This is a genomic window from Klebsiella sp. TF21-TM (assembly GCF_019753495.1).
GTDB classification, from domain to species: domain Bacteria; phylum Pseudomonadota; class Gammaproteobacteria; order Enterobacterales; family Enterobacteriaceae; genus Klebsiella; species Klebsiella quasipneumoniae.
Genome location: NZ_JAIJYL010000033.1, coordinates 1 through 54700, shown reverse-complemented (window position 1 = coordinate 54700; position 54700 = coordinate 1). Strand labels below are relative to the sequence as shown.

Here is a 54700-nt window from a genome sequence, read left to right as displayed (position 1 = left end):
ATCCCCGGCCACAGTAGAGTGCAAGGCTGCCCCGTAATGCACTATCCATAGGTCGCATAGCAGCAAAATAGAAGCCATGCGACCACGGTCGCACGGGTAAGTGAATCAACAAGAAGATGAATAAAACGCCACCTACGGGTGGTTTTTTTATTTCAGATAACGGAGCGAAAAATATGAAAACGCCACTCACGTATGGTGCCCATCGAAAATTAAGCCATCGCGTATCCGATGTGGAGTCAGCACTGGCAAGCCTGAATAGTCAAATCATGGTGTTGCAGACTAAACATGCCAGCCCGGTCTAAACGTCCATGCCGCCACCGGGGGTGTGCGGCGATAACCAACAATCCCAGCGGCTATTGCGATGCTCACCGGCAGCAACATGCTGGCGACGGCTGGCGCAACTACCAGGGCGGGAAAAGCCGGCATGAAAGGGGCTACGGTCGCCCCTGGGAAATCCGCCGCGCCAGAATCCTCCAGCGCGATAAATATCTATGCCAAAACTGCCGGCGTCATGGCATCGCCACCAAAGCGACCAGCGTCGACCACATCATACCCAAAGCGCGTGGCGGTACAGACGACGATTCCAATCTGGAGTCGTTGTGCTGGCCCTGCCATAGAGCGAAAACAGCAACAGAGAGAACACGATGAGCACCCCAAATCTCAAAATTGAATATGAAAACGGTAATTTGGTGACACTAGAAAAAGACGGAGTGTCCTTACTTCCGCTTAACGTTACGGCTATCCACTTTTCCCACACCATGAAGACCAAGCCACACCTCAAGGTTGAAATTGAGTCCGGTGGTGGCCCGTATGCAACCTCGCCAGAACCAGCAGCAGAGCCTGTCAACACAACTGATACCCCACCGACCAATGAGGGGGAAGTACTACCACGTGCAGCAGACGAAAGTCAGCGTATACGCCGTCCACGAAAGCGTAACCGCCACAACAATTCTTCCCGGAGCGAATAATGTTTAATCGTAATGAACTGACCATCTCTATGTTTTATGCATCCACTACTGATGCTGATAGCAACCGTATCGCCACTATTACCCTACAGGTGAATGATACAGAAGGTTCGCCAGTACAAAGCAGCCAGTTATTGTGTGTCACTGATAAGGCAGGAAAGAAAACGTATTCAGTCGGTGAGCAAAGCACGAAGAATGGCTCTGACCCTCTGTTGGTGGCGATTGAGAATTACTGGCGACAGAACACCCCAGCGGTCACTGGTAGTCTGATGTCGGATGTCACTGACTTCATTACCGGCAATGTAAATCAGTCTTCAACGTGGGTTGGTTTCAATGGCCTGAAGATCTTCGATGGTGTTCAGCTGGATACCCGCCTCCCTGAAAGCGTGCTACAGGCTGATGGTACCTCCGCTACAGCAACAGGGTCCTGACAGCAGGCATTACAACAGGCGCTCACAGAGCGCCTGTGATAATGGCTGAATGCTTCACGAGTGTGGCTTTTTATTGGAGGTCATGATGAGTTACACCAGCTGTACCTATTGCGGTTCACGTCTCCATACGCGGGCTAACTGCCCGAAAACATGGGGCGGCTCATCGCGTCGCGCCCAGCTGCGCTGCAGCTATTGTGGCCAGTCCGGGCATAACTCGAATGCCTGCCCACATAATGCGAGCAGCGGTCGGCGGCGCAGCCTGAATGACGACTTCCACCTCGACTGAGGCAACTACCGCCATGGGGTAGGGGGGATCAAATCCCTAACCCCTTTCGCGCTTCGGGACTGCCGCCTCAGGTAGATTTTTGCGCGTGAGAAATAAAAACTTTTTTTTGGCTGTTTTGGGGTGCTTTTGAATGAGTACAGGGATGCGATCACCTGGTGGCGGACGCAAATCGAATAACACTGGAAATCAGGTTAGTTCTTTAACCAGAGCGGTTTCTCCGCCGGATGAATTACTGGGCGATATGGCTATCGATGCCTGGAAACGGACGTGCAAAATTCTTATTAACCGTGGCACGTTCGAAATGGAAGATTGTTATTTGCTGATGGAATACTGCAACACCGTGCAGCTGCTGTACGACGCCAACCAGGAAATTAAAAGCGATGGCCTTGGTGATGATACCGCTGCCGGCGGTCAGAAACTTGGTGCGGCAGTGAAGGCGCGTAGCCGTTATATCAGCGAATTAATTCGACTCTCCGTTGTGTTAAAGCTGGACCCCAATAGCCGCATCCTGAAGAAACAGCCCGGAGATAATGACAAATCCAGCGGTGAGTTCGACGAGTTTTAATTTTGGTGCGGCCCTAATGACTTAAGGATGGAGTATGGCCGCATATCCAAACGTCAATGTGGCGAACAAATATGCGCGGGATATCATAGACGGGAAAATAGTCGCCTGCAGAGCTATTCGGCTGGCATGTCAGCGCCATTTTGACGATTTAAAAAAATCACTCGATAACAATTACCCTTACCGGTTCGACAGAGATTTAGCTGAGCGGGCCTGCCGGTTTGTTCAGAAATTACCGCACTCCAGTGGCGATTTGGCGGGGCAGAAATTAAAACTGGAACCTTGGCAAAGTTTTATTTTTTGTTCGATTTTTGGCTGGGTCACGAAAAAGGATAAAAAACGCCGATTTCGCGAAGCGTATATCCGGGTAGCTAGGAAAAACGGGAAATCGTTTTTTGCTGCCGGGATTGGCACCTACATGTTTTGCGCTGATGGCGAAAACAGCGCAGAAGTGTATTGCGGTGCGACAACTATGGCGCAGGCGAAAAAGGTCTTCACCCCAGCCAGGCAGATGGCCAGCCGCCTGCCGGCACTTCGCTCCAGATTTGATATTTCGGTATGGACCGACAGCCTGACACGCCCGGATGGTTCCGTTTTCGCACCTATGGCGGGGAAACCCGGCGATGGTGACAGCCCACATTGCGCGATCATTGACGAGTATCACGAACACGATACGGATCATATGTACGAGGCCATGACAATGGGGATGGGCGCCCGTTCGCAGCCGTTAACGCTCATTATCACGACAGCCGGCTCGTCACTGGAGTCCCCTTGCTATGACAAGGACAAGGAAGTCAAAGAGGTTATCGAAGGCATAACCCGTAATGATCGCCTGTTTGGCATGATTTACGAACTGGATGCTGGCGATGACTGGACCGACCCGAAAAACTTAATCAAAGCTAACCCAAATCTGGACGTTTCGGTTAAGTACAGCGACCTGGTTGAGCTTCTGGAAGTAGCGAAACAGGTTCCTCGCAAGGTTAACGCCTTCAAAACCAAACGCCTCAATATTTGGGTATCCGGTAAATCCGCGTTCTACAACATGGAGCAGTGGAAGGCTGCTGAAGACCCCAACCTTGAGCTGGCTGATTTTGCGAATGACAGCTGCAATATCGGTCTCGATCTCGCCAAAAAGCTGGATATGAACGCCGGGATACGGCTATTTACGCGGGAAATTGAAGGTAAACGGCATTATTACTGCATCAAACCTAAATTTTGGGTCCCGGAAGACACGATCCATACAACCGATCCAAAACTGCTGAAAACTGCTGACAGGTATCAGAAGTTTTATGAAATGGGCGTGCTGGAAGCGACGGATGGAGCAGAGGCAGACTATCGCGAGATTCTGGCCAGTATTATCGATATGCAGGACGAAAACCGCATTGACGAGATTGATATCGACCCTGCCGGCGCAACAGCACTTCGCCACCAGTTGGAGGACAACGGATTTACCGTAGTCGATATCCGGCAGGATTACACCAATATGTCACCGGCGATGAAAGAGCTTGAAGCGGCTCTGGCCGGTGGTCGATTCCACCATGATGGCAATCCCATTCTGACCTGGTGTATCAGCAATGTTATCGGGAAATTTATACCCGGTAGCGATGATCTCGTTCGCCCGACAAAGGGAGACAATCAAAGCAAAATCGATGGAGCTACAGCGTTATTTAACGCCATGACTCGCGCAATGCTGCACGAAAGCAGCGGCGGCACATCGGTATATGATGAGGAAGACATAGCGTGTTAATCACAATTCTGAGTTTCATTATTGGCCTGGCCGGGGCTGTACTCATATCCGCCGGAGCCTGGTTGATTTTGCCTGCTGCCGGTCTTATTACGGGTGGGTCAATATGTCTTATCTGGTCATATCTAACTGCGCGGGCGGTTTCAGCCGGTGCCAAATTTAACGGGGGTGAATAATGTTTATCCCCCAAATGTTCAGAGGGCGCCAGCAGTCGAGGGATGGCCTCTGGGAAGCCATGCTGGGCGGGGTTCGTTCAAGCCAGAGCAAAACTGGCATCATAATCACGCCGGAAACCGCTCTGGGACTTTCAGCGGTCCGGGCCTGTGTCACCCTCCTGGCTGAGTCCGTCGCGCAGCTGCCGTGCGAACTTTACCGGCGGGATAAAAATGGCGGGCGCCAGCGTGCGACGGACCACCCGGTTTATGACCTGATTCACTCCCAGCCCAACAGGAAAGACACCTCATTCGAGTATTTTGAGCAGCAGCAGGGGTTGCTGGGGCTGGAGGGAAATTGCTACTCGATCATCGAACGGGACGGAAAAGGCTACCCGAAAGAGCTGATCCCCATTAACCCGAAAAAGGTCATTGTGCTGAAAGGGCCGGACGGTATGCCGTATTACCAACTCCCGGAAGTCGGCGAAATTCTGCCGATGCGCATGATGCACCATGTGAAGGTCTTTTCTCTGGATGGCTATATCGGCAGCTCCCCCATTCAGACGAACGCCGATGTTCTTGGACTGAATTTGGCCGTTGAGGAGCATGCGGCAGCGACATTCCGGCGCGGGACAACGATGAGCGGAGTGATAGAGCGTCCGAGAGAAGCCGCGACCATTAAAAGCCAGGATGCTATTGATCGCCTGCTGGCGAAATGGACCGAGCGCCATTCCGGTATTCACAATATGTTCTCTGTGGCACTGCTGCAGGAGGGTATGAGCTACAAACAACTGTCGCAGGATAACGAAAAGGCGCAGCTGCTACAGTCGCGGCAGTGGGGCGTGGAAGAGGTCTGCCGGCTCTATAAAATCCCGCCACATATGGTGCAGATGCTGGCGAAAGCGACCAACAACAACATTGAGCACCAGGGCCTGCAGTTCGTGATGTACACGCTGCTGGCATGGCTGAAACGCCATGAGGGTGCGTTGCAGCGCGATCTGCTTCTGCCCAGCGAACGCCGCGATTTGTACATCGAGTTCAACGTTTCCGGGCTGCTGCGAGGCGATCAGAAATCACGCTATGAATCTTATGCGCTGGGCCGCCAGTGGGGATGGCTATCCACTAACGATATCCGGCGTATGGAGAATCTGCCGCCAATTGCTGGCGGGGACAAATACCTGACGCCGCTCAATATGGTCGACAGCGCGAAGATCCTTCCTGGCGATAAGTCGCCGACAGCAAAACAGCTGGCCGAAATCGAAACCCTTCTGGCCAGAGCCTGATTATTTCCCGCCGCGCGGGATGACCTGGAAGACAACATGACAACGAAATTAATTAACCTGCCGCACCTGGCAGATATGGTCTTTGGTGTGCCGCATTACGTGACGCGGCAAACAATGGACTCCGTGAAAGCGGTGCTCATCCCTCGTATTCAGGGGATCACCGAAGATACCGTCATTCAGATGGCGCTAAATCCGGGTAAATCACCTGCTGCTGAGCAGGTCCAGCCCACCGGCGGGGTGGCGGTGATCCCCGTTCACGGCATACTCGTTCCACGCCGGGGGCAGATTACGGCGATGTGCTCCGAGCTGACCAGCTACGAGCGGATACGCGGGCAGTTGCAGGCGGCGTTAAACGACCCCTCAATCAGCGAAATCGTTCTGGATATTAACTCCGGCGGCGGCGCAGCGGTGGGGTGCAAGGAGCTGGCCGATTACATTTATCAGTCTCGCGACACGAAACCCATCACGGCGATTGTGAACTATAGCGCGTATTCCGCCGCGTATTTCATCGCATCGGCCTGCAGCAAAATCATCGTCAGCCAGACCAGTGGCGTGGGGTCGATTGGTGTGATCATGGAGCACCTCGATACGTCGAAGATGGAAGAAAAAATGGGGCTGACGTTCACCACCATTTACCGGGGAGATAACAAAAATAACGGCACCCAACATGAACCACTGAGTGAAGAGTCGCTGGGTATGTTCCAGGGCATGATCGACGAAATGTACGAGACGTTTACGGGGTCGGTGGCCGAATATCGCGGCCTGAAGCAGCAGGCCGTCATTGATACGCAGGCGGGGCTGTATTTTGGCCCTGGCGCTGTGTCTGCCGGCCTGGCGGATGAAGTCTCTGACCCCCAGGCGGCGATCAATGCTATCGCGGCAAAGTATCAGCAACCCCGTCAAAAAACCTCCATTCAGATGCAGGCAGCCGCGATGGACCTGCAAACCAAAATGTAACCCGGCGCAAACACAAACCGCGTCACCTTAAGCAGCCAGCAGGCTGCTTTTTTTATGTCTAAAAAGAGAGAAATAAAATGCCACATATTGAAGAATTGCGTCGTCAGCGTGCGGGTATCAACGAACAGGTTCAGGCCCTGGCAACCATTGACGCCAGCGGCGGCACGCTGACTGCGGAGCAGATGACGGAGTTTTCGAACCTGCAGCAGCAGTTCACTGATATCAGCGCCAAAATTGAACGCCTGGAAGCCGCCGAACGTGCTGCGGCGCTGGTCGCAAAACCCGTGAAAGCGACTCAGCAGGCCCCCGGCATTATTGTTAAGCAGGAGCCGAAACAGTACACCGGTGCTGGCATGACCCGACTGGTGATGTCTGTCGCCGCAGGCGCAGGGAATCTGCAGGACGCGGCAAAATTCGCTTCAGAAGAGCTGAATGACCAGTCCGTATCGATGGCCATTTCCACCGCTGCGGGTTCCGGTGGAGCGCTCATCCCGGAGAACATGCAAAACGAAGTCATCGAGCTGCTGAGCGACCGTACCATTGTCCGTAAGCTGGGTGCCCGCTCCGTTCCGCTGCCTAACGGCAATCTGACGTTACCGCGTTCGGCTGGCGGTGCAACGGCCAGCTACACCGGCGAAGGAAAGGATGCCAAGACGTCTGAATCAAAATTCGACGACGTAAAACTGAGTGCCAAAACCATGATCGCCCTGGTCCCGATGTCGAACCAGCTGATTGGTCGCGCCGGTTTTAACGTTGAGCAGCTGGTCCTGCAGGATATTCTGACCGCCATCGCTGTTCGTGAGGATAAAGCGTTTATGCGCGATGACGGTACCGGCGATACACCGATTGGAATGAAGTCGCGTGCGACGCAGTGGAACCGCCTGCTGCCGTGGGAAGCGGGTTCCACGATCAACCTGAACACGGTTGATGAGTACCTGGACAAGATTATTCTGATGGCGATGGATGGCAACAGCCTGATGATCCGTTGCGGCTGGGGTATGTCGAACCGTACCTATATGAAGCTGTTTGGCCTGCGTGACGGCAACGGCAACAAAGTCTACCCGGAAATGGCGCAGGGTATGCTCAAGGGCTATCCGATTCAGTATACCAGCGCGATCCCGGTTAACCTGGGCGAAAGTGGTAAGGAAACGGAAATTTATTTCGCCGACTTCAATGATGTTGTCATCGGTGAAGATGGTTCCATGAAGGTCGATTTCTCCAGAGAAGCCACCTATCTCGATGCAGAAGGTAACCCAGTTTCCGCGTTCTCGCGTAACCAGTCGCTGATCCGCGTCGTCCTCGAACACGATATCGGCTTCCGTCATCCGGAAGGCCTGGTGCTGGGTACCGGCGTCCTGTTCTAACCCACCCCCTCTGTTAATAAAGCCCGCATATGCGGGCTTTTCCCTTTAAGGAGAATGCTATGGCTGCGAAAAATAAAGCAGTGGAGCCGGAAGAAACGGTCGTACAGGACAACCATGCAACCGAGACCGCACAGGATAACCGTGCGACCGTGGTCGCACAGGCAGAACGTAAATCCGTTGTGTTCCTCGGTCCGCATAGCCGTTATTCCCGAGGTGATATCGCGTGGTTTGAAGGATCGCACGCCGAAGAGCTGGTTAAGCGCCGTATCGCGGTATGGCCGAAGGATGCCGAACGCGCGCTGAAACCGAAGCCGGGAGACAGCGATTTTGATACTGACATTGGATGATGTGAAAACCCAGCTACGCCTGGAACTGGATTTCACGGAGCATGACGCCATGCTCACGCAAATGGTGAACGCCGCGCAGCGGAGCATCGAGCGTGATTATTACTGCAAGCTGGTCACCAGTGATGAAGAGCTGCAGGCACTCCCGGAGACCGTCCGCGGATTTATCGCGGATGAAGATATCCGGCTGGCCATTCAGTTTCTGGTCAGCGATGCGTATCTGAATGGCCATACCGGACAGTGGCTGGAAACCGCTGCGGTGAGGCATCTTCTTTTCCCCCTGCAGGAGCATACGCTATGAGCCTGAAACCGGGTGATATGAACTGTCGCATTGCGATTAGCTACGTTCAGTCCGGTCGGGGGCCGCTGGGCGAACCGCTACCGGAAAAGCAGGTTGAATCGGGAAAAGCGTGGGCAAAACGGGAGCTGGTATCGGGGCGGAAAGTCCGCACGCTGGATCAGCAGCAGGTGGTGGAAACCTGCCTGTTTACGGTCTATCCGGGTGTGCTGGTTGATATTGACTGGAAAATCACGACGAAAAATCTGGTTTATACCGTCCGGAATATCGACCGCAAAACAGACCGGATCATTATCACGGGGGAGGCTGACGGGCGGCATGATAGAGCTGGCGATTAAGGGTGCGCTGGAGCGCATCACCGGCATGAATGCGTATCCGCTTTTACTGCCGGACACGGTCCAGGAAGGTGCGACCTTTCAGCGTATCTCTGACCCGGAAATGGTCTCGGGAATGTTGCGAACGGGGATCGTCTCTGCCCGTATCCAGGTGAATCTGTACCGTCTCGATGATTACACCTCACTGCTGCAGCTGGATAAAAAAATCTGGACGGAACTGAAGTCCGTCGTTCATGGCCAGCTGGAGGGTATCCCGGTTCAGTATGTGGAGCGAGGCGGTATCCATCAGGATAAAAACCAGCTGACGAATCGTCGCATTCAGTATCGCCTGACCCGCGATTTCATCATTCACTACGTGGAGGACTCCTCGTGATCCGAATGGAAATTAAAGGGCTGGATGAGCTGGAGCGGCAGTTAACGGCCCTGGGCGAAAAAGTGGCGACAAAGGTATTGCGGGATGCCGGGCGCGAAGCGCTAAAGGTCGTCGAGGAAGATATGAAGCAGCATGCCGGCTTTGACGAAACGTCTGCCGGACCGCACATGCGGGACTCAATCAAAATCCGCTCTTCCACTCGCAAGGGTAAAGGGAACGCGGTTGTAACGCTCCGTGTTGGCCCCAGCAAGCAGCACCATATGAAGGCGCTGGCGCAGGAGTTTGGCACGGTTAAACAGGTTGCAGACCCCTTTATCCGACCCGCCCTGGATTACAACCTCCAGACCGTTTTGCGCGTGTTAACCGTGGAAATCCGAAACGGCATTGAAAACAGGTAGCATCCGCTGCCGTATAAAAAGAGAGAGAAACATGGCTGATAAAACTTCACCTGAATATGCGATGTTGCCAGCGGGCACCATTGTGAAATACGGGGAGCCTGGCGCTGCCACGTCAGCGCTGAAACCGCTGATTAACTGTAAAGCGCTGGGTGCAATGGGGCAGACGGGGGGCTTTGTCGACTGCACCACGTTACTGGATAAGCAGAAACAGTCCATCAGCGATCTGCCTGACGGGCCTGAAAAGTCGCTGGGCTTTATTGATGATCCAGGCAATACCGATTTTGCCGCGCTGCTGAACGCAGCAGAGGCCCGCAAGACCATCCAGTTATACGTCGAATTACCCAACAAGCGAACAGCGACGATGCTCCTTGCGCTGTCCGGGTGGCAGATGAATGAAATCGCCGCTCCGGCGAATGAGGTCATCCAGATCACTGTTCAGGGTAAGCAGAACAAGATCACCTGGGGAACCGTCGCTGATACCAGCGGCGCCTGATTAACTTAACTTTTAAACCGCCACCTTCGGGTGGCTTTTTATTTTTAAGGACTACCTGTGAAAGACAAAGATTACCTGTCCACGCTGAAATCCGCGTTGCTTAAATCGGAGCCAACCGTCATTAAAACCGAGTTGTTTGGCGCCACCGTATTCATCCGCCGCCTGACCGGGGATTACCTCATCAGCTACGAAGAGAAAATGGCTGAAACCGCAAAAGCTGGCGCAGCGCGCGAGGCATCGGAGCAAGTCATCCAGATCGTCATCGATGCACTGGTTCAGCCGGATGGAACGGCCATTCCGGATGAGTTTAAACCCACGGCAGCCGAGCTGCTGAAGGCCCATGAAAACCCCGAACTGCTGGCTGCAGTGGAAAAAGTGAAGCAACACGCAATCGGCAAGCTGGAGGAAGCGGAAAAAAACTGAGTGACTCGCCCTGGCTGGAGCTGATTTTCTGGCTGGCCGACCGCTGGGGCGAGCCTGACCCATCCAAAATTGCCGCATTGCCGGCAAACACTCTGTACCACTGGCGAGCCTACTTCCTGAAACAGGGCACTTTCCGCCGTCCTGGCGATGAAAACACGCCACCTACCGAAACCACACCTGCGCCATCCCGGGTCGATGATGAATGCGCGGCAGTCATGAGGGCATTAATGTAATGGCAGACGTCGCATCTTTAGCGGTCGGGCTGCACCTGAACGCAGCCAGTTTTAAATCCCAGCTGCTGGGAGCGTATGGCGATGCGGAGAACCAGTCACGACGGTTTAACCGTAATGCCCAGGCGGACGCGAAAAAGACGGAGGACGCCTATAAGAAGGTCGGTCTGTCGATATCCGGGATGGCCAGCCGGCTGGCGGGGCTGGCAGGAGCCGGTCTTTCCATCGGTACGATCGTCACCACGTCCAGACAATATGGACAGGCATTATCAGACCTGCAGGCCATCACCGGTGCGACTGCTGCTGAAATGAAAGCGCTGGATCTGGCTGCGCAGGAAATGGGACGCACGACAGAGTACAGCGCCAGCCAGGCCGCCGAGGCGCTAAAGCTGATGGCGTCGGCTAAACCGGAGCTTTTAAAAACGTCCGATGGACTGCAGAAGGCTACGAACAGCGCGCTTATCCTGGCGCAGGCCGCCGGCACAACGCTGCCCGATGCGACCAGAACGCTGGCGCTCTCCTTAAACCAGTACGGGGCGAGCGCGCAGGAGGCGGATCGTTATATCAACGTGCTGGCCGCCGGCGCGAAGTACGGGTCGTCGGAGATTGTGGATACAGCGGCCGCCATTAAAAATGGTGGCGTCGCAGCCGCACAGGCCGGCGTTGGTTTTGAGCAGCTGAATGCCGCGATTCAGGTGCTGGCAGAGCGTGAAATTAAAGGCGGTGAAGCCGGCACGGCGCTGCGTAACGTCATCCTGAATCTGGAAAAGGGCACGGACAAGAGTCTCAAGCCGTCCGTGGTTGGTCTCAGCCAGGCGCTGACCAATCTATCCGGGAAAAATCTCTCCACGGCCCAGGCCGTAAAACTGTTTGGCGTGGAGAACCTGAATGCGGCGTCTATCCTGGTCCAGAACCGTTCAAGGCTTGATGAGCTGACCGCTTCCCTGACCGGTACCAAAACGGCGCATGAGCAGGCATCCATCAGGGTTAACAACCTGAACGGCGATTTGCTGGGTCTGAGCAGTGCGTTTGAAGGGATGGTCATTAAGATCGGCCAGAGCAGTAACGGGCCACTCCGCAGCGGGATTCAGGTTGCCACGGAGGCACTGAACAGCCTGGCAGACAATTTCAACACCGTCTCCAGCGTGGCGCTTTACAGTCTGATCCCCGTGCTATCCACGAAACTGACCGCAGGGCTGCGGGAGAATATCGCGGCCTGGCGGGAAAGCCAGGCGGCGGTAAAAGCGCGGGCGCAGGCTGATGCGGATATTGCCCGCAAAACGCTGGATTCGACAGCTGCCATCCTGAAACAGAACGACGCTGAGTTTGGCCACTACCGGCAGATGGAGCGGACGGCTAAACAGTACGGGATGAATATCAGTTACCAAGATGAGTTTGCCCGCCTCATCCGACAGGAAACTGAACAAACCAATCTGGCCAGCCAGGCGAAACTGAAACTGGCGGCGGCAAACCGGCAATTGTCGATATCAGCCCGCGCGGCCTCTGTTGCGGTGGGCCTGGCAAGAGGCGCCCTGGCTTTTGTTGGTGGTCCGGTTGGCGCGGCGACGCTGGCTGGATCTGCATTACTGTATTTCCATCAACAGGCAAAAGAAGCCCGGCAATCGGCCATTGATTTAAAAGATGCCGTAGTGGAAACCAGTGAAGCGCTGATGCGCCTCTCGCTTAACCAGTTAAATGTGAAGCAGTTCGACCTGGAGGATAAGTACGAAAACCAGGTCGTGCAGCGTAACCAGCTGATGAAAGAGATTCAGGATGCCGACAGTCGTATCGACAGCCTGAAAGGGTTTGACCCCTTCGGCCAGCTGGAAGGGGTGACAAAAGGCCAGGCGCGTGCACGGGCGGATCTCGAAAGCGTTAACGAGGGACTCCGCAAAACTGAGGAAAACATTAAGCGTGTCAGTGATGCAAAAACACTGGCTCAGCTGGGTTTATCGGGAAAAATAACCTCCCTTACGGACGATCTGAAAGGGGCGTTAAGCACGCCCCCTAAAGAGACCGGAGAGGGAAATCCCTGGGGCGGCGATGGCGGTACCGGCACGGGGAAAGGCAGTAAGTCCCAGGTCGACCAGTTCAAAACGCTGCGGCAGCAAATTGAAGAAGCCCATGCGTCCAGCCTGGCCAGAATTAACCTGCAGGAAAAGGACAGTAACAGGGAGCTGCAGGAAGCGGCGAAGAAAAATGGCGCCAGTGATGCTGACCTGCAGCGCGCGCTGTTAATGAACGCAGAGAATTACCAGAAACAGCGACTGGATCTGGCCGCGCAGTATTCCCCCGCCCAGGAAACTCTGCGAAAAGAGCAGGAAGCCAGCCGGGACCTGGCTGAGCTTTTCAAAGCTCGCCTTCTTGATGAAAAAGAGTACCAGGCCGCACGAATAACTCTGGCCAGAGATACCGCGAAAGAGCTGCTGCAGGCAAAGGCTGACGAAATCGCGGCGCCTAAACTGGATATCGCCGGTGAGGTTGATCCACTGGTAGCACTCCGCAATCAGTTAACGCAGCGGCAGGCTTTGCTGCTGTCGTACTATCAGAGCAGCGCGATCAGCAAAGAACAGTACGAAATGCTGATGAAGAAGGCGACGAAGGATTCTGCAGATTCGCAATATCAGACGTCGCTGGAGTTATATCGATCACAGGGCGAATTCCAGAGCCTAGCCGTCGGGTTATTTGAAACGGCCCATGAACGCTCGAGCAACTTCCTGACGAGCATGCTGACGCGGACGAGAAGCTTTAAGGAGAACATGGCTGACCTGTTTTCCTCGCTCACACAGTCAATCATAAAAAACCTCGTTGATATGGCCGCTCAGGCGCTGGTCACCAGTTCGGTCATGCAAACCATTATGGGCGTGGTGGGCGTCGGGACCAGCGTTGTCACGGGCGCTGCGGGTGCTGCAGATGCAGGTTCGGGGACGGCGATCCAGAATGCCGCCAGTAACTTCCAGTTTAACGCCAAAGGCGGCGTCTACGACTCGCCATCCCTCAGTACATACCGTAATCAGGTCTACGACTCTCCGCAGTTCTTCGCTTTCGCAAAGGGGGCTGGCGTATTTGGTGAGGCCGGGCCGGAGGCCATCATGCCACTGACACGTGCCGGCGATGGTTCGCTGGGTGTACGTGCTGTTGGTGGAAGTCAGAACGCCGGCGGCCAGAACGCCGGCACGTCGGAAGGGCCAAAGGTCTATATCACGATTGAAGGCGGAAATACCTCAACGCAGGCGCCGGCTGGTTTTGAGCAGTTTGGCCAGCAGATTGGCTCGTTTGTGGAGAAAAAATACAGGGAGCTGATGGCGCAGGATATGCGCCCTGGGGGGATGGTCTGGAATGCAGTTAAAGGACAACGTTGATGGCTATTGAGATATTCACCTGGAGTCCGCGGGTTAATCCCCAGCAGACCGTTAACTTTCGTGTCCGGAAGGCGCAGTTCGGTGACGGGTATGCGCAGGTATCCGGCGATGGTATTAACACCCGATCACAGGATTGGGAGCTGAGTTTTGTCGGTACGGAGGACTATATCCGTCCGATTAAGCAGTTCCTCGACCGTCATGCCGGCACCCGCGCGTTTCAGTGGACCCCGCCTCTGGAAGAGGTGGGGCTTTACCGCTGCGAACAATACAAACCGGTGCCGCTGGGCGGCGGAAATTACTCACTTTCAGCCACTTTTATTCAGGCATTTAAACCATGAGCCTTAACGCGAATTATCAGAAGTTAGAGCCAGGCGATGAGGTTCGTCTCCTGGAGATCGATGGCCAGGCGTTTGGCCTGGACGAGGTTTTGTATTTCCACGGCTATAACGTTCCCCATACTGCAGCCGAAATCCTCGCCGCTGGCGGCGACCTGAATAAGCTGCCGGCGAAAAGCATCTGGTGGCAGGGGCGGGAGTATAAAGCCTGGCCATGTGAAATCGAAGGGATCGAGTCATCCACCACTGGCAGCGACGCGCAGCCAACGCTGCGGGTAGGGAACATCGACGGAAAGATATCCGCGCTCTGTCTTCATTACGATGATCTGGCTCTGGCGCGGGTTGTCATCCACGACACACAAAAACAGTATCTCGATGCGAAGAACTTCCCGGACGGGAATGCCTCAGCCGATCCTACGCAGGAGAAACGGCGCCTTTTCTTCATTGACGTAAAGCATTATGAAGACGATGAGAAGGTGGAATTTACTCTCTCCAGCCCGTTTGCCCTGCAGGGGATAATGATCCCCACTCGCCAGCTGCATGCGATTTGCACCTGGTGCATCCGCAATCAATACCGCAGTGGTAACGGGTGCGACTATGCCGGCACCCGGTATTTTGACAGGAACAATCAGCCAGTTGATGACCCGTCGCAGGATGTCTGCAACGGCACGCTCACGGCCTGCAAATTACGTCATGGTGAGAATAGTGAACTGCCGTTTGGCGGGTTCCCCGGCACTTCATTAATCAGGAGCTGATATGCGTCAGAAAACGATTAAGGCCATCCAGGAACATGCGGCCGCAGAATATCCGCGCGAGGCCTGCGGCCTCGTCGCCCAGAAGGGCCGAGCGGAGCGTTATTTTCCCTGCCGGAACCTGGCCACAGAGTCGAAAGATAATTTTGTGCTGGCGCCGGAGGATTATGCGGAGGTTGAGGAATGGGGAACGATCACCGGTATTGTTCACAGCCATCCTGATGCCACCACCCAGCCGAGCGAACTGGATAAAGCGCAATGCGACGCAACCCTTCTCCCCTGGCATATTATCAGCTGGCCAGAAGGCGATCTCCGTACCATTCACCCGCGTGGTGAGTTGCCGCTCCTCGAGCGACCATTCGTGCTGGGCCACTACGATTGCTGGGGTCTGGTGATGAGCTATTTTCGGCAAACCCACGGCATCGAGCTGCACGATTACCGCGTCGACTATCCGTGGTGGGAAAAGGAGTATCCCGATAATTTTTATCAGGACTGCTGGTATGAATGCGGGTTCCGTGAGTTTAATGGTCCACCGCAAGCAGGTGATATGGTGATCATGCAGGTGCAGGCGGATAAGTGGAACCACGCCGGAATTCTGCTGGAAGGGAATATGCTGCTGCATCACCTGTATGGCCATCTCAGCAAGCGTGTACCGTATGGTGGATACTGGATGGAAAGGACGATGAAGATTGTTCGATACAAAACATTAACTTAGGCTTTATATATCACTTCTCTTTGGTACCATCTAACTTCCTTTACTCATGGGAATATGGATATGAAGAAAGTAGGTATTTTTTTAGCCACATTGGCACTAGCAGGATGTGTATCAAACTCAGAAAGACAAAAGCAGCAAGCTGAAATTGATAGAACCACGCCATACTGTTCATCCCAAAAACAATGCGATGCGGCTTGGGCTGCAGCAAGACAGTGGGTGAATCAGAATTGTGGAATGAAAATCCAGAACTATAGTAGTGATTATATAGAAACATACAATTCCCCTGCTAATAGTGCATCAATTGCATGCCAAGTAACCAAAAATCCTTTGCCTACAGGTGCTAGCTCAATAAACGTACGTATATCATGCTCAAATATGTTTGGATGCGTTCCTGATGTATATCAGGCTGCTATTAATTTCAATAAATATATTAATGATTATATTGAGAAATTTGCACCAGTCAGAATGGGTTTTATGGCAAGAATGTCTGACACCAAGGGGAATGAGGTACAAAACACGTCTTATTCTGCAGGGATGTTAATAAAAGGTGTTACTAATGGCGGTCCTGCTTATAAAGCAGGTTTACGTGATGATGATATTGTCACAGCGGTAGGGAATGATGCGGTGCGAAGCCAGTACGACTTGACCTCGGCGATGGAAAAATATCACTTAGGGGATAACGTGAAAGTCACCATTTTAAGGAATGGAAAGGAATTAATTAAAGAAGTGCATCTTTAAAAATTATAGGCCTGATTATATTCAGGCCTTCATTTTTGGGGTATATATGAAAGAAACAATGACAAGGATTGAGCTTTCTGGCACCTTGGGAAAAATGTTTGGAAAAGTTCATCATCGATTGATTTCTACTACGCATGAAGCAGGTATAGCGTTAGCAAATACGATACCGGGTTTTGAAAAATTCATGATATCCAGTGAAGAACGCGGATTAACCTATGCGGTATTTAAGGATGAAAAAAATATAGGTCTAGATGACTTAGGATTCCCCATAAACGGGGAAGTAATTCGCATTGTCCCTGTAGTCATTGGTAGCAAAAAAGCGGGAGTATTGCAGACTATCCTTGGCGCAGTAATCATAGCTGCTGCCGTTATGCTTGGACCTGCCGGCGCCGGTGTTTTAGTCTCAGGTACTGCGTGGAATATTGGGCTGGCTGGCGGTGCCATGATGCTCGGCGGCGTTGTTCAGATGCTTTCCCCACAGCCAGCAGGCCTGGCACGAAAAGAATCCGCTGACAATAAAGCGTCCTACGCCTTTGGGGGCGTGACGAACACTGCCTCTCAGGGATACCCAGTCCCTTTGCTTTATGGCAAACGCCGAATTGGTGGCGCCATTATATCTGCTGGTATTTATGTAGAAGACCAGCAATAAGTTTTATTCAGTAAACCATCCAATCCAGGCCACCTTGCGGTGGTTTTTTTATGGGCGTAATATGGCAAATAACATAATTAAAGGGCGCAAGGGTGGCGACTCAAAACCGCGTACACCGACGGAACAGCCGAATGATTTACAGTCCGCTGCGAAAGCCAAAATTCTGATCGCATTAGGTGAGGGGGAATTTGCAGGTGGTTTAACTGGGAAGAATATTTATCGCGATGGTACCCCGCTTGAAAATGCTGATGGTTCGCAAAACTTCAGTGGCGTGTACTGGGAATTTCGCCCCGGTACGCAGGCTCAGACGTATATTCAGGGTATTCCCGGTACTGAAAATGAAATAAGTGTAGGAACGGAAGTTTCCAGCAAGACAGCCTGGACCCATACCTTTACCAATACCCAGCTATCCGCCGTTCGCGTCCGCCTGAAATGGCCGTCCCTGATGAAACAGGAAGATGACGGCGACGTGGTGGGCAATACCGTTGAGTATGCGATTGACCTGCAGACCGATGGCGGCGCCTGGCAGACGGTACTGGAAACCGCTGTCACGGGTAAAGCCACCTCCGGCTATGAGCGGAGCCATCGCATTGATCTGCCCCAGGCCGGCAGTACCTGGACGCTACGCCTGCGTAAAATCACTCCGGATGCGAACAGTGTCAAAGTCGGCGACGTGATGACGCTGCAGAGCTACACCGAAGTGATTGATGCCAAACTGCGTTATCCCAACACCGCGTTGCTTTATATCGAGTTCGACGCCAGCCAGTTGAATGGCAGCATTCCGCAAATTTCCTGTGAGCCGCGTGGGCGAGTGATTCGTGTGCCGGATAACTACAATCCGGAAACTCGTGAATATACCGGGGTCTGGACCGGCGGGTTTAAATGGGCCTGGACGGATAACCCGGCCTGGATCTATTACGACATTGTTACAGCTGACCGTTTTGGTCTCGGTAATCGTCTGAGCAGCGCCAATATTTCGAAATGGACGTTGTACCAGATTGCACAGTACTGCGATCAGCTGGTTCCTGACGGGCGTGGTGGTGACGGCATGGAGCCGCGCTATACCTGTAACGTCTATGTCCAGGAACGCAACGATGCTTACACCGTGCTGCGAGACTTTGCCGCCATTTTCCGGGGCATGACCTGCTGGAACGGTGAGCAGATTGTTGTGCAGGCTGATATGCCGCGTGATGTCGATTTTACCTATACGCGCGCCAATATTGTCGGCAAACCCCGTTATTCGAGCAGCAGCAGCCAGGTTCGGTACACCAACGCCCTGATTTCCTGGTCTGATCCGGATAATGCTTATGCTGATGCAATGGAGCCGGCGTTTATCCCGGAACTGGTTTCCCGCTACAGTTTTAACCAGCTCGAAATGACCGCGATTGGCTGTACGCGCCAGAGCGAAGCCCACCGTAAGGGGCTGTGGGGCATACTGACCAACAACAAAGACCGGGTCGTTGAGTTTGATGTGGGGCTGGACGGTCGCATTCCTCAACCCGGTTATATCATTGCCCTGGCGGATGAGTTGCTGGCCGGACGGGTCAACGGCGGGAGAATCAGTGCGGTGAATGGCCGGGTGATTACGCTGGATCGAGATGTGGATGCCAAACCTGGCGACCGTCTCCAGCTAAACCTGCCATCCGGTATCTCACAGAGCCGGACCATTCAGGCTGTTAACGGACGCCGGCAGATTACGGTCACAACGGCGTACAGTGAGACACCAGAACGGGAATGCGTCTGGGCCATTGAATCCGATGACCTCTTCCTGCAGCAGTACCGGGTTACAGGGGTAAAAGAGAACAGCGATGCCACCCTCACGATCACCGGCGTGGCACATGATCCGGATAAATTCGCCCGCATCGATACCGGCGCTATTATCGACCAGCGCCCGGTTAGCGTATTGCCGGCGGGCAACCAGTCACCTCCAGAGGATATTGTCATCACATCCCGCTCGGTCGTGAATCAGGGGATCAGCGTCGAAACGATGCAGGTTAACTGGTCAGCGGTCAGCGGTGCTATTGCCTACGAAGCGCAGTGGCGCCGTAACGACGGGAACTGGATTAATGTGCCGCGCAGCTCGACCACCTCGTTTGAGGTCAGCGGCATTTATGCCGGTCGTTACCTGGTTCGCGTCTGCGCGATCAATGCGGCGGAGATCTCGAGCGGCTGGGCGTATTCCGAAGAGAAGACCCTGACCGGGAAAGTTGGCGAACCGCTGCCGCCGTTGGCGCTGACAACCGTTTCACTGACCGCAGGTATTGAAATCCGCTGGGAGTTTCCTGCAGGAGCAGAGGATACTCAGCGTACTGAACTGCAGTACAGCCCGAACCAGAACGGCAACGGAGCACTGCCGCTAACTGATTTGGCGTACCCCGGTAAAAAGTATCAGCAGATGGGCCTGCAGATTGCCACGCAGTTCTGGTACCGCGCGCGTCTGGTTGACCGCCTGGGCAATGCCTCGTCATGGACCGACTGGGTGCAGGGAATGTCCAGCGATAACGTCAGTGATTACTTCCAGCAATTGGATGAAGCCATTAAAGATACGGAAACGTATCAGTCACTGGTGAAAGAGATTGATACCCGGGCCGTGGCCGAAGAGGTGGACTCGGCAATTGAAGCAGCGAAAAAGGACGTTGCTTCACAGGTAACGGATGCGAAGCAGGAAGCGCAGCAACTGGTGCAGGAAACCAGAAATGACATCGAACAAGCCCTGGCGGATGAGGCGCTGGCGCGGGCCAGTGCTATTGCTCAGGAATCGGCTGACCGGACAGCAGCCATCGCGCGCGAGTCGGCTGAACTGTCTGATGCCATTGCCCGGGAGTCTGCTGACCGGGCAAACGCTATTGCACAGGAATCGGCTGAACTATCGGATGCCATTGCCCGGGAAGCAGCTGATCGAGCTTACGCGCTGGCAGATGAAGCCCGGGCCCGGGCAACGGCGATTTCAGATGCCGTGAAGGATGAAGCTGCTGCCCGGAGTAAGGCTATTGCTGACGAAGCACAGAAACGTAACGATGCTATCGCTGCAGAAAATGCCGCCCGAGTGAAAGCCGTATCTGAGCTTGACACCAGAACAGCCGATGCACTGGCAAATGAAACAGCTGAGCGTATTAGTGCGGTGTCCAGTGAAGCGAAAGCGCGTGCGGATGCATTGTTGAATGAGGAGAATAATCGCGAAGCCGCGATCCGTTCCCTCAACTCACAGCTGCAGACGGCTACAGAGTCACTGGCACAACAAATCTCCCAGGTTGCCGCCGGTACGGGCGAACAGTTTGATCCTCTGAATATCTGGTATTTTGATACCAGCAATGAGGGCTGGACCGAAGATGACAATGGTTACACGCCAATGCTCGTCACGGATGATGGATGGTTGAAAGCGGATAACGGTACTTCCAGTGCCCGCTCCCCGAATGATTTGGGCATCGATGCCGCCGCCTACCGCTTCATCAAGCTTCGCCTGAAAAAAGTCGGTAACCCGGCATGGAATGGACGCCTGCTCTGGATTGGCGCGGACGAATCCGGCTGGGATAATGCGCGTTCAGTTGTGATTGATGAGCCGGAATATGACGTTAACGATACGGCGACGGTCACGCTGCATGATATTCCGTGGCTGCCATCGCAGCGCATCCGTCGTTTCCGTTTAGATCTGGCGCAGGGTCAGAATGAAGAGAATTACTTCTTAATTGACTGGCTGGCCGTGGGACGTCCGACGCCGGGGGCCGGCATGGCCGCGCTGCAGAACGAGCAGCTTGCCCGGACGCAGGCGGACGCGGCAGAGGCGGCAAACAGACAAGACCTGGCTGTTCAGCTGCGAGGCTCGTATGACGGAAATGATCTGACCAAAGTCAGTTCTGGTCTGATTTATCAGGAACAACAGGCACGAGTCACAGGGGACAAGGCCGAAGCTTCCGCCCGACAGTCTCTTGAGACCCGGATCAACGACAGCCTGTCAACGATAAACCAGTCCCTTGATACGCTGAATACAGCCGATGAGGCGATGGCATCCGACATCACCGGCCTGAAGTCATCCCTGGCCGGAAAGGCCGATGCGTCGGCGCTGACGACGCTGAAAACGCAGGTTACCACGCAGGGGGACACGTTGGCTTCTCAGGGGGCCAGTCTCACGAACCTGCAGAATAGCCTGAACCGCCTCAGCAGCGATGTGAGCAAAAAAGCAGATGCTGCCGCTGTCCAGTCACTGCAGAATCAGGTAACTCAGCAAGGTAAGGATATCACTGCCGCTAACAGCAGCATCACGAACCTGAAAACGTCGCTCGATACGACTGACAGCAATGTGGCGAAGAAGGCTGACGCGACGACAGTCAGTGACCTGACATCCCGTGTTACATCCGCGGAAGGAAAAGTGTCGAGTCAGGGCAACAGCATTACCCGGCTGAACAATTCGCTGAACAATGTTATCGCGGATTCCGACGCTGCTTCCGCCATTCCAGGCAACCTTATCGTCAACCCGTCCTTTGAACGTGGAACGGACGGGTATATCGGGGTTAGTGCACAGAGCACGGTGGTGGCAGTACAGGCGCCGCGAACCGGTACACGTGCACTAAAAGTTGATCCTGGCAGTGTTGCCCCGGGTCAGACTATCGACTTTGTTAAGGGTCGCACTTACGAGGTAGGTGTTTGGGTTAAGCAGATCGCGGGCACGACGGACAATGGCGCCGGCAACAATAAGTTAAGAATCGGCAACAGCGCAGGTAATCCAGTACTGGAGGTTCCGTATACCGGAGCTGGTACGGACTGGACAAAATACAGTAAGCGCTGGAAAGCAACGGAAACAGCCCGCCTTCCAGTAACACTGAATAACTACCTGACAGCCGGAAATCGTTATTTTGATGACTTCTATGTCATCGATGTGACAGACAGCGTCAATATAGACGCCAACGCCTCTGCTATCGCTTCAGTCCAGAATACGGTGACGCAGCAGGGTAAGGATATTACGTCACAGTCATCCAGTATCACAGATCTGAAAAACAGTCTAAAAACGACGGATGCGAACGTTGCGAAGAAAGCTGATGCTGCCGCTGTACAGACGCTGCAAAATACGGTGGAGCAGCAGGGCAGAGATATCACCACTGCATCCAGCGATATCTCCGGTCTGAAAAACAGTCTCAGCACGACGGATGCGAACGTGGCTAAAAAAGCGGATGCTTCTGCCCTGGGCGCGCTGCAGAGCACCGTGACGCAGCAGGGTAAAGATATTACGTCTGCCGGTAACAGCATTACGCAGCTGCAGAACAGCTTAGCCTCAACAAACAGCGCGGTGAACAAAAAGGCCGATGCTCAGGCATTGTCCGCATTGACCGGACGCGTCTCGGATGCCGAAGGGAAGCTCTCCTCTCAGAGCGATCAGTTGTCCACGCTGGAAAATTCCCTGCGTCTGGGGAGCCTGATTTCAAACGGCAGTCTGGACAACGACGCCACCTTCTGGGCGGACTCCGGCTCAGGCTCTGCGTTTGTATATGAGGCCGCCGAAAAAGCGCTGCGCACCACCACAGGTTCTATCCGGATCGCCAACACCACACGTATTCCTGTGGAAGTCGGGATGACGCTGACACTCAGCTTTGAGTTTAAGACGACAGAGACCATTTCGGCCATTTCGTCTGATTCGGTGGGTTTCATTACGGACCTGAACGATCAAACGAACTGGCTGGTTTCCCAGGCATCATGGCTTACAGCGGTCACGACAGAATGGCAGCGACAGACCCTGACATTTACGATCCCCGATAAATTCACCGGGCAGTATGTTTACCTTCGTTTTGCTGCGGGGGGCTGGTCTCCGTCGAACAGTGCCCGGCTTTACCTGAAAGATATCGAGGTTTATTCCTCAACCGGGATCGCCGGAAAAGCAGATGCCTCTGCAGTGAGTGAACTCTCTAGCCGTGTTGAGACGGCGGAAGGGAGCATCACTTCTCAGGGTAACAGTCTGACGAATCTGCAGAACAGCCTGAACACCACCAACGCAAATGTCAGTAAGAAAGCCGATGCAAGCGCACTGCAAAGTCTGCAGAACACTGTGACACAGCAGGGGAAAACGCTCTACTCTGCCTCCAGTGATCTGTCTTCCCTGAAAAATCGCCTCGACACCACCGACGGGAACGTGGCGAAAAAAGCCGATGCCACTGCTTTGCAGGAACTGAAAAGCACGGTGGAGAATCAGGGCAGGGCGCTGAACAGCCAGAGCTCACAGCTCGTGACGCTGAACAACAGCCTGTCCGCCACCAGGAACGATTTGAGTAAGCTGGCGGCGGATGTTGATACGGCCGGGAAAACACCGGGCAACCTTCTTTCCAACGCCAGCTTTGAGCGCGGTACAGAAGGCTGGAGTAACGACGGCAATAACTGGCAGGTCTATGCCGCACAGGGGCCGCATACCGGGAAAAACATCATTCGCATGATCACCGCCGGCGATGCGATGCTGACGCAGTCTTTTGTCGTTAAAGGCGGGCGGACGTATCGTGTTGGCGCATGGGTACGACGTAATGCCGCTGTCGTGATTGCTAATGCCAGGAATACCAAAATCAGCCTGCGTGACGCGAACAATGTTGAAGTGAAAAACGTTCTGCTGACACTGGAAAATATGGGTAATGCCTGGGCGGACGTAAGTCTGGAATATCGTGCACCGGCAGACGCCACCATGCAGATTTCACTGCGCGCATCGCTGAGTGCGGGTGAGGTCTACATGGATGATGCGTATGTCGTGGATATCACTGATGCGGTTAACATTGATGCCGCCGCTGCGGCGACCACTGCTCTGGAAAACCGAGTTTCGAAAAACGAAAGTGCGATAACCAGCCAGAGCACCAGTCTGACGAATCTGCAGAACAGCCTCAACACTACCAACAGTAACGTCAGCAAAAAAGCTGATGCGACGGCGCTGACGACGCTTCAGAACACGGTGAAGCAGCAGGGGGATTCATTATCGACCCAGAGCGGCACCCTCACGAAACTGCAAAACAGCCTGACGACCACGCAGTCAGATCTGGATGCCGCAAAAGCGACACTGGCGAAAAAAGCGGATACCGCAGCCCTGTCTTCTTTACAGAATACCGTGTTGCAACAGGGGAACACGCTGACCTCTCAGGCTTCTCAGCTGACCCGGCTGAACAACAGTCTGACAACGACACAGTCCGGGCTGGATGCCGTGAAAGCTGATGTGGATGCCAGCGCGCCGGGAAACCTGCTGGTAAACAGTACATTCGAACGTGGACAGGATGGCTGGAACGGCTGGACTTCTCAGGCCTCCGTTGTTGAGCTACAGCAACCACGTAGTGGGAAAATGGCGCTGCGTCTGGCACCTGCTTCCGGCACAGCGGCATTGCAGCAGAATATTTCGGTACTGGGTGGTCACACTTATGAGCTTTCCGCGTGGACGAAAGTGGCCGCAGGCACCACTATGGCGCCCGGCTCTGCGGGCAATAACAAATTACGTATCGGGAACACTGACGGATCAGCGGTAGCGGATAAGCAGCTCGATCCTGCTACGATTTCCACGACAACGTGGCAGCAGACCACCCTGCGTTATAAGCCGGCGACGGACCGCATCATCACTGTCGGGCTGATGTATTACCTCAGTGCCGGTATCCAGTATTATGACGACGTGACATTCACTGATATCACCGACCGCATTGATATCGATGCGAATGCGAACGCAACAAGTAATCTGGATTCACGGGTGACCGCGGCAGAGGGGAAGGTCACATCTCAGGGGAATTCCCTTGTTTCACTGCGTAACGACCTGACGGCAGTACAGTCTGATATCACGAAGAAAGCGGACGCCTCCGCCCTGCAGAATCTGCAGAATACCGTGTCGCAGCAGGGGGATGCCCTCAGCTCGCAGAGCGATCTGGTGACGATGCTGGAAAACAGCCTGTCGGAAGGCAGTCTGATTGGTAACGGCAGCCTGAAAACTGATGCCTCGCTGTGGGAAGATTCAGGTACTGGCTCGGGGTTTACCTGGGATGCGAGCGAGAAAGCCATCCGGACGACCACGGGCTCTGTCCGGGTGGCGAACATCACACGAATTCCTGTGGAAGCGGGTGTCTCTCTGACGGTGACGTTTGAATTTAAAATGTCGGAAGCCATCACGGCGTACAGTTCGGACACGGTCGGGTTTATCGCCAGTCTCAGAGACCCGGTAAACTGGCTGACCTCACAATCCCCGTGGCTGGACGGCGTCACCACGCAGTGGCAGAGCCGGACTGTCACGCTGGACATCCCGGCAACCTTCACCGGACGCTATGTTTACCTGCGTTTTGCAGCCGGCGGCTGGTCTCCGGCTAACAGTGCACGACTTTACCTGCGGAACATTGATGTCACCTCGGCTACGGGCGTGGCGAATAAAGCGGATGCCTCGGCCGTCAGCAGTCTGTCCGGCCGGGTTGATACCGTTGAGGGGAAAGTAACGTCTCAGGCGTCTGATTTGACGAACCTGCGTAACAGCCTTAACACAACTAACAACAATGTTAGTAAAAAGGCTGACACCACCGCGTTACAGAGTCTGCAAAACAAAGTGGAGCAGCAAGGGAATGATATCTCTTCTGCCGGCAGCAAAATTACTGAACTGAATGCCGCGATCCTTGCCGCGAAAGCGGCCGGGGATGATTACATCCCGAATCCGTCGCTTGACCCGGCTTATAACCGCATGGGGTATACCGTGCAGGCCTCCGACGCTGATGGCGTTCCTGCAGGGTGTCCGTTTGCATATGTGATCCGTCTTGCCAGTCGTGACCATATTCCCGTCATCAACAATATTGCCGTCACACCGGGCGACGTTTTTGAAATGTCTGCGCTGGTTGCGTGCGGTGCAGGCAGTGCCGACTTTAATTTTTACATCGGTCGGGCAACCACCGTTACCGGCGATGTCAAAGCGAGGTCCTCCGGTGGCAATACAAAAGCCACAGCAGCATGGACGCGCGTGACCTGGCGCTTCACCGTACCGTCCGACACGAATCTGATGCGACCGTTCCTGCAGGTGAACCAGAGTTCTCCGTTCGGCACCATCTGGTATGCAACTGACTGGCATCTGCGCAACGTGACGGCGGCAAACAAGGCACAAAATACCGCTGACAATACCGCCTCTGCCGTTGAGTCTCTGACGACGAAAGTCACCCAGCAGGGTGATACGCTCAGCAGCATCGGGAGCCGGACCACGAAGCTGGAAAATGGGCTAAAAACGACGAATACCAGTGTCAGCAAAAAGGCGGATGCGGATACCGTTCAGACACTGCAGAACACGGTAACGCAGCAGGGTAAAGACATCACGGCGGCGAACAGCGCAATTACGAAGCTGACCGGCGATCTGTCGACGACGAATGCCAATGTCAACAGGAAGGCCGATGCAACGGCGCTGTCTACGTTGCAGAACACCGTAACGGATCAGGGCCAAAAGCTGGCCTCTCAGGGCAGCAGTCTGACGCAGCTGGCAAATACCCTGAGTGATGCCATGACCAGTCTGGCCGCGGATGGCAAAATTCCGGGAAACATGATCTCCAACGGGTCATTTGAACGTGGTCAGGATGCGTTTACCGGATGGAACAATGTGACCTCAGTTATCGACGCTCAGTCCCCCAATTTTGGCAGCAGGATTTTGATGTGTGCTGCGGGGCTTGCCGGGATCACACAGAAAGTGCCTGTCGTCAAAGGCAACACCTATAAAATCGGCGTGTTTGCCCGCGCTCAGGCTGGTTCGGTCATGCAGGACGGAAACAATAACAAACTGCGTATTGGCGGCACGAGTTTGCTGTACGACCGCCAGTTTGACACCGCGAATCTGCCAACCGGCTCATCATGGGTTGAGCTGACCGGCACATGGAAGGCGACGGTCGACGGGATGGTCGATGTGTCGATCTATTCGTCCCTTAAATCCGGCGCACAGTATTTCGACGATTTCTATCTGGTCGATGTTACGGATGAGGTGAATATCTCAGCCAATGCCGGGGCTATCAGCGGTCTGACTACGCGGGTGACGAACGCGGAAGGCAAAGTGACAAGCCAGGGCAACAGCATCACCAGCCTGCAGAACAGTCTTAATACGACCAACAGCAACGTCAGTAAAAAAGCAGATGCAGAAGCACTGCAAAACCTGAAAAACACGGTGACGCAGCAAGGGAAGGATATCTCAACCCAGAGCAGTAATATCACCAGTCTGCAGAACGGCCTGAACACGGCGAATGCCGGCATCGACAGTCTGGTTGCCGATAATGACGCGTCGAAAAGATTCGTCGGTAACCTGTTGGCCAACCCGTCATTTGAGCGCGGTCTGACCGGATACAGTGGCGGTGGTGCTTTTATCACGGTGATTGATGCCCAGTCACCCAACACCGGCAGCAGGATTTTGTCCTGCGGTACGGGGACTGGCGCAGTCTCTCAGTCCGTGGATGTCACAAAAGATCGCACCTATAAAATCGGTGTTTTTACCCGCTGTCAGGCTGGTTCCGTTCTCGATGCCCAGGGTAATAATAAACTGCGTATTGGTAGCAGCAGCCTGTTGTATGAACTGCAGTTCAGGCCTGCCAGCTCATCATGGGTTGAGCTGACCGGTACATGGAAAGCCACGATAACGGGCAAAGTGGATGTCTCGATCAATTCCTCACTCAAATCGGGTAATCAGTATTTCGATGATTTTTATTTCATCGATATCACTGACAGAGTGGATCTCGATGCGACAAGCAACGCGGTCAGTAGCCTGACTTCCCGCGTCACGAATGCAGAAGGGACGATTTCAAGTCACACCGGCAGCATTACGAACCTGAATAACAGTCTCAGCTCGCTGAACAAAACCGTTTCCGGGAAAGCGGATACCAGTACGGTACAGGCGCTGCAGAATACCGTGACGCAGCAAGGCAAAGATCTGGATGCAAACGCCAGCAGTCTCACATCCATTAACGCATCTCTGAGCACGCTGCAAAGCCAGGGATTAAATCCCTGGGTGGACGGTTCATTCGAGTCATATGCTGCCGGTAAGAGCCTCTATGGTGATACGGCCATAGTAACGACAGACGTTTCCCGTAACGGGTCGAAATCTCTCAAAATCACCCGCAAAGCGGGCGAAACCGGCAACAGTGATAAAATGCTGGGGAAATGGCTATCTGTTCGAGGTGGCGGTAAGTACCGCTTCTCCCTCTGGGCATATATGGACAGCGATATGTCGGCGCCGAACGCATGGAGTGCAATTGTTGGCCTCTATGCGCGCGGTGAGAATGGTGGAGCCAATCAGTGGCCGGGCGCGGTTACCATAAATGAGACGAACATCACCCGTGGGAAATGGACATTCCTGACAGGAGTCGCCAGCGTGGCCGCCGACCGCAGTATCGCTCAGATGTGGATTTCCACTCGCGGTCCATCGGGCGGCGCCGGGTTCTCGCTGTATTTGGATGATATCAATATTGTCGATGTGACCGATGCTCAGGCAGCGCAGACCGATGCGAGCGCGGCAGCGAATGCGGTGACGCAGCTGACAGCGACGGTCAGTCAGCAGGGACGTGACATCACCGCACAGGCTAAGCAGTTCACGGAGCTGCAGAGCAGCCTTAACAGCACTGATGCCCGTATTGCCCGGCAGGACGAAACTATCGCAGCCAATGGCCTGGCGATGGCGAATGGTTTTAACCAGATGCGCAGCATGATTGGCGACAACAGCGCCGCGATCACCACTACGAATAAAACCGTTACCGACCTGGAAAAATCCACGACGGAAAGTATGACGCAACTGACGTCGCAGGTAGGGGACATGTCGGCCTCTGTCCAGCAGACGGCATCGACTGTGGCAGATCTGAACGGGAAACTGAGTGCGCAGTGGGGAGTGAAGGTTGGCACGTCCTCCGGCGGTAAACACTATGTCTCCGGTCTTCAGCTGGGGATGGATGGCAGTGGCCAGTCACAGTTTCTGGTGCAGGCTGATACGTTCGGGGTATATGTCCCTAACGGCGATAAAAGCAATCTGGTCTTCGGTGTCGACGGGAACGGTGCCTATATGCAGCAGGCTATGGCCAGGAACCTGACGATTAACTTTGGCCAGATTTCTGACAGTCTGCAGTCGACTGACTACCAGCCAGGTTCCACTGGCTGGCGTTTGCCTAAAAGCGGTGCTTTTGAGATGAACGGTAATGTCCCAGGAGAAGGACGCGTTCAGCTTGATTCTTCTGGTCTGGCTGTTTATGACCAGAACGGTGTTCTGCGTTGCAAAATAGGGAGAATTTGACAGATGGCTTTTGGCTATAACGCATGGGATGCCAATGGTGTCCCAAATAACTATGGAATCAAGCCTGTATCTGTTACAGGCTTTGTTTTTATTGACGTAAATCAGAAATCAGGACAATGGGAGTTTTCCATTCCGCAGGGAAGAAATATGTCGTTTTTCTTTGTTGGGAATGGGGACCAGCCAGGATCATCACGTCGGCGCATTACTCAATCGGGAAACGTGATCACCATTTCTGATGCCAGTGATGAGGATTTCTCCGCAGGAACCTACCCGGCGACTCGCGGGTTTATCATTGTTCAGGTAGTGAGGTAGGGATGAGTTATGGTGTCACGCTTACTGTACCCAGCGGTGAAATGTGGGTTACTCCGGATAGTATTCCGCTAGCGCTGTATTCGAAGCAGGAAATAACGCTTAGGGGAGGGACAAATTCTGATGAATTCAGAGCGGTAACTTATGACCAGACAAAACCAATGATAGCTTTTGTCTGTTTCACTAACGGCCAGGCAAAAGCTAATACCGTTTATAATGGAAACGAATGTCGGGTAGTGTTTTCCTACGGAAGCCAGCAAGCCAGGGCAGAAATTTATTTCTTCACCATATTTCCACAACCAAAGCCAGACTATGGTCTGGCAATTTGGGATGCATCAGGGACTCTTGTTCTAACTGATAAGACAAGGATACTAACGGACGTGCAAAGCTACGGTGAAGGATACAATATAAACATAACGAATGAGGGGAAATGGGCAGTCTCCCCGCTGGCCCTAGGTCTGGTTGTTGGTGTGGTTAATGATCCACTGCCGAGGCCATTTCAGGGGGAGTATCATGCTTATGCCATTTTTAACGGGTCAAGTACCAATATTAGGGGTATGGTGACGCAGATGCCTGGAGGTAACATATCGGGAGTAACGTACCTTAATATGCGTAATCATTGTCTTGCTATTGAGTGTTCTAAATATGACTGATCTGTTTAGGCGATCAATAATCAAAGTTTGATTTGTAATGCCAATTATAAAATAAAGGTTCGTGCTGATATGGTTTAAACTCACAAGAAAAGATGGATAAAAAATGAAAAAGCAACTCCTTTGTGTGATTTTCCCTTTCGTGATATCTGGATGTTCCGGTGTTCTTGATAAGCAACTGCCGGTATGTGACGCTGTTGCGAATATAGGTGGGCAGCAATCAACAGTGCAAATTTATGGCGTCAGAAAGGAGGCTGGGCAGACCCAATATATGGCGGGTTATCCATTTAACTGGCGATGGATAAACAAGAATAATTTTATTAGTACAACCTGTAACTGACGATATGGTTACAGAAAAGGCCCCGACTTCCGGGGCTTTTTTTTGTCTGAATCGCAGTGCAGAGGGAATAATATACTATGGCTATTATCAGTGACGAATTAGCGAACAGTATCCAGAAGTGTTTCGACCGCACCTATGTAGATTTAGCGAACCAACAACAATTTTTATTCGGCGCCGGAGATGTCACGGTCACGAAACCGGACGGAACAACGGGGACGGTAAAATCGTGGGCGCAGTTCCTCAGCGAATACAGTTCCCGCCAGACTGCTATCGATGACGCGATCACAGCAGCAGGGAAGAACGTTGCCAGAACGTCATCAACCAACACGTTCACGCAGCCTCAGACATTCAGCAATGGCGTCACATTCAGCGCCACAATAACCGCTGCTGGGCAAATACTCCGGAATAACAGCGGCACACAATTTACGGCGATTGATGCCGGAAGTCTGGAAATCAGCAGCGATACCACGCCCTATATTGATTTTCATCATAAAGGTAGCGTAGCGGATTATACGCACCGGATTATCACGGAAGACGGTGCGCTGGCCGTCTACCCTGGCCTTCGTGTTCGCGGTGGTTTTGGTGTATACGGTATAGGTACAGTTTACGGGGCAAACTACGCAAATGCGATGATTGCAAAGTTAGAAAATGACCCATCTAACGCACCCGTTGGAGACATTATCGCCTCTCCACGTTTCATCGCTCGTTTCAACACCCGTGGCTCAGACTCACACGTAGACGGCGGTCAGGGTGGCGTATGGTTTGAAGAGAACGTCGGATACAACCACCGTCTTGTTCTTATGTGTGCAGGATTTAATGCCAACGTTCAATACTGGCAATTTCTGGCAGACGGCAGGATTTATAGTAGCCAGAACGGAAACGTTCAATGGCAAGGAACATCCGATGCACGCCTGAAGCACGATATTGAACCTACAGATGGCCAGTTGTCTGTCGAACGTATCCGCAAGCTGGAGTTGGTCACGTTCGTCTATAACGATGACGAGCAGAACAGGACACGGCGGGGGATTATCGCTCAGCAGGCACAGAAAGTGGACCCGCAGTACGTTAAGCAGGTGAACACGTCATACATGAGGAACGGTGAGCAGGTAAACGACGATCGCCTGCAATTGGATAATAACGTGATCATGATGGACACACTGGCGGCGGTAAAAGTACTGCTTGAGCGAGTAGACGAACTAGAGGAGCGATTATCGGCACATGGATAAAATAGTGAACCATATAACTAACCAACAACGTAATTAAAATTGAAAGCCCCCCTGTTTATCAGGGGGCCTTTTTTATTTTACATTTTCCGTTTTTTCTAACTCAGACTGGAGCAATGCTTCTATTTTACTCATTAAGTCTGGAGAAATTTTTCGGTTATCTAATTTTAATGTGACGTAGTTACCTTTGTATTTCGCAACAACCCCATCACCATACCGCTTCTCAGTTTTTTGTGTATCAGCTGCATTTGTCGAAATGAAATCCTGCAGGGCTTGGATGATTCTCGTTGGTTCGAATATTTCACCATTTTTCTTCATGCGCAGCAGCTGTTGTGCGGCGTCTAGCATGGCTTGCTTATTCTCTTGGTACACCTTGAATAAGTCGTGACCGGCGCGGGCTGATAGTTCGCCAGGATGCTGGAAAATAGCAATGATATCTTTAGGCAGGCCCGCCGTACTTATACAGCGGGTAATGATATTTCGGTCAACCCCCTCGGCCTCCGCTAATGCTTTGACGTTGCCATCGAAATCGTTAAGACGGCGCTGGTATTTTTTTCCACGCTCATATGCACTGGTTGGCCGATAGTCGTTGCCCACTTGCGATAACCACTGCATTTGTTCATCGTCGAGATCGCCGACTAATACGCGGTAGTCACAGCCAGTAATTATGGCCGTTTTACGGCGCCGGGAACCATCAGCAACCTCTATGATGCCTGCAGTTTTGCGAGCGAACGCCGGGTTCTGCTGCCCCGAAGTGAGGAATGACGGAACGAGATCGGCCAAGGACGTTTCGTTGAGCAGGTCTTGATCACGTTCATTACCGAGCCAAACCATCGTCGCCATTTCAACTTTATCCGCTGGGATAGTTTCCAGCTTAAAGTTAACGTTACGTCCACACACAGGCAGCATAATACTGTTTCCCGATAATGAACTAAGTTGGCGTTGCAAATCACCCACCATCGGTGACACAGGCTGTGATGCGGGCGCCTGGTGCGTCTTGCTCATAATGCTGTCGATGTTGGGGGCATTTTTTAAAATAGAGCGCTGTTTCACAATTAGTCCTCCCAACGAGGTTTAATCAAGTCATCGAAAATTTCTTGGCAAACAGGCTCCCAAATAGAGACTGCATTTCGCCATGCATTAAGCGTTGAACGCTGGTTCGCGGCCTGTTCAAATACTGTGCGCATTTTTATTTGGCCCTTTCCTACTTCATCCGTCACTCGGACAACCTGACGCAGGACCATCGATCCCCATGTATTTCTGATTTGCTCTTCCATCCAGCGCGATTGGTTACCAGTGGTCAGACTGTATTTCGTTAGTAACAGCCGTACAACAGGCTCAAAACCACCTAAATCAACGGTTTTAAGAAGGTCCAGAAGCATGGTGAAGAACTGCAGAACGGATGAATAATCAAATAGCTCTGCAGGGGTAGCCACGACGATAATATCGGCTGCGCAAACAACATTAATCGTACCTGTCCCTAAGTTTGGAGCGCTATCAATGACGATGATGTCATAGTTATCCCATACGGATTCGATAGCGGCCCGTAGCATCAGATGCGGAGGATGAGGTAGTTTTCCTTGGGCATGGTATTGCATCAGATCCGTTTCGATACGGTGCAGCGCCAGGCAACTGGGGATAATGTCCAGACCTGGCCAGCAGGTCGGTTTTATAGCGTATTCCGCATTATCACGCTCACCAAGGTAAAACGGGAGCAAAGTATCCTCGGCATGGATATGTAAATCCGGTACATAGCCGTGATACATCGAGGCGGTCCCTTGCGGATCGTTACCTTCAATGAGTAGCACTCGGTGACCTTGCAGAGCTAACCATTGAGCTTCATGCACTGCAGATGAGGTTTTATAAACGCCGCCTTTGTGCGACATAACAGCTAACACAGCTGGATTTTTGTCTGCAGGCCGTTGATTCGGATTGCCGAAAATGCTGCGCATATGGCTAATCTGGTCGATGGTATAGCCGGCGCGACGTTCAACGCGGCCGCGTAACTCAAAATCAGGTGGTGGTAGTCGCCCATTTTTTTCAGCATCCCTAATTGCTTGCGGCGAAACGCCGATTAAATCAGCAACCTCGGTTATCCCCCAGCGACGAGTGATACGGCGAGCCTCGGGGCTATCATCACCAAATTGAGCTATAGCAATGGCCTGCGTCATCTCCTGCCCGCGGCTGATACATTCATGCAGTAAATTAATAAGCGACATTCCAATCCCCCTTGAGGAGTAATTTTCCTTTATGTTTTTTATCGTACTTTATGTATTTAACGCAAAGCAACGTAAAAAACGCAAAGTTCATGATAAAAAGCAAAGTTTATGATTTAACCAACAGAAACAGGCTTTTAGCGTGCTTAGCCAATGCATTATGAGTAGAAGGTAAGTTAGAAGAAGAAGTGTAAAACCTAACTTTATGTTTTTTATAGATAAAATTGTTATTTATCTTCAACTCTATCGGAAGATAACAGGCTGCTTTCGAGGCCCTTTTTATCTAAAGGACATCAACCGATAAACAGACCACAACAACGTAACACTATCAGATAACATAAACACAAAGAAAACTATAGGCTTCCTCATTCCTTAACTTGATCACCAAAACTCACATCATAACACAATCGCATGTCATAGGTTAATCACAACAATTGAAATCGTAACCAATTCAGAGAACATAGTCAAGCATCATAACACAACGGCGTTACATATCAGAACACAATAGCCCATTATACGCGCGTATAATGGGCTATTGTGTGCTGATTATCGTAACACAGTCGCACATTGATTTGCGTATGAATCGTAATGGTGTTATGTTATGTTTCTGTAATTGTGTTATGATAATCGTGGCGTGGGATTGCGCTTTGATTGTGTGATGTTTCTCAGTTTGTGTTATGATGATTAAGGGCGAGAACAGGAGGTAGGCCATGCGTAAGGTGAAGATTGGTGAGCTAATCAATTCGCTTGTGAACGAGGTTGAGGCAATCGACGCCTCAGATCGTCCACAAGGCGAAAAAACAAAGAAAATTAAAGCCGCTGCTATAAAATATAAGAATGCATTATTTAATGATAAAAGAAAGTTTCGCGGGAAAAGCTTAGAAAAAAGGATTTCGGCTAATACTTTTAATGCCTATATGAGCCGGGCAAGGAAAAGATTTGATGATAAATTACATCATAACTTTGAAAAAAACGTAATAAAATTATCCGAGAAGTATCCCTTATACAATGAGGAATTATCCTCATGGCTTTCTATGCCTGCGGCATCAATTCGACAAAATATGTCAGCTCTGCAAGCCAAGCTAAAAGAAATAATGCCATTAGCAGAAGATTTATCAAATATAAAAATCGGTGCGAAAAACAGCGATGCTAAGTTAGCCAAACTTGCCAATAAATATCCAGAATGGCAATTTGCTATTAGTGATTTAAGCAGTGATGATTGGAAGGGTAAGCGAGATTATCTTTATAAACTCTTCCAGCAAGGCTCTTCGCTTCTGGAAGATTTAAACAATCTGAAAGTAAACCATGAGGTCCTCTATCACTTGCAGCTTAGCTCTGCAGAGCGAACCTCCATCCAGCAGCGCTGGGCCAACATACTCAGCGAGAAAAAGCGCAACGTGGTTGTGATTGACTATCCGCGCTATATGCAGGCTATCTACGATATAATCAATAAACCTATATCTTCTTTTGATTTAACCACCCGTCGTGGTATGGCCCCTCTAGCGTTCGCGCTTGCGGCGCTATCTGGTCGACGAATGATTGAAATCATGCTTCAGGGTGAATTTTCCGTCGCAGGTAAATATACAGTAACATTCTTAGGGCAAGCTAAAAAACGCTCAGAAGATAAAGGTGTATCAAGAAAAATATATACTCTTTGCGACGCTGATTTATTTGTCAGTCTGGTTAACCAACTTCGTTCCTGCCCTGCTGCTGCGGATTTTGATGAAGTGGTTAAAGGGTACGGGGAAAATGATACTCGCTCTGAAAATGGTCGTATTAACGCTATTCTAGCGACAGCGTTTAATCCGTGGGTAAAAACTTTCTTAGGCGATGACCGCCGCGTTTATAAAGATAGCCGCGCTATTTACGCCCGCATTGCCTATGAAATGTTTTTCCGCGTTGATCCACGGTGGAAGAATGTCGATGAGGACGTTTTCTTCATGGAGATCCTCGGTCATGACGATGAAAACACCCAGCTGCACTATAAGCAGTTTAAATTGGCAAACTTCTCCAGAACCTGGCGCCCACATGTTGGCGAGGAAAATACCCGGCTGGCAGCGCTACAAAAGCTGGATAGCATGATGCCAGATTTCGCCAGGGGCGACGCAGGGGTTCGTATTCATGAGACCGTGAAGCAGCTGGTGGAGCAGGACCCATCAATAAAAATTACCAACAGCACCCTGCGACCGTTTAATTTCAGTACCAGGCTGATACCTCGCTATCTGGAATTTGCTGCGGATGCCTTGGGTCAGTTCGTCGGAGAAAATGGCCAATGGCAGCTGAAGGATGAGGCTCCAGCGATAATCCTGCCTGATGAGGAAGTTCTTGAACCAATGGGTGACGCCGATCTCGATGACGAAACCCAAGACGATGAAACGCTGGACGACGATGAGATCGAGGTAGATGAAAGTGAAGCCGTAGAGCCGGAGGAACCGGAGGAACCGGAAGACGACGAAGAGGCTGAGAAGGCAGAGAAGCATCCTGCGAAGCCAAACTTTAAAGCGCCGAGGGATAATGGTGATGGCACCTTCAAGGTGGAGTTTGAGTTCGATGGCCGTCATTATGCATGGTCCGGTGCCGCCGGCAATCGGATAGAGGCAATGCAATTCGCCTGGCATGCCTACTTCGAATAACAAAAAGGCCACAGGTTATCGCCTGTGGCCTTTTTAGCTTCCTGCTCTATAAAATCAGGAGGAGATAGCCGGGGGCGTTAATTTCGTGGATAGCGTCTCCAGCTTACTGATGGCCAGCTCAAAATGCGCTGGCAGCACCTTCTCCATTTCCGTATTGATATCAGTGATAGGCAATTCTTCACACGACATACTCTGGCGCCCGCCACGAACTACCTCGCGCAGCAGCTCCCGTTCGTAAACTCGCATATTACCTAGGGCAGTTTCTGCCGCCGTTAATATTCGGCGTAATTCGGCAATGATAGCCGGCAGATCGTCGACCGTAATTGGGTTAGGTGATGGATTCCTGCAGGCACGTCGCAGCGCCAGCCAAACACCACTGATCCACGCGTTTCGATACTGAAAACTTTGGGCTATATCGTTTATCAGGCCGCGTAATTCTTCCTTTTGCCGCCAGTCCAATGGTTCGCCGGCGCTTTTTGGGGTGGTTTCGACGTAGCTGTATTCACCGTTTTTCCGGATGGCTGGCAGGACTTCGTTGGTGACCCACTTGCGGAACCGCCAGGCCGTCGTTCCCTGCTTCACCGCATCGCGGCAGCGGAGGATCAGAGTGTACAGGCCGGACTCAGAAATAATCGAGACCTTCTGGTTGCCACCAGGGGTGTAAGTTGAACTTACTCCCTTTTCATCATCGTCCAGCGCGTCAAGGGACACGCGAGAGTTGGTTAACCTAAGAGCATCACAAACATCCTTGGCCACAAACCACGGATTACCATCAATCATAATTACCCGAACAGGGTGCGCTTCCTGAAACGAGAAAACAGAGAGTGCGTTCATTCGGCCTCCCTGGTGGTCAGCTCCGCGGACAGAGAGGAGGAGCAGTTACGGGCTTCTTGTACCAGCTCACGGGCTAACTGGAGCAATTCCGCTGCCTCCTGCATATACAGCGAGGCCTCATAGCTGGAGATCGTCCGGTGGGCAGAGGAAACCAGCGCTTCTATCTGCGCCAGGCGCTCCTCAATCGACTCAAGCAGGCCCTGGGTGTTTAGCTGCACCTGATTCATGCGGCCACCCCGCTAACCCGGATACGGGCTGACAGAACAAGAACAAAACGGCTGGCGAACTGACGACGGGCTTCACGCTCGGATGAGGCGATGGTGGACAGATGATGAATATGGGATTTTTTATCGGTACGGCAGATCGCCGCGAACTTGAATTTGAACATGGTATGCACTCCGTTTAATGAGTAGTGCTACCACCAGAGTTCTCACGCTCTAAGGGGGTGGTAGCCCAGACGGGGGTGAGAATACCGGTAAACGAAGAAACCGGCCCGACCGTAGTCGGCCCCGCCTGAGCCACCATAATTCGGATGTACGCAGGTACAGGCACAAAAAAACACGCTGGCGCGTGTCGTGCGCTTCGTTTACACGGGTTCTCACGCCCGGCTACAGATTTTGCTGCAGCGGGCTAACTTTACCGCCAAAACGCAACGCACGTCAATAAATTACATAGAGATTTTACCCCGTGACCAGTCACGGCGACAGGGGTTTTTACAGCTAACTTAACCAACTGATCACAACCTGATCAGTCGGTTTTAGGAAGGGGTGGCAAAACACGGCGATGACCCATCTTTATGTAATTATATTTTAACATAATTTATGATTATGGCTGGCTTGACTTACCGGAGGGTTAGGGCTACCTTTGAGTGGCTGTATGTTTATACAGCTAATTTAAAACTCACAAGGAGATTAACATGCCTGAAGAAACATTGACTGTCGTAGGTGGTGGTAATAACAGCTGTAATGTTAGCTGGGGTGGTGGCAATGGTAACAACGGTGGTGCTGGCTATTCTGGTAAATACGGTGGTACTAGCTATGAAGGTGCAACTAGTATGTTGAAGTTGAATGACCGTGTTTTAATTCAGCTTTATCTTTGCAATCCGCTCAACCCAGATTATATTGGAGCACCTTGGGGCAGTGATAAAGATGCAGAATCAATTATCAGAGCTAACAGAGATAAAGCAGGAAAGTTCAAGGCTAATATTCAGAACTGGAAAACAAGCGGTACAGGTTCTTTAGGTAGCCCTGTAGTTGGGAAATCTTATAGCTCAGGTGATGTAGATACTTATTCGGTTAGCTTCGGAAAAGAAAAATACAATGTCCTGTATAACCGAAAAAAAGACTCTTTTACTACAGCTTATGTCGATGGCGGCGCAAATAAACCTGAGCATAGCATGAAGGATCAGGCTATTGCCGTTGTTAAACTTTACCTTCTCAACGAAAGTCAGGCATCGGTAATCGATACTACATCGGGAATTATTACTGACTCTGGTAAAACTCTTAGCGGGAAATTAGGTGATAAATACAACACTCTGGCGAAAGAAGCTGCTGACAATATAAAAAACTTCCAGGGTAAGAAACTCCGCAGTTTTAATGATGCTATGGCATCTATTAATGAACTAGCTAACAATCCAAAGATGAAGTTAAGTCAGGCGGATAAAACAGTCGTTTCTAATGCCCTCAAACAAATGGATTTGTCAGCACTAGCTGACCGATTCAAAGGGTTAGAGAAAGCCTTTACTTGGGGTGATCGACTTCTTAAAGCCGAGAAAATCAGAGAAGGTGTTGTTACTGGTATTACCACAGGGGACTGGCAAAAGCTGGCGTTTGAGGTTGAAGCTATGTACCTCAGTGGTGTTGCTGGCGCCGTAGCGTTAGGGATTACTACTGCCATGATTAGCACAGTCGCAGTCGCTTTGTCACTTCCATCTGTAGCTGTCTCTGCGCTTACTGTTGTGTCCGTCATTGGCATCTCTATTCTCACATCTTATATCGATGCTGATAAGGCCAAAGCACTGAATAATGCAGTGCTTGGCTTATTTAAATAATACTTATGTTTAGTGTAAAGCGGAGGTTATCTCCGCTTTTGAAAAAAAGGCAGACCTTTTAAAAGATATAAATAAAGGAAAAATAACCATATAAAAAAATAATTTGTCAAAAATAAAAGAATGTAATAAACCATTAAAAAATATTCATTACCAGAGATAACTCTTTTAATACGGTACATACTATCAGACATATTTTCCACACCAACATATGTTAAATAATATGCGCCCGCTGTTAAAAGAAGCATTCCCGGAAGAAGTTTAAACCAGCGCTTCATATCTAGTTTTATTGTCTTTATGTCAAATTTACCCCAGCAAAAAACATACATTAATATTACGAAAAGTGGTGCGGTTTTAGTATAGGCAGAGGCTATAATACTTACGGCTAAATATTGTTCTGAAAAATCCCTTTGATATCCATTTGCAATATCAAAAAGGTATGAAATGATGTGTGAATTTTCATTGCTGTAATAAATAAAAAATATTGTTATTATTGGGATTATCCCTAACAGTAATGAAATTAATGAATATTTGAACAGCCCCTTCCCTTCCATATTATATCCCACCATTATCATGTTAATGATACGTAATCATAACCGACAAATAGAAAATGATAAAGGTTCTCAATACCGGCACCCATCCCCTAAGGTAAATCACGATTTTTTATCCCTCAAATGAGGCCGCAATATAGCAAAATCACTCTCACTTACATGCTGAACGTAGATACGTAGCAAATCACCGTTCCACCCCTGTAATCCACCTTTAGAGAGGTCATCTCTAACCTCGTCGAGTACCTTATCCAGCAATCCCGCAGCACAGGAAATTGCCTGCGCCGGATCAGCAAATTCATACTGATTTGCCGGGCTGGTTTTCACCCCAAAAACAGGAATCATCTTTTCAGCTAAACGCCTATCCTGTTCTTTCTTAATCTCAAGTTGTAAGCGGACCAGCTCACCGTCCATCATTTTTTGTAAGTCATGTACCATTATCACCCCCACTGGCCATCGGCAAATAACGCCTCGTACTCAGAAACCGGCAATCGCTGCCCCCTGATAGAAAAATTCAACCAATTGCGTGGCTCAGGGTTGCTTTTATCTTCTTCTTTCCAGCGCTCTTCTGCTTCGCGCGCCAAACATTCAACCGCTTTCAGGTAGTCCTCAGTTCGGTACCAGCCATAGTTGAACGATCCATCTGTTACCGCCCAGGCGACCTTCTTTTGTTCTTCCTGGATAGCGCGCAGCATTTCGTCGCACTTATCCCGGCAGGACTGCAGCTGGTCATAATCCAGTGTTTTCAAAAATTCAGTAGTCGACATCTTTCCTCCCTCCGGTCATCAGTATTTCCCGATATACCCGCTGCCACATACGGTAGCGGTGAGCGAAAGCCTCTCCCTTAAACAGGGCGCGGCGTACCAACCTGCTTTCCCGGAAAGCGCGCCAGGTTCGATAGGCAACCCACTGCTGCAGTAGACACAGGGCGACGATGAGTAACAGCACCAAGTTAGCCATAGAACGCCTCCTGCGCGTCGTAGCCGCCCGTAACCGTACCGGTGATGTATTCACGCAGCCGGCGCAGTTCGTTGCTGGAGAGGCGGTCCATGAACTCTGTGAGGTACAGGGACGCGAAGGTCATCGCTATGCTGGCTGGCGACCAGGAGGTCATTGTGGCCAGCTCATCATCAGACAGCGCGGTCATCGCCCAGGCCTCCGGCACCGGCACCGGCAGCTCGGCCAGCGCCTCAGTTATTACTGAATGAGGGGCGTCCAAATCCTGCTCGTTTGTGGATCGCGTTTTATGATCCATATATATATTGAGATCTAAACCGTGATCCACTTCGGTGGTGGCTTTCTCGGCTTTACGCAACTGCAGAGACAGGCCGTCGTCTTTACGGTTCGCCAGAATTTCCATCATGAACGCCGCCGACTGCTGATCCACAAAGCGTATGGTCGGGCGCTTGTCTCCGTCCCTGGCGCGGCGCTTGTCGGTTTTCAGGCCGAGCGACTCGCAGATGGTTTTAAACAGTGCCTCGGGGACCTTCGGCTTGCCTTTGGGCGTCATAAAGCCACCAATGCGCAGGACGTTGTTTAACAGGTCTCTCCGTTCGGCGGTCATGAGTTTATCCCTGGCGTATGCCAGGCGCGCCTGGGTGGCTTCTCCGGTCATGGTTTCCGGGTCGATGCCGCAGTCAATGAAGTACTGGCGTAGCACCGTAGATTTGAGGCCGTAGAAGCCGCGCATACCGACCTCGACCGCGGGTGTCGATTTGACTTTGTACTCGGTGATGCCAGGGTGTTTCGCCTGGAATGCTTCATCAGCCTGCTCGCGGGTCATCGCGGTGGCGGTAAAGTATTGCCATTGGCCCGCCTGCCTGAAAGCGTAGGTGAAGTTGATCGCGGATTCCTCGCGGTCGAAACGCCGCGCGGTGATCTCATCGAGCAGCATGGTTTCATAACGGCGAACCTTATCGCGGGCGCCGTCGAAGTAGAATTTCAGGTTGTCCTCGTTGACCGGCAGTTTCAGCTCATGCTCGATGTCCCAGCGGACCAGCTTCGCCTGCTCCTCCAGGGTCAGGGCGCGTTTCTTCAGAATGGCTTCCCGTTCAGATTCGTTCGGCGTTTCGATATTCAGGTGGAGATCCAGCGTTTGTTCCCAGACAATTTCGCGGGCTTCCTTGCGCAGCTCCTTGCCGACGCAGTTCGCCAGCTCGTCGGATGCCAGGGGGGCAACCTTGTAGCCGTCGCTGTGCATTATGCAGATCATATTGCTGGCGTAGTCATTACGCGCGGAGGCCTCAATCGCTGCTGCCTTGATTTTCATCCGGGTAAAATCGGTGTTGGCCACACCCATAGAAATGCGGTCGCCGTCGAAAACAACGTCGGTTAGTTCGCCGTTCATGCCGGCAGTGGCCAGCAATGCCTGGACAAATGCACGCTCAATTTTTTGCGGATCGGTTTCGCGTCGTGCGCGAACCTTGTCAAAGCCGATGATGAACTCTTTGGCTGTGCGGTCGCGGCGCAGCATCTGGATCGCATCGCTGGGGACCACTTCGCCGCAGAACATGCCAAAATGGCGGTCGAAATGCTTTTGCTCGATGGAGACGCCGGAGGATATCGACGGGCTGTAAATCAGGCCGTCGTACTTCTTCACCATCTTCTTCGGTTTATTGGTGAATTCTTCAACCTCGGGTTCCGGCTTGCTCTTCTGGTTTACGCAGAGGAATTTTTTCTCCGGGTAGCGCTGGCGCAGCGTGGCGGTAACGTCTTCGGCAAACGTTGAGCTATCGGTCGCCAGCATGATTTTTTCACCGAGTTCCACCGCTTTAATCACCTCGGTCATGATGCGATCTTTCTCGGTGTAGAATACGCGGATAGGTTCGCCCGTTTCGCGGTTGCGAACGTCGACTGGCAGCTCGATGACGTGAATCTGTAACCATGCCGGCAGGCCCATTTCTTCGCGGCGCTTCATCGCCAGTTCTGCCAGGTCGACCAGCAGATCGTTTGCATCTGCGTCTACCATGATGGGGTGCAATTCAGTTCTGGCCAGCGCGTCGATCAGCGTATTGAAAACGGCGACCGGGTTCTCCATTGCGCGGCCAGAAAGGATGGCGCGAAGTCCCTGCGTTGCCTCATCAAAGCCGAAATAGTCATGCTGGCGCATCAGCGGCTGCCAGCAGCCTTTGACGATGGAGTTGATGCAAATGGTCAGCTTATTCGCGTATGGCGCCATTTCCTGATAGCCGGGGTCCTGGTAATGCAGAATATCGGCCTTGGTCCCTTTCTGCTCTGTCATCATTTCCCACAGGCCACCGATGAGGCTTACGCGGTGCGCAACGGAAACGCCGCGATCAGCGTTATGCATCAATGGGCGCAGCAGGCCTGTCGACTTACCTGATCCCATACCGGCGCGAACAATAACGATGCCCTGCAGCTGCTGCACGTATTGCAGAATTTCATCCGTCATCACGGATGTTTCAAAGCGTTTATACGTGATGTGCTGGGGACGCTTGTTCGGGTCGGTGATCCGCTCGCTAAAGGAACGGGGTGCCTGGGCAGTACGGCATTTGCGGTTCAGGCGGCGTGCGATGTGGTCTTTAACCGTGGCGCGATAGACGCTTTCCAGTCCCATATCACGCAGCACGATGCAGAACATGTTAAACAGATCCGCCGGGCTATTCGGTACCGGGCAGGTCAGCATGCCAATATCCACCGCGTTCAGCAGTTCTTTCGCAAACGTCCGGCGGTTGTCACGTTTAGCCGTTTTCAGCTTGTTTAGCGTCAGGGACAGCAAATCGGTGCTGTTACTCAGGCGGTTCCCTTTGGCGAATAGCTGGCGACAGGTCTCGCGGAGTCCACGTAATCTGTGCAGGTCGTTGAAGTCGCTGCACTCCAGCTGGGGATCGTCTTCAAAGGTTGGATAAACGCATTTGATGCCGCTAAATTTTGCGAGAATGTCGAAGCCGGTACGTAAGCCGGTGTTGCCTTTACCTTCAGCCGATGACTTGCGGTCGTTATCCAGGGCGCAGGTAATTTTTGCTGCCGGGTACATGTTCACCAGCTGCTCAACAACATGGATCATGTTGTTTGCGGCCACAGCGACCACGACAGCATCAAAGCTTTTTTTCGGGTCCTTACGGGTAGCCAGCCATACGGACGCGCCGGTGGCGAAACCTTCCACCACTGCAATATTTTGCGCGCCGTTCAGGTTGCCGATAACAAAGCACGCCCCGACGAAATCACCGCTGGTGATCGCGCTGGTCTGGAATTTACCGCCGCGCTGGTCGATACGCTGCCAGCCGACAATGCGTCCGTCTTTGCGTCCGTCCAGGTGGGCCAGCGGAATCGCCATGTATGTAGTCGGTCCACGGCTCCATTTTGCGTTGTCGTGACTGGTCACGCGACGAATATCGCAAGCGCTGAATACGTCACGAATGCCTTTTTTCACTGCGTAAGGCCACGACCCGTCCTCAGCTGGCGCATGTTCCCATGCACTGTGGAACGCCAACCATCCGAGCAACCGTTCTTGCTCTAACTGATTGTTTTTAAGTTCATTTATCCGTTGCTGTTCGGCGCGGCGCTTGCGGGCTTCTGCCTGGCGTTCAATACGCGCCAGTTCTTCAGCAGGTTGTGCGACCACGGTCGCATGATTTCTTTGTTGTTCACGGCGGTATTCGGCGAACAGGAAGGAGAAGCCGCTCCAGGAGCCTTCGTCATGCCCTTTCTGGACAAAGTTGACGAATGGGTAGCTGATGCCGCTTTTGTGTTGTTCCTTGCGGGAGTAGATTTCCACACGCCCTTTGAGGCTCTTTTCCAGAGCCTCGGGGGCGCCACCGTTATATTTTGAATAACGTTCTTCCCCGCCGCGCGGGTTCAACTGAATGTTATCAGCGCATGCTGCCCAGTTAATGCCAGCCATTGTGGCCAGCTCTGACAGCTCATCCCGCGCTGCTTCAAGCAATGAATACGGATCGCTACCGAAGCGAGCCGCATAGAATTCTTGTAAGGTCATTTTAAGCCTTTCCATGCGAATTTATGATTTTTCGGGTTGAAAAAATCCGCAGGAGCAGCCACAATAAACGCACAAATCTTCGTAGGGACTGTGTTGCGTTTATCGTGGTGCTGCTCCTGAAAAAAGGCCCGAGTTTGCCGACTCGGGTTTTTTTTCGTCTTTTTTCAGCTGCTGCAGTCTGATTCAACCGCGATACATTATAGCTCGCATTAAACCAGATTTATAGGCAGCAATAAACCCTGTTATCTTGTCATCTACCCTCTATCATGAACGATTTGATCGTACCGACTATTTGGTGCACAAATTGAAGATCACTTTTCTCATGGATAACTCGTTGAGAGTTAGCGCCATCTAAGTAGTAGCGCTCATCATCGAAGCGCGCTAACCGCTGTATCAAGATATTCCCGTCTTTATCACAAACTAACACGTCCTCACCTGGAACTAGCGTGAGATCTGAATCAACCAGTATGACATCACCCGGCTGATAGTTGTGCTGAACCTGGTTCCCGACAGTAAGCGCATAAACGGTTTCCCGTTGGCTAACAAATGGCAGGAATCGTTCTGTGCTGACAGGTTCTCCTGGCTGCCAGTCGCTATCCGGACCACTCTCTGTTGTGCCAATAACAGGAACGCGGTCAGGATCAGATTCAGTACCAAAAAGTATCCATTGCACAGGTTTGCGCAGGCATTTCGCCAGGGCAAGCCCGATCTCCAGCGACGGCATTACGTCGCCACGTTCTAAGTTTTGGACGCCAGGAAGAGAGATACCGACACTTTGCGCGACTTGCTTCAGTGTCATCTTCAATTCTAAACGGCGTGCTTTCAGTCGTTCGCCTCGTGTTTTCATACGATCAATCATAAACGATCTCTTTATAGCTGGCTATAAAATTTATGAATTATACCTAGCTTTAATTTATGGTTATGGCATATAATAATTTTATGAAGCCAGAAGAACTTATCCGCCACTTTGGCGACGTCGAAAAAGCAGCTGCAGGCGTAGGTGTAACACCTGGCGCGGTCTATCAATGGCTTGCGGCTGGGGAGATTCCACCGTTACGCCAGAGCGATATTGAGGTCCGCACGGCATACAAACTGAAGAGCGACTTCACCGTTAAGCGGGTTAGCAAGGACGGTAGTGATGGAACTTGAACGAATCCGCGCTTGTGTGGCTACGGCCCTTTCAGATCTGCATTACCTTCAGCGAGGAATTTTAGAAGTTCAGCTTGAGCAGTTACGTCTTGCCAACTCCGGCAGGTTTACTGATAAGCCAACCCGGGTCATTCAAATGGGCGAGAATAATAAATACGAGATCTCGGTCGCGGCTGAGCAGGTTCGTTACCATGTTGGGAAAACGTTTAAGCAATCCTCAATGCTGCTGACTGAACTTGATTTTCAGACGGCTAGTTGGCGCAGAGCCATTGAGCAGTTAAATCGTGAGGAAGTTGCCTGGCTGCATTATTGCTATGGCTGTAAGCCCAATTTTGAAAATGATGAAGTTATATGCCAGTGGCTATGGCTGGATTTTCTTGTCGCTCATTCAAAGGCTGATTTCAAAAAAATGAAAGAGGCGACAAAGAAAAAGATGCGCAATTTAACTTATTACGCCATCCAGCAGGTTAAGGCTTCAATATTACGCGGAGAGGATGTGGACCCGCTGCGTGAGGATGAGCATATAAGTCTTTTGCTTAATATCACCGTCGATAGCTGGCGTAAGGATTATAAAAAACGCTGGCTATTAATGAAATCACGATGCCTGCATCTGAATAGCATCGCGTTATTTAACGCAGCGGAGAAGCGCAGTGAAATCATCAACCGCCATTGTACAGGAAGTGCCAACGTGCCTGTGCCAGCAGATTATGCACAGGAAGCCCGGTAAACCCGAACTGAGGTATGCCGCAAACCGTAAAGAGTACATTATCTGGTGCCCTACCTGCGATTACCGGACTCATCCTGATACGAACCGGCAATCGGTTATCACTGAGTGGTACCTGTCAAATCAGCCTGGTAATAAACACATCGAAGATATGTGGCTGAAACGTTATCTGGAAATAAAAGAGGGTGCGACCGCGGTCGCATAGGGTAATGATGCGAACTCCATTTAAACAAGGCCCCATGTCATACGATGATGCGGTGCGAATTTCTAACGTTTATCGAAATAAAGGTCGAGAGACTTTAATCACGCGTTCGGATGATTTAGACGGGACGTATTACGTTTTTGTTTATCTCCCTGAGTCCAGAAAAGTCCCAACGCCATCCAGAACTTTTCAACAAAAAATATGGGAATAAAATGCTTACCTACCATCAATCAATTTTTAAAATGATTATGGCAAATTGGCTGAACAGCGATCATGTCATCATCGATACTGAGACCACCGGGCTTATGGCTTCTGATGAAATTATCGAGATCACGATAATTAATATGCGTGGTGAGATTCTGTTAAACACCTTGGTGAAGCCGAGCCGCCCTATTCCGCCAGAAGTTACCAAAATTAATAACATCACCAACGAAATGGTCGCTGATGCGCCAGCATGGCGCGAGGTTTTCCCGGCTGCGCTGAAAATTATTCGTAAGCATAAATGGCTGGCATGGAACTCCAGTTTTGATGCCCGCCTGATGGTGCAGACCTGCCTGCAGAGCGGATTTTTTGATGACCTAAAGCCTCACCTCATCACCGCCATCATCATGGCCATTGAGACGCGCCACATTGACGCCAAAGCGGTTTATGACCAGTGGTATGGGGAGTTCGACGAGAAGCGCAAAAACTTCAAAAGGCAGAGCCTGGCTACAGCAGCTGCGCGCCACGGCATTTCAACCGCTGGCGCCCATCGCGCGCTTGCCGATTGCCTGATGATCCTCGGTGTGCTGAAACAGGTTTGCCAGCCGGAGGTCGCATGAACTCTGAACTATTCAACTACAGCCTGAAAACGCTACAGGTGCTGAACGTTGTCGCAGATTTGGTTTTATCAGTGGCGCTGTTTGGCTTTGGGTACGGTCTTCTTAACTTGCTTGAGTGGTGGCTTGCATGACAGATATCGCCCGGCTGATTAACAGCATTAAGCGCCGCACGTCCTCAGCAAGAGAGCTTGGCTACGATGTCCTGTTCGTGGCACTCGATGATTTGGATGTCCTGGCTGATTCGCTGGAGACGGCGCTGCGCGCAAACACCGCCCAGGCCGATCACATCGAGCAGCTGCAGGACATAAAACACCAGCTGGAATCAAAGTTAGCCAAGCCGGTGCAGTTGCCAAAAACAAACGGCTACTGGACTGAGCCAGAACAGGCGTATGAAGAAGCTATTACGTTCGCTAAGAGGCAGGTTCGTCTGGCTGGATTCCGGTGTGAGGGAGATGAGTAGATGTGGCGAGGAACCGACCGCAGCAGAAGCCAGATGATACTGACTGAGTATCGCCACGACTATAAAACCAAAGACTCCAAATCCGTTTACCTGGTGCGGCATAGCAGCCGCTCCCAGCAGACTGTTCTGGAGCAATTCCTGATGGTAGAGCGTGATAGTTTTGGGCGATTTACCCCGACTATCGAACTGAAAGACTTTCCGAGTGGGCTTAGCGACCGCGAGTCGATGCTCAAACTTGCCGACTGGCTGCACCGCTTGGGCGTGGCGATTGAAGATAACTGGAGCCAACCATGACTAAATCAACCATAACCAGAGAGCGCTTAGAACAACTCGCTGATAACAACACTATCTGCAAAGTTTCATGGGATGAGCGGATCGAACTAGCACAAATTGCGCTGGCCGCGTTGGACAGTGAGCCGGTGGCAGAGGTCACCGGCGAAGAGCACCGGCAGCTGCGTGACCTGGTCATGATGGTGAAGATGCTCTGCAGAACGGTGAGAAAGTACAACCCGGAAAGCCAGCAGGCGGCAAATTTCACCGCCTATCTCCAAAAGGAAGGTCTGATATCGGCAGCGGATTGTCTGCGCGAAACCGATCCGCTGGATACTGAGTCGGAGGATCGCCGTGGCTAAAACCCCTGCAGAACGGCAACGGCAGCGCCGTGAACGTTTAAAGCAGTCCGGCACAACCAGACGCGATTGGGTACTTGAGCCGGAGGAACTGCGCATGCTGGGCGAGATTTGCATCCAGCGTCGCCCAGGTAGAACGCCGTATTCAGAAAATGAAGTAATCGGCCTGTTGATCCGAAAGAATTACAAAGAGCTTCAGAAGAGCCTGGCGAACACATGCCAGCGATGTGGCCAGGCGCTGCCGGTGTCTGAATGCATCTTCGACGGCGAAAATTCATGCTTACTGACGACTGCCAGACTAAAGCTGGCCATTAAAGCGTGACTGGTCACGGAGGCTTAAAAATGGATAAATCGGCATTGCTTTTGGAGAAACTCCGTCAACGAACGCAAAGTAGCCTGGCCAGCGGTGGCGACGGCTTTGTCTTTGCATCGATGCTGGTCTTTGACGTGGGCTTGAATGCCCGGACTATTCGGCAAATGTTGGACGTTGCAGTAAGGAACGGGACCCTTGAAAAAAGGGAAAGAGGCATAGGCCGCGCGCATAAGTATCGGACAAATCTGCAAATTTGATGAGAACCTTGACAGGAAATGACGTTTTAGCATTTGCCAAAACGACTGTGTTTTTATACAGTATATTAATATTTTGTAAGACGAATAACGGGTAGGCTATGTGATGGAAGATACGGTCCTCTCAAATTGTGAAAGGCTGGACGCTGAGCTGAGTGATATCGATGCCGTATTAGATATGGTATCGGTGGCGATGGCATCCCCGGAGGCTAGTTTGCATGTGGCTCAAACTATGCGCCTCATTTGTATGTCACGTCGGATGTTGCAGCGGTGCCGGGATCTCAACAAGGTTGAAGGAAGAAGCCACTAGCCAGCCGAATTGAAAAAGGTGAGGTCTCCCTCACCTTTTTACGTTCAGTATACGGCCTGGATGTTAATTTCAGCGCCGCACGCTTGCGCGTATTTGCTCAGTGTCTTCATGCTGGCCCCCAAAGGGTTCCCCTCGAGGCGGCTAATAGCAGATGGCGTGATCCCCATACGTTCCGCCAGGGCAGATTTGCTTAACCCAGCCTTTTCACGCATCTCGTACAGCATTTCGACCAGTGCCAGTTCTTTATCTGCTTCCTGGTAACCCCGGATTGCCTCCGGGGTGTTGAGCAGACTTTCTTTGACCTGGTTAAATGGGATGCCTTTTACTTTCATTAGCTCATCTCCTTCAGGCGCTTTCTCGCTATCTCTATGGCCCCCGCTGGGGTTTTTTGTGTCTTCTTAACAAACGCATGCAGTAGGTAGATTTCGTGGCCGACTGCGTAAGCGTATAACGTTCTTGCTATGTTTTTGTCTCCAACCCTTAACTCAAAAAGCCCGGCGCCAATTACGCGGCTATGAGGCATTTTTAGTTTTCCTTCACTTTCCAGTCTTTCAATCAGTCGGGTCATGCGACCTCGTAACTCGTCCGGTAGTTCCTGTAACTCTTCCAGCGCTGCCGGGTGGGTTATCACGTTAAACATAGTATATCCTCCCTATGTGTTTAAATATACCAATAAATTAATTTTCACACAATAGATAAATTTAACTAAAAAGTGAAAAATAAGACTAGATGTCTCATGTTGCCAGAGTTACAGTTCGTGTCGTTGAGACGGGAAACAAACCCGGTAACTAGATGAATTTGGAGGATATTGTGAACTATCAAGGCAACGAAAAAATGAGACAGGACGCGGCTGAGATTTCTAACGATCTGTATGAACTCTGGCAAAAAGTGAAGCGTTTCCAGCGTGAGTACAGCTTCAACAGCGAGAACATTACAGACAGACTGGCGGGCCGACTGATTGGAACAATGGAACCCAAACTGGCCGACCTTAACAGCTTTATGGCCGATGTAGATTACCAGTTTGAAGATTAAAGGGAGAAATGATGAACGTGAAACAGATCCGTGAGAATATGACCGAAGCGGCCCTGAGCGTAGAGAGTGTGATGCGGGGACATCCCCGCATCACCCTGCAGGAATTAAGTGAAGCCTGCAACTTTAGCCTGCCAGCGGTTGAGTTTATTATCGAGCAGATGCTTTGTATGGGGGTAGCGAAGCGGGGCGCTTTTGGGCAGTACTCACTGACCCCGGAATATAAAAACGGTAATTTCTGAAAACTGTGCGACCACGGTCGCACAGAAAGAATTTTAAAAAGGTTGGCAAATAAGGCTTTTTTAGGTATCGTCTTTGTATGTTGGGAATTCTATAGCCAACGTCATCACAACCGCCGCTAAGGCGGTTTTTTTATGCCTTGGAAATGGGCGCTACAGCATGTGTCACCATGCTGTAGCTTTCAACCCATGCCGCCTGACAGGGTCAAAACAAGGCCCATTGCTGATTGCGCAACAGCAAAAAGAGCCTACCAAAAAAGGCCACTAAAGACCATGAAAAACACTGTGAAAATAAACAGTGCTGAACTTGTGCATGCAGATTCACTTGAGTACATCAAAACCCTGCCGGACAACAGCTTAGACGCCATCATCACCGACCCACCGTATTACCGCGTAAAGGCAAATGCCTGGGATAACCAATGGCCCAGCGTAACGGATTATTTGGCCTGGCTGGATGAGTTTTTCGCCGAGTTCTGGCGAGTGCTTAAGCCAGCAGGGTCGTTATATGTGTTCTGCGGGCCGAAATTATCATCGGACACCGAGCTGTTGTTGCGTGACCGTTTCAACGTGCTGAACCATATCGTTTGGGCCAAACCCAGCGGGCGCTGGAATGGTGCACGTAAAGAAAGTTTCCGTTCCTACTTCCCTGCTAGTGAGCATATTTTCTTCGCAGAGCATTACGGCGCGGAAGGATTTGCTAAAGGCCAGGCTGGGTACGCGACAAAGTGCCAGGAGTTGAAAGGCAAGGTCTTCGAACCGCTTATTGCTTATTTCCGCGATGCACGCCAGCGACTTGGTGTTTCCGCTGCTGAAATCAACGCAGCAACCGGTACGAAAATGTGTAGCCACTGGTTTAGCGCCAGCCAATGGCAATTACCCAATGAACGGCAGTACCTGGCGCTGCAGGCGCTGTTTAACCGTAAGGCCGAAGAACAGGGAATAACGGGACTGTCAGAGCCGCACGCGGCGCTACAGGAGGAATACGGAGCTTTAACGGCACGATATTCCGAACTGGTTATGCAGTATTCCGAACTGCGACAGCAGTATGAGAATCTGCGGCGCCCTTTCCATGTGACAAAAGATGTTCCACATACCAACGTGTGGACGTATCCACCGGTTCCGTACTATCCGGGCAAACATCCGTGCGAAAAACCGCTGCAGATGATGATCGACATCATTTCGGCTTGTACGCGCCCTGGCGATGTGATCGCCGACTTTTTTATGGGGTCGGGTGCCACGATAAAAGCCGCGCTGCAGTTAGGACGCGGAGCCATCGGCGTAGAGCTGGAAGAGGAGCGATTTTTACAGACGGTCTCCGAGATAGAAAAACAATAATCGACAGCCCCGCCTAAGTGCGGGGCTTTTTATTACCCGCCACGCGGGTGGCGGAGTTATGAACACAGCTATCGAATATGGAAATCCTGATCTCTGGCTGGTCTTGCTCATGCTGGCCGCTGGAGTGGTTTCAAGCGCCCTGCTTTCTGAGAACCCGATCAACCCGCGCCGCCTCATTGGTGACGTTCTGAGAGGCGTCATTGTCGCCATCATCCTTTGGGCTTATGGCCTCATGGGCAACATTTCAATTTTGAAAGTAATAACTCTCGCCGGTTTATCGGCTGTGGCATGGCCACACACCGTCAACGAAATCACCGGCTTTGCAAGACGAACAATCAGCCGAATTTTCGGCGGGAGAAAAGAACGATGAATTATGGACTGGTGAGCAAGCAAGACGCGCGCCTTTACGCCGAAGCGGTTTGCGATGTGATCGGGAATGGTAAAGCCAATGCGGCGGTTCTGCTGTGTGTCGAAACGGCTGCAGCCGAGACATTGCTGGGCGATTACAAAGACCCAACGCCGACCAGCGCCGGAACCGGATTAACCCAGGTTGATCTCGGTACCTTCGAATGGCTTCGCGATAAGTACAAAAACAGCCGTTACGCCGCCGTTCTGCTGAATCAGTTTGGTATCGACCTGGGCCGGACGGTTTACCAGGAGCTGAGAACATCACCGCTCATGGCGATGCTGTTTTGCCGCTTGCGCTATTTGACGGTCCCGGAGTCGATTCCGGCGACCCGCGAGGCTCGCGCCGCTTACTGGAAAAAGTATTACAACACCTCGGCAGGCAAAGGCACGCCGCAGGATTACATCGATAAATGCCAGCGCGCTGGCGTTGATGCGCTATTCACGCAGTGAGGCGCGAGGAGTGATTATGAACAGTTTAAAACGTATGGCTAAAGCCTGGTTGCTGATGAATGGTGCCTTCGTCCTTCTCGTGATGGCTGCGCCCCCGGCGATGGCTAATGAAAGTCTCGGTCTGGATCTGGATTCAATTCTGAGCGCCCTGCCAGCTGGCTGGGCCAGCGGCGTAACTGCCGTATTTATCGTGCTGTATGCGGTGGCGCAGCTGCGTGCCGTACTTCCCCCATCAGTGACCAAAAGAATCCCCACTGTGGTCATGAAAATTCTCGACCTTGTTGCCGCGAACTATGCCCACGCCCGGAACGCCGATGCGATCAGCAAAGTAGCGCGGGATGCCGGAAAAGCCAAAGGCCCATCAGATGATGATTTTCGTGTGATGGTGGAGACAGCCAAAAACAATGGAGAGCTGCGTGGAAGCCGCATTGAGAGCGCTGGCGATTATCCTGGAGATGATCGGCCAGGCAGTAAAAGCCCGAAATGAAACGGAGCGACAAGCTCGGATTGATTATGCGCGTAACAACCCGGCTGATTATCTGCGTCGCTTTGGCCGGGTGCGCGAAATCAACCCCGATGGCACCAATACTGAATCCGGCTCCGTGCGCAGCGGAAAAACCGGCGATTGATGTGGTTCACATCGATGGGCATTTCGTTATCGCTGATGACGATATGGGAAAACTGACCGGTTACATTGCCGCGCTTGAAGCGGGCTGTACCGCACCGAAATAGAGTACTCAATGAAAATTTATATTGCTGGCCCGATGACCGGGCGAGAGAACTTTAACCGCGAGGCATTCAATAAAGAGGCCGACCGGCTGACCCGTCACGGTCATACCGTTCTGAGTCCTGCCAGCCTCCCTAATGGGCTGGAGCAGCGCGAATACATGGATATTTGTTTTGCCATGCTCCGTTGCGCTGACGCGATTCTGATGCTCCCTGGCTGGCAGACGTCCCCCGGCGCCACGGCGGAATATCACTATGCGTACAAAATGGAGCTTCCGGTTTATACCACGGTGCATTATCCGCCGGTCGCATAGCGGGAAAATGGAGGCTATGCGACCACGGTCGCACAGACCAAGAACCTGTATCCCCATTTAGGGATAAAACGTGTGCTATCCCCATGAAGGGATAATCCCCGGCCACAGTAGAGTGCAAGGCTGCCCCGTAATGCACTATCCATAGGTCGCATAGCAGCAAAATAGAAGCCA

General features: G+C 51.8%; 60 protein-coding genes and 1 pseudogene. 47 read left to right on the top strand and 14 right to left on the bottom strand.

Going from position 1 to position 54700, the window contains the following annotated elements:
* Positions 1-116: 116 nt before the first annotated feature.
* From K5R89_RS23365 to K5R89_RS23225, 28 genes are all read left to right on the top strand, one after another.
* Entirely contained in the window at positions 117-302 is a 186-nt protein-coding gene (locus tag K5R89_RS23365; RefSeq protein WP_180297582.1) for a hypothetical protein, read from the top strand.
* On the top strand, positions 286-648 hold the full coding sequence (locus K5R89_RS23360; RefSeq protein ID WP_100097920.1) for an HNH endonuclease: 363 nt from the start codon (positions 286-288) through the stop codon (positions 646-648). Before K5R89_RS23365 ends, K5R89_RS23360 begins: the two co-directional genes overlap by 17 nt.
* A complete protein-coding gene (locus K5R89_RS23355) occupies positions 645-968 on the top strand; it encodes a hypothetical protein (RefSeq protein WP_071557828.1) in 324 nt (107 codons plus the stop codon). The genes K5R89_RS23360 and K5R89_RS23355 overlap by 4 nt, the downstream gene beginning before the upstream one ends.
* Positions 965-1396: a hypothetical protein gene (locus K5R89_RS23350; RefSeq protein WP_172879402.1), complete on the top strand. Its 432-nt coding sequence runs from the start codon at positions 965-967 to the stop codon at positions 1394-1396. Before K5R89_RS23355 ends, K5R89_RS23350 begins: the two co-directional genes overlap by 4 nt.
* A gap of 416 nt (positions 1397-1812) precedes the next feature.
* Positions 1813-2247 carry a P27 family phage terminase small subunit gene (locus K5R89_RS23345; protein ID WP_032408957.1) on the top strand — a complete coding sequence of 145 codons (435 nt, stop codon included), beginning with the start codon at positions 1813-1815 and terminating at the stop codon, positions 2245-2247.
* Positions 2248-2281: 34 nt separating this feature from the next.
* On the top strand, positions 2282-3991 hold the full coding sequence (locus K5R89_RS23340; protein WP_032413534.1) for a terminase large subunit: 1710 nt from the start codon (positions 2282-2284) through the stop codon (positions 3989-3991).
* Positions 3985-4164, top strand: coding sequence for a phage protein (locus tag K5R89_RS27810; protein WP_032408955.1), 180 nt, complete (start codon positions 3985-3987; stop codon positions 4162-4164). Before K5R89_RS23340 ends, K5R89_RS27810 begins: the two co-directional genes overlap by 7 nt.
* The gene (locus K5R89_RS23335) at positions 4164-5423 is read left to right on the top strand and encodes a phage portal protein (protein WP_032413533.1); all 1260 of its coding nucleotides are present in this window, start codon (positions 4164-4166) and stop codon (positions 5421-5423) included. The genes K5R89_RS27810 and K5R89_RS23335 overlap by 1 nt, the downstream gene beginning before the upstream one ends.
* 36 nt (positions 5424-5459) lie before the next feature.
* Positions 5460-6380, top strand: a complete 921-nt coding sequence (locus K5R89_RS23330) for a S49 family peptidase (RefSeq protein WP_032413532.1) — start codon at positions 5460-5462, stop codon at positions 6378-6380.
* Positions 6381-6457: 77 nt separating this feature from the next.
* Entirely contained in the window at positions 6458-7744 is a 1287-nt protein-coding gene (locus tag K5R89_RS23325) for a phage major capsid protein (RefSeq protein WP_032413531.1), read from the top strand.
* Between the two features lie 59 nt (positions 7745-7803).
* Positions 7804-8091 (top strand): hypothetical protein, encoded by a 288-nt coding sequence (locus K5R89_RS23320; RefSeq protein ID WP_032413530.1) that lies wholly within the window; start codon positions 7804-7806, stop codon positions 8089-8091.
* Positions 8072-8389 (top strand): head-tail connector protein, encoded by a 318-nt coding sequence (locus K5R89_RS23315; protein WP_020317538.1) that lies wholly within the window; start codon positions 8072-8074, stop codon positions 8387-8389. The genes K5R89_RS23320 and K5R89_RS23315 overlap by 20 nt, the downstream gene beginning before the upstream one ends.
* Complete coding sequence (locus K5R89_RS23310; protein ID WP_014228910.1) at positions 8386-8724, top strand: head-tail adaptor protein; 339 nt, start codon at positions 8386-8388, stop codon at positions 8722-8724. Before K5R89_RS23315 ends, K5R89_RS23310 begins: the two co-directional genes overlap by 4 nt.
* Complete coding sequence (locus K5R89_RS23305) at positions 8705-9094, top strand: hypothetical protein (protein WP_017880258.1); 390 nt, start codon at positions 8705-8707, stop codon at positions 9092-9094. Before K5R89_RS23310 ends, K5R89_RS23305 begins: the two co-directional genes overlap by 20 nt.
* Positions 9091-9492, top strand: a complete 402-nt coding sequence (locus K5R89_RS23300; RefSeq protein WP_032413529.1) for an HK97-gp10 family putative phage morphogenesis protein — start codon at positions 9091-9093, stop codon at positions 9490-9492. The genes K5R89_RS23305 and K5R89_RS23300 overlap by 4 nt, the downstream gene beginning before the upstream one ends.
* A gap of 31 nt (positions 9493-9523) precedes the next feature.
* Positions 9524-9985: a major tail shaft subunit gene (locus K5R89_RS23295; protein ID WP_039814684.1), complete on the top strand. Its 462-nt coding sequence runs from the start codon at positions 9524-9526 to the stop codon at positions 9983-9985.
* 57 nt (positions 9986-10042) lie between these two features.
* Entirely contained in the window at positions 10043-10408 is a 366-nt protein-coding gene (locus K5R89_RS23290) for a phage tail protein (protein WP_014228914.1), read from the top strand.
* Between the two features lie 232 nt (positions 10409-10640).
* Positions 10641-14000, top strand: coding sequence for a phage tail tape measure protein (locus tag K5R89_RS23285; RefSeq protein WP_057222645.1), 3360 nt, complete (start codon positions 10641-10643; stop codon positions 13998-14000).
* Positions 14000-14338, top strand: a complete 339-nt coding sequence (locus K5R89_RS23280; RefSeq protein WP_017880254.1) for a phage tail protein — start codon at positions 14000-14002, stop codon at positions 14336-14338. Before K5R89_RS23285 ends, K5R89_RS23280 begins: the two co-directional genes overlap by 1 nt.
* Positions 14335-15090, top strand: a complete 756-nt coding sequence (locus K5R89_RS23275) for a phage minor tail protein L (RefSeq protein WP_048290175.1) — start codon at positions 14335-14337, stop codon at positions 15088-15090. The genes K5R89_RS23280 and K5R89_RS23275 overlap by 4 nt, the downstream gene beginning before the upstream one ends.
* A gap of 1 nt (position 15091) precedes the next feature.
* The gene (locus tag K5R89_RS23270; protein WP_117022629.1) at positions 15092-15802 is read left to right on the top strand and encodes a C40 family peptidase; all 711 of its coding nucleotides are present in this window, start codon (positions 15092-15094) and stop codon (positions 15800-15802) included.
* A gap of 60 nt (positions 15803-15862) precedes the next feature.
* Entirely contained in the window at positions 15863-16540 is a 678-nt protein-coding gene (locus K5R89_RS23265) for a PDZ domain-containing protein (protein ID WP_159227515.1), read from the top strand.
* A gap of 46 nt (positions 16541-16586) precedes the next feature.
* Entirely contained in the window at positions 16587-17189 is a 603-nt protein-coding gene (locus K5R89_RS23260; protein WP_117022627.1) for a tail assembly protein, read from the top strand.
* A 61-nt stretch (positions 17190-17250) separates the two neighbouring features.
* Positions 17251-29409 carry a carbohydrate binding domain-containing protein gene (locus tag K5R89_RS27605; protein ID WP_227601702.1) on the top strand — a complete coding sequence of 4053 codons (12159 nt, stop codon included), beginning with the start codon at positions 17251-17253 and terminating at the stop codon, positions 29407-29409.
* Positions 29410-29412: 3 nt separating this feature from the next.
* Entirely contained in the window at positions 29413-29721 is a 309-nt protein-coding gene (locus tag K5R89_RS23240; RefSeq protein ID WP_141407584.1) for a hypothetical protein, read from the top strand.
* A 2-nt stretch (positions 29722-29723) separates the two neighbouring features.
* On the top strand, positions 29724-30371 hold the full coding sequence (locus tag K5R89_RS23235) for a hypothetical protein (protein ID WP_060577940.1): 648 nt from the start codon (positions 29724-29726) through the stop codon (positions 30369-30371).
* Positions 30372-30474: 103 nt separating this feature from the next.
* The gene (locus tag K5R89_RS23230) at positions 30475-30708 is read left to right on the top strand and encodes a cor protein (RefSeq protein ID WP_117022625.1); all 234 of its coding nucleotides are present in this window, start codon (positions 30475-30477) and stop codon (positions 30706-30708) included.
* A 77-nt stretch (positions 30709-30785) separates the two neighbouring features.
* On the top strand, positions 30786-31934 hold the full coding sequence (locus K5R89_RS23225) for a tail fiber domain-containing protein (protein WP_117022626.1): 1149 nt from the start codon (positions 30786-30788) through the stop codon (positions 31932-31934).
* A 72-nt stretch (positions 31935-32006) separates the two neighbouring features.
* Here the strand turns inward: K5R89_RS23225 and K5R89_RS23220 are convergent, their stop codons facing one another.
* Positions 32007-32984, bottom strand: coding sequence for a ParB/RepB/Spo0J family plasmid partition protein (locus K5R89_RS23220; protein ID WP_087749700.1), 978 nt, complete (start codon positions 32982-32984; stop codon positions 32007-32009).
* Between the two features lie 2 nt (positions 32985-32986).
* Positions 32987-34150 (bottom strand): plasmid-partitioning protein SopA, encoded by a 1164-nt coding sequence (sopA, locus tag K5R89_RS23215; protein WP_023339381.1) that lies wholly within the window; start codon positions 34148-34150, stop codon positions 32987-32989.
* Between the two features lie 707 nt (positions 34151-34857).
* On the opposite strand from sopA, the gene K5R89_RS23210 reads away from it, so the two are divergent.
* Positions 34858-36780, top strand: coding sequence for a protelomerase family protein (locus K5R89_RS23210; protein WP_060577966.1), 1923 nt, complete (start codon positions 34858-34860; stop codon positions 36778-36780).
* A 54-nt stretch (positions 36781-36834) separates the two neighbouring features.
* On the opposite strand, the gene K5R89_RS23205 is transcribed toward K5R89_RS23210, so the two are convergent.
* The 4 genes and pseudogenes from K5R89_RS23205 to K5R89_RS23190 form a co-directional block, all read right to left on the bottom strand.
* Positions 36835-37614: a Bro-N domain-containing protein gene (locus tag K5R89_RS23205; protein ID WP_065519960.1), complete on the bottom strand. Its 780-nt coding sequence runs from the start codon at positions 37612-37614 to the stop codon at positions 36835-36837.
* The gene (locus K5R89_RS23200; protein ID WP_040108080.1) at positions 37611-37841 is read right to left on the bottom strand and encodes a hypothetical protein; all 231 of its coding nucleotides are present in this window, start codon (positions 37839-37841) and stop codon (positions 37611-37613) included. Before K5R89_RS23200 ends, K5R89_RS23205 begins: the two co-directional genes overlap by 4 nt.
* Positions 37838-38002, bottom strand: coding sequence for a host cell division inhibitor Icd-like protein (locus K5R89_RS23195; protein ID WP_032413547.1), 165 nt, complete (start codon positions 38000-38002; stop codon positions 37838-37840). The genes K5R89_RS23200 and K5R89_RS23195 overlap by 4 nt, the downstream gene beginning before the upstream one ends.
* A gap of 14 nt (positions 38003-38016) precedes the next feature.
* Positions 38017-38181: pseudogene (locus K5R89_RS23190) on the bottom strand (ash family protein); the annotation flags it as partial.
* Positions 38182-38530: 349 nt separating this feature from the next.
* Here K5R89_RS23190 and K5R89_RS23185 point away from each other — a divergent pair.
* Entirely contained in the window at positions 38531-39664 is a 1134-nt protein-coding gene (locus K5R89_RS23185) for a colicin-like pore-forming protein (RefSeq protein WP_100097910.1), read from the top strand.
* A gap of 26 nt (positions 39665-39690) precedes the next feature.
* Here K5R89_RS23185 and K5R89_RS23180 read toward each other — a convergent pair whose 3' ends face one another.
* From K5R89_RS23180 to K5R89_RS23155, 6 genes are all read right to left on the bottom strand, one after another.
* The gene (locus K5R89_RS23180) at positions 39691-40215 is read right to left on the bottom strand and encodes a hypothetical protein (protein WP_117022623.1); all 525 of its coding nucleotides are present in this window, start codon (positions 40213-40215) and stop codon (positions 39691-39693) included.
* 99 nt (positions 40216-40314) lie between these two features.
* On the bottom strand, positions 40315-40647 hold the full coding sequence (locus tag K5R89_RS23175) for a hypothetical protein (protein WP_048290287.1): 333 nt from the start codon (positions 40645-40647) through the stop codon (positions 40315-40317).
* Between the two features lie 2 nt (positions 40648-40649).
* Positions 40650-40976 carry a hypothetical protein gene (locus tag K5R89_RS23170; RefSeq protein ID WP_094642885.1) on the bottom strand — a complete coding sequence of 109 codons (327 nt, stop codon included), beginning with the start codon at positions 40974-40976 and terminating at the stop codon, positions 40650-40652.
* Entirely contained in the window at positions 40963-41169 is a 207-nt protein-coding gene (locus K5R89_RS23165) for a hypothetical protein (RefSeq protein ID WP_048290289.1), read from the bottom strand. Before K5R89_RS23165 ends, K5R89_RS23170 begins: the two co-directional genes overlap by 14 nt.
* Positions 41162-45166, bottom strand: coding sequence for a plasmid replication protein, CyRepA1 family (locus K5R89_RS23160; protein WP_100097911.1), 4005 nt, complete (start codon positions 45164-45166; stop codon positions 41162-41164). The genes K5R89_RS23165 and K5R89_RS23160 overlap by 8 nt, the downstream gene beginning before the upstream one ends.
* 250 nt (positions 45167-45416) lie before the next feature.
* Positions 45417-46025, bottom strand: a complete 609-nt coding sequence (locus K5R89_RS23155; protein WP_172879400.1) for an XRE family transcriptional regulator — start codon at positions 46023-46025, stop codon at positions 45417-45419.
* Between the two features lie 80 nt (positions 46026-46105).
* Between K5R89_RS23155 and K5R89_RS23150 the strand changes: the two genes are divergently transcribed.
* From K5R89_RS23150 to K5R89_RS23115, 9 genes are all read left to right on the top strand, one after another.
* Positions 46106-46315: a Cro/CI family transcriptional regulator gene (locus K5R89_RS23150; protein ID WP_032408972.1), complete on the top strand. Its 210-nt coding sequence runs from the start codon at positions 46106-46108 to the stop codon at positions 46313-46315.
* A complete protein-coding gene (locus K5R89_RS23145; RefSeq protein WP_110924981.1) occupies positions 46305-47042 on the top strand; it encodes a bacteriophage antitermination protein Q in 738 nt (245 codons plus the stop codon). The genes K5R89_RS23150 and K5R89_RS23145 overlap by 11 nt, the downstream gene beginning before the upstream one ends.
* A gap of 411 nt (positions 47043-47453) precedes the next feature.
* Positions 47454-48062 (top strand): 3'-5' exonuclease, encoded by a 609-nt coding sequence (locus K5R89_RS23140; RefSeq protein ID WP_172879401.1) that lies wholly within the window; start codon positions 47454-47456, stop codon positions 48060-48062.
* Positions 48059-48193 carry a hypothetical protein gene (locus tag K5R89_RS27600; protein WP_023339399.1) on the top strand — a complete coding sequence of 45 codons (135 nt, stop codon included), beginning with the start codon at positions 48059-48061 and terminating at the stop codon, positions 48191-48193. Before K5R89_RS23140 ends, K5R89_RS27600 begins: the two co-directional genes overlap by 4 nt.
* Positions 48190-48522 (top strand): hypothetical protein, encoded by a 333-nt coding sequence (locus K5R89_RS23135; protein ID WP_096913198.1) that lies wholly within the window; start codon positions 48190-48192, stop codon positions 48520-48522. The genes K5R89_RS27600 and K5R89_RS23135 overlap by 4 nt, the downstream gene beginning before the upstream one ends.
* Positions 48523-48816: a hypothetical protein gene (locus tag K5R89_RS23130; protein ID WP_064148019.1), complete on the top strand. Its 294-nt coding sequence runs from the start codon at positions 48523-48525 to the stop codon at positions 48814-48816.
* The gene (locus K5R89_RS23125) at positions 48813-49154 is read left to right on the top strand and encodes a hypothetical protein (protein ID WP_071067636.1); all 342 of its coding nucleotides are present in this window, start codon (positions 48813-48815) and stop codon (positions 49152-49154) included. The genes K5R89_RS23130 and K5R89_RS23125 overlap by 4 nt, the downstream gene beginning before the upstream one ends.
* Positions 49147-49473 carry a hypothetical protein gene (locus tag K5R89_RS23120; RefSeq protein ID WP_048292306.1) on the top strand — a complete coding sequence of 109 codons (327 nt, stop codon included), beginning with the start codon at positions 49147-49149 and terminating at the stop codon, positions 49471-49473. The genes K5R89_RS23125 and K5R89_RS23120 overlap by 8 nt, the downstream gene beginning before the upstream one ends.
* A gap of 20 nt (positions 49474-49493) precedes the next feature.
* Positions 49494-49721, top strand: a complete 228-nt coding sequence (locus tag K5R89_RS23115) for a hypothetical protein (protein WP_023339395.1) — start codon at positions 49494-49496, stop codon at positions 49719-49721.
* Positions 49722-50072: 351 nt separating this feature from the next.
* Here the strand turns inward: K5R89_RS23115 and K5R89_RS23110 are convergent, their stop codons facing one another.
* Entirely contained in the window at positions 50073-50360 is a 288-nt protein-coding gene (locus tag K5R89_RS23110; protein WP_023339393.1) for a helix-turn-helix transcriptional regulator, read from the bottom strand.
* Positions 50360-50668 (bottom strand): type II toxin-antitoxin system RelE/ParE family toxin, encoded by a 309-nt coding sequence (locus K5R89_RS23105; protein WP_023339392.1) that lies wholly within the window; start codon positions 50666-50668, stop codon positions 50360-50362. Before K5R89_RS23105 ends, K5R89_RS23110 begins: the two co-directional genes overlap by 1 nt.
* A 152-nt stretch (positions 50669-50820) precedes the next feature.
* On the opposite strand from K5R89_RS23105, the gene K5R89_RS23100 reads away from it, so the two are divergent.
* The 8 genes from K5R89_RS23100 (at position 50821) to K5R89_RS23065 (ending at position 54529) form a co-directional block, all read left to right on the top strand.
* The gene (locus K5R89_RS23100; protein WP_202393421.1) at positions 50821-51060 is read left to right on the top strand and encodes a hypothetical protein; all 240 of its coding nucleotides are present in this window, start codon (positions 50821-50823) and stop codon (positions 51058-51060) included.
* An 8-nt stretch (positions 51061-51068) separates the two neighbouring features.
* Positions 51069-51299 carry a winged helix-turn-helix domain-containing protein gene (locus K5R89_RS23095; protein ID WP_227601701.1) on the top strand — a complete coding sequence of 77 codons (231 nt, stop codon included), beginning with the start codon at positions 51069-51071 and terminating at the stop codon, positions 51297-51299.
* Positions 51300-51569: 270 nt separating this feature from the next.
* A complete protein-coding gene (locus tag K5R89_RS23090; protein WP_100097916.1) occupies positions 51570-52631 on the top strand; it encodes a site-specific DNA-methyltransferase in 1062 nt (353 codons plus the stop codon).
* 58 nt (positions 52632-52689) lie between these two features.
* Positions 52690-53001: a hypothetical protein gene (locus K5R89_RS23085; RefSeq protein ID WP_100097917.1), complete on the top strand. Its 312-nt coding sequence runs from the start codon at positions 52690-52692 to the stop codon at positions 52999-53001.
* The gene (locus K5R89_RS23080; RefSeq protein WP_057172008.1) at positions 52998-53489 is read left to right on the top strand and encodes a hypothetical protein; all 492 of its coding nucleotides are present in this window, start codon (positions 52998-53000) and stop codon (positions 53487-53489) included. Before K5R89_RS23085 ends, K5R89_RS23080 begins: the two co-directional genes overlap by 4 nt.
* Positions 53490-53505: 16 nt before the next feature.
* Positions 53506-53976, top strand: coding sequence for a hypothetical protein (locus K5R89_RS23075; protein WP_100097918.1), 471 nt, complete (start codon positions 53506-53508; stop codon positions 53974-53976).
* Entirely contained in the window at positions 53973-54221 is a 249-nt protein-coding gene (locus tag K5R89_RS23070) for a hypothetical protein (RefSeq protein ID WP_048339005.1), read from the top strand. The genes K5R89_RS23075 and K5R89_RS23070 overlap by 4 nt, the downstream gene beginning before the upstream one ends.
* 8 nt (positions 54222-54229) lie before the next feature.
* Positions 54230-54529 carry a DUF4406 domain-containing protein gene (locus K5R89_RS23065; protein WP_100097919.1) on the top strand — a complete coding sequence of 100 codons (300 nt, stop codon included), beginning with the start codon at positions 54230-54232 and terminating at the stop codon, positions 54527-54529.
* Positions 54530-54700: the final 171 nt, after the last annotated feature.

Excerpts from the sequence above, each read along its gene's own strand:
- K5R89_RS23365 (WP_180297582.1), top strand. The coding sequence starts at position 117 with ATGAATAAAACGCCACCTACGGGTGGTTTTTTTATTTCAGATAACGGA.
- K5R89_RS23360 (WP_100097920.1), top strand. The coding sequence starts at position 286 with ATGCCAGCCCGGTCTAAACGTCCATGCCGCCACCGGGGGTGTGCGGCG.
- K5R89_RS23355 (WP_071557828.1), top strand. The coding sequence starts at position 645 with ATGAGCACCCCAAATCTCAAAATTGAATATGAAAACGGTAATTTGGTG.
- K5R89_RS23345 (WP_032408957.1), top strand. The coding sequence starts at position 1,813 with ATGAGTACAGGGATGCGATCACCTGGTGGCGGACGCAAATCGAATAAC.
- K5R89_RS23340 (WP_032413534.1), top strand. The coding sequence starts at position 2,282 with ATGGCCGCATATCCAAACGTCAATGTGGCGAACAAATATGCGCGGGAT.
- K5R89_RS23335 (WP_032413533.1), top strand. The coding sequence starts at position 4,164 with ATGTTTATCCCCCAAATGTTCAGAGGGCGCCAGCAGTCGAGGGATGGC.
- K5R89_RS23330 (WP_032413532.1), top strand. The coding sequence starts at position 5,460 with ATGACAACGAAATTAATTAACCTGCCGCACCTGGCAGATATGGTCTTT.
- K5R89_RS23325 (WP_032413531.1), top strand. The coding sequence starts at position 6,458 with ATGCCACATATTGAAGAATTGCGTCGTCAGCGTGCGGGTATCAACGAA.
- K5R89_RS23320 (WP_032413530.1), top strand. The coding sequence starts at position 7,804 with ATGGCTGCGAAAAATAAAGCAGTGGAGCCGGAAGAAACGGTCGTACAG.
- K5R89_RS23310 (WP_014228910.1), top strand. The coding sequence starts at position 8,386 with ATGAGCCTGAAACCGGGTGATATGAACTGTCGCATTGCGATTAGCTAC.
- K5R89_RS23305 (WP_017880258.1), top strand. The coding sequence starts at position 8,705 with ATGATAGAGCTGGCGATTAAGGGTGCGCTGGAGCGCATCACCGGCATG.
- K5R89_RS23295 (WP_039814684.1), top strand. The coding sequence starts at position 9,524 with ATGGCTGATAAAACTTCACCTGAATATGCGATGTTGCCAGCGGGCACC.
- K5R89_RS23285 (WP_057222645.1), top strand. The coding sequence starts at position 10,641 with ATGGCAGACGTCGCATCTTTAGCGGTCGGGCTGCACCTGAACGCAGCC.
- K5R89_RS23280 (WP_017880254.1), top strand. The coding sequence starts at position 14,000 with ATGGCTATTGAGATATTCACCTGGAGTCCGCGGGTTAATCCCCAGCAG.
- K5R89_RS23275 (WP_048290175.1), top strand. The coding sequence starts at position 14,335 with ATGAGCCTTAACGCGAATTATCAGAAGTTAGAGCCAGGCGATGAGGTT.
- K5R89_RS23270 (WP_117022629.1), top strand. The coding sequence starts at position 15,092 with ATGCGTCAGAAAACGATTAAGGCCATCCAGGAACATGCGGCCGCAGAA.
- K5R89_RS23265 (WP_159227515.1), top strand. The coding sequence starts at position 15,863 with ATGAAGAAAGTAGGTATTTTTTTAGCCACATTGGCACTAGCAGGATGT.
- K5R89_RS23260 (WP_117022627.1), top strand. The coding sequence starts at position 16,587 with ATGAAAGAAACAATGACAAGGATTGAGCTTTCTGGCACCTTGGGAAAA.
- K5R89_RS27605 (WP_227601702.1), top strand. The coding sequence starts at position 17,251 with ATGGCAAATAACATAATTAAAGGGCGCAAGGGTGGCGACTCAAAACCG.
- K5R89_RS23240 (WP_141407584.1), top strand. The coding sequence starts at position 29,413 with ATGGCTTTTGGCTATAACGCATGGGATGCCAATGGTGTCCCAAATAAC.
- K5R89_RS23235 (WP_060577940.1), top strand. The coding sequence starts at position 29,724 with ATGAGTTATGGTGTCACGCTTACTGTACCCAGCGGTGAAATGTGGGTT.
- K5R89_RS23230 (WP_117022625.1), top strand. The coding sequence starts at position 30,475 with ATGAAAAAGCAACTCCTTTGTGTGATTTTCCCTTTCGTGATATCTGGA.
- K5R89_RS23225 (WP_117022626.1), top strand. The coding sequence starts at position 30,786 with ATGGCTATTATCAGTGACGAATTAGCGAACAGTATCCAGAAGTGTTTC.
- sopA (WP_023339381.1), bottom strand. The coding sequence starts at position 34,150 with ATGTCGCTTATTAATTTACTGCATGAATGTATCAGCCGCGGGCAGGAG.
- K5R89_RS23210 (WP_060577966.1), top strand. The coding sequence starts at position 34,858 with ATGCGTAAGGTGAAGATTGGTGAGCTAATCAATTCGCTTGTGAACGAG.
- K5R89_RS23205 (WP_065519960.1), bottom strand. The coding sequence starts at position 37,614 with ATGAACGCACTCTCTGTTTTCTCGTTTCAGGAAGCGCACCCTGTTCGG.
- K5R89_RS23200 (WP_040108080.1), bottom strand. The coding sequence starts at position 37,841 with ATGAATCAGGTGCAGCTAAACACCCAGGGCCTGCTTGAGTCGATTGAG.
- K5R89_RS23195 (WP_032413547.1), bottom strand. The coding sequence starts at position 38,002 with ATGTTCAAATTCAAGTTCGCGGCGATCTGCCGTACCGATAAAAAATCC.
- K5R89_RS23185 (WP_100097910.1), top strand. The coding sequence starts at position 38,531 with ATGCCTGAAGAAACATTGACTGTCGTAGGTGGTGGTAATAACAGCTGT.
- K5R89_RS23180 (WP_117022623.1), bottom strand. The coding sequence starts at position 40,215 with ATGGAAGGGAAGGGGCTGTTCAAATATTCATTAATTTCATTACTGTTA.
- K5R89_RS23175 (WP_048290287.1), bottom strand. The coding sequence starts at position 40,647 with ATGGTACATGACTTACAAAAAATGATGGACGGTGAGCTGGTCCGCTTA.
- K5R89_RS23170 (WP_094642885.1), bottom strand. The coding sequence starts at position 40,976 with ATGTCGACTACTGAATTTTTGAAAACACTGGATTATGACCAGCTGCAG.
- K5R89_RS23165 (WP_048290289.1), bottom strand. The coding sequence starts at position 41,169 with ATGGCTAACTTGGTGCTGTTACTCATCGTCGCCCTGTGTCTACTGCAG.
- K5R89_RS23160 (WP_100097911.1), bottom strand. The coding sequence starts at position 45,166 with ATGACCTTACAAGAATTCTATGCGGCTCGCTTCGGTAGCGATCCGTAT.
- K5R89_RS23155 (WP_172879400.1), bottom strand. The coding sequence starts at position 46,025 with ATGATTGATCGTATGAAAACACGAGGCGAACGACTGAAAGCACGCCGT.
- K5R89_RS23150 (WP_032408972.1), top strand. The coding sequence starts at position 46,106 with ATGAAGCCAGAAGAACTTATCCGCCACTTTGGCGACGTCGAAAAAGCA.
- K5R89_RS23145 (WP_110924981.1), top strand. The coding sequence starts at position 46,305 with ATGGAACTTGAACGAATCCGCGCTTGTGTGGCTACGGCCCTTTCAGAT.
- K5R89_RS23140 (WP_172879401.1), top strand. The coding sequence starts at position 47,454 with ATGCTTACCTACCATCAATCAATTTTTAAAATGATTATGGCAAATTGG.
- K5R89_RS27600 (WP_023339399.1), top strand. The coding sequence starts at position 48,059 with ATGAACTCTGAACTATTCAACTACAGCCTGAAAACGCTACAGGTGCTG.
- K5R89_RS23135 (WP_096913198.1), top strand. The coding sequence starts at position 48,190 with ATGACAGATATCGCCCGGCTGATTAACAGCATTAAGCGCCGCACGTCC.
- K5R89_RS23130 (WP_064148019.1), top strand. The coding sequence starts at position 48,523 with ATGTGGCGAGGAACCGACCGCAGCAGAAGCCAGATGATACTGACTGAG.
- K5R89_RS23125 (WP_071067636.1), top strand. The coding sequence starts at position 48,813 with ATGACTAAATCAACCATAACCAGAGAGCGCTTAGAACAACTCGCTGAT.
- K5R89_RS23115 (WP_023339395.1), top strand. The coding sequence starts at position 49,494 with ATGGATAAATCGGCATTGCTTTTGGAGAAACTCCGTCAACGAACGCAA.
- K5R89_RS23110 (WP_023339393.1), bottom strand. The coding sequence starts at position 50,360 with ATGAAAGTAAAAGGCATCCCATTTAACCAGGTCAAAGAAAGTCTGCTC.
- K5R89_RS23105 (WP_023339392.1), bottom strand. The coding sequence starts at position 50,668 with ATGTTTAACGTGATAACCCACCCGGCAGCGCTGGAAGAGTTACAGGAA.
- K5R89_RS23100 (WP_202393421.1), top strand. The coding sequence starts at position 50,821 with ATGAATTTGGAGGATATTGTGAACTATCAAGGCAACGAAAAAATGAGA.
- K5R89_RS23095 (WP_227601701.1), top strand. The coding sequence starts at position 51,069 with ATGATGAACGTGAAACAGATCCGTGAGAATATGACCGAAGCGGCCCTG.
- K5R89_RS23090 (WP_100097916.1), top strand. The coding sequence starts at position 51,570 with ATGAAAAACACTGTGAAAATAAACAGTGCTGAACTTGTGCATGCAGAT.
- K5R89_RS23085 (WP_100097917.1), top strand. The coding sequence starts at position 52,690 with ATGAACACAGCTATCGAATATGGAAATCCTGATCTCTGGCTGGTCTTG.
- K5R89_RS23080 (WP_057172008.1), top strand. The coding sequence starts at position 52,998 with ATGAATTATGGACTGGTGAGCAAGCAAGACGCGCGCCTTTACGCCGAA.
- K5R89_RS23075 (WP_100097918.1), top strand. The coding sequence starts at position 53,506 with ATGAACAGTTTAAAACGTATGGCTAAAGCCTGGTTGCTGATGAATGGT.
- K5R89_RS23070 (WP_048339005.1), top strand. The coding sequence starts at position 53,973 with ATGAAACGGAGCGACAAGCTCGGATTGATTATGCGCGTAACAACCCGG.
- K5R89_RS23065 (WP_100097919.1), top strand. The coding sequence starts at position 54,230 with ATGAAAATTTATATTGCTGGCCCGATGACCGGGCGAGAGAACTTTAAC.